Source organism: Amycolatopsis pithecellobii (assembly GCF_009707865.1).
GTDB classification, from domain to species: domain Bacteria; phylum Actinomycetota; class Actinomycetes; order Mycobacteriales; family Pseudonocardiaceae; genus Amycolatopsis_E; species Amycolatopsis_E pithecellobii.
In genome coordinates this window covers 110,858-165,935 of the sequence record NZ_WMBA01000008.1, presented here as the reverse complement: position 1 = coordinate 165,935, position 55,078 = coordinate 110,858, and the positions used below count along the sequence as shown (strand labels likewise).

Genomic DNA, 55,078 nt, shown 5'->3' with positions numbered 1-55,078 from the left:
GCCCGAGGACGAGGTGCCGCGGATCGATCTGGGTTCGGTGCGCGTGCCGGTGCCCGACGGCGCGCAGGTCCAGGTCGAGATGGACCCGGCAGCCGGTGGCGTGCGCGCGGTGCACGTCGTCACCCCGCAGGGCCAGATCACGGTGAGCGCCTACGCCGCGCCGCGGTCCGGCGGGCTGTGGGAGGAGGTCGGCACCGAGCTGACCGAGCAACTGCGCAAGGACGGGGCCCGGGTGTCGCCGGGCCAGGGCGAGTGGGGTTTCGAGCTGTCCGCGCTGATCGGGGATGTCGCGCTGCGGTTCGTCGGCGTGGACGGGCCGCGCTGGATGCTGCGCGGGGTGATCGCCGGCCCGCAGTCGGCGTCCGCCGAGGCGCCCGGGGTGCTGCGCGACATCGTCCGCGGCACGATCGTCGTCCGCGGCGACGCTCCGATGCCGGTGCGCTCGCCACTGCCCATCACGCTGCCCGACGCCGTCGCCCAGCACATCGCGCAACAGCAGGAGGCACAGCAGGCGTGAGCATGCGCTAATATGCTTTTATGCGCACCACGGTTGAACTGCCGGAAGACCTCCTCCGGGCCGCCAAGTCGGAGGCGGCCTCCCGTGGGGAAAGCCTCAAGGACTTTCTTGCTCGTGCGGTCACGCACGAGCTCGGCAACCTTGCGCCGGCCGGGCAGCGAACCCGCGTGCGTCTGCCGCTGGTCGGCAGCACCAGGCCGGGCAAGGTCGAGCTGACCAACGCCGGTATCGAGGCGATCTTCGCGGCCGAGGATGCCGAGAAACACGGCAGTCGCTGATGCTGCTGGATGTCGGCGTCTGGCTGGCCGCGGTCTGGGCCGGACATGCTCATCATCCACGGGTATCCCGTTGGTTCGAGGAGCAGACCGGCGATCTCCGACTGTGCCGGGTCGTGGAGATGGGTTTACTGCGGCTCCTGTCCAACCCGGCTGTCATGGGCGATGACGTGCTCACCCGGGCGGACGCCTGGCAGGTCATCGACCAGCTCAGGTTCGACGATCGCGTGCGGTGGGCAGGGGAACCAACACAGCTGGAGCAGGCTTGGCGCGCGATGTCGGCGCGCGACGACAACAGCCACAAGCTCTGGACTGACGATTACCTCGCCGCGTTCGCGCAGGCCGCCGGGCTCGCCCTGGTGACGCTGGATACCGGCTTCGCGCGTCGTTACCGATCCATCACCGTCAATACCGTGCGCTGAGCCAGCGCACGCACCGCGGCGCGGCCCAGTGACGCGGGGTCGGCGCCCAGTGCCGTCAGTGTCGTCTCGGTGATCGCCGCGCGGGGCATGGCGGACGCCCACTCCCGCGCGGCCGCCAGCGGATGCACCGGGTCGTCGGTGCAGGCCGCGATCCCGGCCGGAACGTCGAGCGCACGCAGCTCGGCGAGGGTCGGCGCCGGATGGTCCGCGGCTACCCGCAGGCTCGCGGCGAGGCCGTCGCCATGACGGCGCCAGGCCCGGGTCAGTTCGGCCGCGAGCCACGGCGGGACCCCGGCCACCGACAACGCCAGCGCCTTCTCGAGGCCTTGGGACTCGACCAGGTCCGCCGACGCCTTCGCCGCGCGCGAGGCCGGTGCGTTGCCCGGCTTGCCATGCCAGGCGGGCAACGCGAGCAGAAGCCCGGCGCACCGGTCCGGGTTCCGCACCGCCCATTCGGCCGCGAGATGAGCTCCGAAGGAGACCCCGCCGGCCAGCACGGGGCCGTCCGCGGACAGCTCGTCGAGCAAAGTGAGGAAGCCCACGGCGAGCTTTTCGCCGGCGGGCGGGCGCGGCGTCACCGCCTCCACGCCGATGTCGGCCAGCGGAGCTGCGAAAACGGCGCGCACGAACACCTCGTCCGAGCCGGTGCCCGGTAGCAGGACCGCGCGAGGTCGCGAGATAGCCGACGTCACGTTGCGATCTTGCCGCAAACCGGTTTCCCTTGCCTGGAACCGAAGATGACCACCTAACGTTTAACCGTGTACGGGCCGTTCCAGTCGGGGGCCCCGGACAACAGGAGCACCGCTTATGTCCGCCAAAGAGGGCGGCTATTTCAGCCGGTTGGTTCGTAAGCTGACCAGTGACGTCGACGAGCTCGACGCGGACGATCTCTCCGAAAAATCCGAGGCGGTCGGGGCGCAGCGTGCCTGCGACTGCCGTTCGGGCGAGGAAGTGACCGTGCTCGGAAGACTCCGCAGCGTCGAGCTGTGCCCCGACGACGAGGCCGCCACCCTACGGGCTGAGTTGTTCGACGGAACCGCGGGCGTGACGCTAGTGTGGCTCGGACGGCGCCGGATCCCGGGCATCGAGCCGGGCAGGACGATCAAGGTGAGCGGCCGGATGGCCGAGCGTGACGGCCAGAAGGTGCTGTACAACCCGTTCTACGAACTGCAGACGACATCCTGAGTTGGTACCCGAATCGTGACTGAACCCGCCGGCGCCGAAGACAAGACTCCGGACAAGCCGGAACCCACCATGCTCGAGCAGATGGGCGGGGTGTCCGGGCTTCTCTACTCCTCGGCGCCGATCGCGGTGTTCGTGTTGGTCAACGCCTTCTTCGGGCTGCAGGCCGGAATCTGGAGCGCGGTCGGCAGCGCGGTGGCGATCACCGTGCTGCGCGTCGTGCGCAAGGAGCCGTTGCAGCCGGCGATCTCCGGGTTCTTCGGGGTGGCCATCGCCGCGTTCATCGCCTACCGCACGGGTTCGGCCAAGGGGTTCTTCCTGTTCGGCATCTGGGCGAGCCTGGTGTACTGCGGGGTGTTCGTCGTGTCCATCCTGCTGCGCTGGCCGCTCGTCGGCGTCATCTGGAACGCGGTCAACGCCGCGGGCACAGCGTGGCGCAAGGACAAGCCGTCCCGCCTCGGCTACGACGTGGCGACGCTCGTGATGGCCGCGTTGTTCGGTGCCCGGTTCGTCGTGCAGCGCTGGCTCTACGACTCCGATCAGACGGGCTGGCTGGCGTTCGCGAAGATCGCGATGGGGTACCCGCTGTACGCGCTGGCGCTGCTCGTGGTCGTCTGGGCGGTGCGCCGCTCGGACAAGCGCCTCAAGGCGCTGCACGAGGCCGATGTCGCCGACGAGGCCAAGACCGAGGCCGCACTCCGGCTCAAGTACGGCGAGCAGGCGTAGCGGGCCGATGACTTTCCGGTGGCCCGGCGGTCTGTCCTGGCATGACCGATTTGACGCCCGCCGAATCCAAGAACCTCGACCGTTACGGCTCTCCTGAGCTGGAGTGGAGTCGTGCCCGCGCCGCGCTCGCGGGGGAACCGACGCCCGAGATCACTTACTTCCTCGGCACCGCGCGGCCGGACGGCACCCCGCACGCGGCCGGGGTCGGCGCCCAGTGGCTCGACGGCGATTTCTACTTCACCAGCAGCCCGGCGGCACGCAAGGCGCGTGATCTGGCCGTCAACCCCGTCTGCACGATCTCCGTCCGGCTGCCCGGGATCGACATGGTGCTCGACGGGTCGGCGGCCAGGGTGACCGAGCCGGACGTCATCGAACGGGTCGCGGCCGGCTACCGCGAGGGTGGCTGGCCCGCCGAAGTCCAGGGGGACGCGCTGACCGCCCCGTACAACGCGCCGAGCGCCGGAGCGCCGCCGTGGCAGGTGTACCGCTTCACCTTCCATACCGCGATCGGCGTCGCGACCGAGGAACCGTACGGTGCCACCCGCTGGCGGTTCGACCGTTAGTAGCCCAGTGCTCGGCGGACCTCGGGTTCGACTTCCGCGTTCGCGACGAACAGGAGCTCGTCGCCTGGCTCGAGGGGGTCTTCCGGCTGCGGCACGATGACCCGCTCGCCGCGCAGGATGGTCACCAGTGCGGCGTCGCGGGGGAGCGCGATCTCGCTGACCGGCCGGCCCGCCAGCGGCGTCTCCTGCGGCAGCGTGAGCTCCACGAGGTTCGCCTGGCTCTGCCGGAACGTCATCAACCGCACGAGGTCGCCGACGCTCACGGCTTCTTCGACCATCGCCGCCAGCATGCGCGGCGTCGACACCGCGACGTCCACGCCCCACGCGTCGGTGAACAGCCACTCGTTCGCCGGGTCGTTCACCCGCGCCACGACGCGCCGTACCGCGAACTCGGTCTTCGCCAGCAACGCGACGACGACGTTGACCTTGTCGTCCCCGGTCGCGGCGATCACGACATCGCAACGCTCGATCCCGGACTCCTCCAGTGTCGAGACCTCGCACGCGTCACCGAGAACCCAGTCGGCCTGCTCGACGGTCTCCGGTTCGAAATGACCCGGCGACCGCTCGATCAGCATCACCTGATGGCCGCCGTCGATGAGCTCATGGGCGATGGAGCGCCCCACGGCACCCGCGCCGGCGATCGCGATCCTCATCAGCCCTCCTCGGTGTTTTGCGGGGCGCCCGCGCCCGGTCGGGCTCGATGCGTGGCTGCGCGATTTTCACGCATCAGCCCTCCTCCTCCGGAGCCCTGGCCGCGACGCTTGTGACATCGCTGACCGTGCCGGAGCGCGCGGCCACATAAACCAGATCATCGGCCTGCAGCACGGTTTTCTCGTCCGGCAGCACCGGCGTACCGAACCGCATGATGAATGCCACCCGCGCGCCGGTGGCCTCCTGGAGCTCGCGGACGCTGCGCCCGACCCAGCCCTCGTGCAGCGGCAGTTGCAGCACGGCCATGTTGCCCGTCGGGTCCCGCCACGCCGACGCCACGCCTTCTGGCAGGAGCGTGCGCAGGAACCGGTCGGTGGTCCACGGGACCGTCGCGACCGTGGGGATGCCGAGCCGTTCGTAGACCGCGGCGCGCTTCGGGTCGTAGATGCGCGCCACCACGTGCTGGATGCCGAACGTCTCCCGCGCGACCCGCGCGGAGATGATGTTCGAGTTGTCCCCGCTGGAGACCGCCGCGAAGGCGCCGGCTCTTTCGATCCCGGCCTCGACGAGCACCTCACGGTCGAACCCGTTCCCGACGATCTGCCGGCCGTGGAAGTCAGGGCCGAGGCGCCGGAACGACTCCTGCGCCTTGTCGATCACCGCGACATCGTGGCCGAGACGCTCCAGCGCCGCGGCCAAGGACGCGCCCACCCGGCCGCATCCCATGATCACCACGTGCACCCGCTTGCCTCCTGTGCGTAGCCCGAACGGCGGTTCCCCGCGTTACGCCAGCGCAGAACCTACCCTGTATCTCCTCCCGGCTAGTCCCGCCCGTCACCCAACCGCCACCCCTCATCGACGCGCTAGGCGCCACAGTAGGCTCCAAGCGTGCCGAAGTTCGCGACCGTGGCAAAAAGGCTGCTTCTTGGCCGTCCGTTCCGCAGCGACCGGCTGTCCCATACGCTGCTGCCCAAGCGCATCGCGCTGCCCATTTTCGCCTCGGACGCGCTCTCCAGCGTCGCCTACGCGCCCGAGGAGATCTTCCTGACACTGAGTGTCGCGGGCCTGTCGGCCTACGCGCTCGCGCCGTGGATCGGGGTCGCGGTTGCGCTGGTCATGCTGGTCGTGGTGGCGTCCTACCGGCAGAACGTGCACGCCTACCCCAGCGGCGGCGGCGATTACGAGGTCGCCACCACGAATCTCGGGCGCAGATTCGGGCTCACCGTCGCCAGCGCCCTGCTCGTGGACTACGTGCTCACGGTGGCCGTGTCGACGTCCTCGGGCGTGGCGAACATCGGCTCCGCCATCCCGTTCGTAGCCCAGCACAAGGTCGTGTTCGCGATCACGATCGTGGCCGTGCTGACCGCGCTGAACCTGCGCGGCGTGCGTGAATCGGGCAAAGCCTTCGCGATCCCGACCTACGGCTTCATCATCGGCATCCTGTTGATGGTGCTGTGGGGCCTGATCGAAGCCGTGACCGGGACGCCGCTGCACGCCGAGAGCTCCGGGTTCAGCCTCCACGAGGAGAGCTCGCTCGCCGGGTTCGCGTTCGTCTTCCTGATCCTGCGGTCGTTCTCCTCCGGCGCGGCGGCGCTGACCGGGGTCGAGGCGATCAGCAACGGTGTCCCGGCGTTCCGCAAGCCGAAGTCGAAGAACGCGGCCACGACGCTGCTGATGATGGGTGTGCTCGCGGTGAGCATGCTGATCGGGATCATCGCGCTGGCGATCATCACCGGCGTCAAGTTCGCCGACGATCCGCAGACCCAGCTCATCGGCGCCCCCGCCGGCTACCAGCAGAAGACGATCGTCACGCAGATCGCGGAGGCGGTGTTCCAGGGTTTCCCGCCGGGTTTCTACTACATTTCCTTCGCCACCGGGGTCATCCTGCTGCTGGCCGCGAACACGGCGTTCAACGGTTTCCCGGTGCTCGGGTCGATCCTGGCGCAGGACCGTTTCCTGCCGCGGCAGTTGCACACGCGTGGCGACCGGCTCGCCTACTCCAACGGCATCCTGTTCCTCGCCGCGTTCGCGCTGGTGCTGATCATCGCGTTCGACGCCGAGGTGACCCGGCTGATCCAGCTGTACATCGTGGGTGTGTTCGTGTCGTTCACGGTCAGCCAGGCCGGCATGATCCGGCACTGGAACCGGTTGCTGGCAAGGGAAACGGACCCGGCCGTGCGGCGGCGGATGCGCCGGTCGCAGACGGTCAACGCGATCGGCCTGGTGTGCACGGGCACGGTGCTGGTGATCGTGCTGATCACCAAGTTCCTGCTCGGCGCGTGGATCGCGATCGCCGCGATGGTCGTGATCTTCGTGCTGATGACGGGTATCCGCAGGCACTACGACCGCGTCGCCCAGGAACTGTCCGAAGTGGACGGCTACCGGCCGGATGTGCTGCCCTCGCGCAACCACGCGATCGTGCTGGTCTCGAAGATGCACCTGCCCACGTTGCGGGCGCTGGCGTACGCGAAGGCATTCCGGCCGGATGTGCTGGAAGCCGTGACGGTCAACGTCGACGACGAGGAGACCCGCGCGCTGACCCTGGAGTGGGAACAGCACGGTTTCAAGGTGCCGCTCAAGGTGCTGGAATCGCCCTACCGTGAGATCACCAAGCCGGTCGTGGACTACGTCAAGCGGGTGCGCGGGGACAATCCGCGCAATGTGGTCACCGTCTTCATCCCGGAGTACGTGGTCGGGCGCTGGTGGGAGCAGGTGCTGCACAACCAGAGTGCGTTGCGGCTCAAGGGAAGGCTGCTGTTCCAGCCAGGGGTGGTCGTGGCGAGCGTGCCGTGGCAGCTCGCCTCGTCGCAGGCCGCGGCGCGCAGGCTGACCAGGGCACGGCCGGTCGCCGGTGACGTGCGGCGTGGTCTGTACCAGTCGGAGCGAAAGTGAACTGGCTCGGCCGCACGCTCGAGGCCGAGGTCGGCCCCGTCGCACACGGCGGGCATTGTGTGTCGCGTGTGGACGGTCGCGTGGTGTTCGTCCGGCATGCGCTGCCCGGTGAGGTGGTGCTGGCCGAGGTCACCGAGGACAAGGGTGGTTCGTACTGCCGGGCGGACGCGGTGAAGGTGCTCGAGCCGGCACCGGAACGGGTCGAGCCGCCGTGCCCGGTCGCCGCGGAGTGTGGCGGTTGTGACTGGCAGCACGCGACGCATGACTTCCAGCGCGAGCTCAAGTCGCGGGTGGTCGCCGAGCAGCTCTCGCGCCTGGCCGGCATCGAGTGGCCGGTCACGGTGGAAGCCTTGCCGGGTGGTCCGCTCGGCTGGCGCAGCCGGGTCCGGCTGATCGCAGGGAAGGACGGCCGGGCGGGGCTGCGGGCGCACCACAGCCACCGGGTGGTGCCGCTCGACGGGTGCCCGATCGCTGTGCCCGGCGCGCTCGATGCGGTGCTGTCGCGGCGATGGCGGCCGGACACCGAGGTCGAGGTGACCGCCGACGGTGACGGGCGGACGCACGTGCGTGAGCTGAGCGTCGTGCGGGGCAAGCGGCGCGCCAGGCAGCTCGCCGGCGGGACCGCGGTACAGAATGCCGCCGGGCGTGACTGGAAGTTCGACGCGCACGGGTTCTGGCAGGTGCATCCGGCCGCGGCCGGCATGTTCGCGCAGGTCGTGGGGGAGTGGGCGGGCGCGTCGAGTGACGCGCTGGTGTGGGATCTCTACGCGGGGGTCGGCCTGTTCGCGTCGGTGCTGGCCGGGCAGGTCGGGCCGGGTGGCGAGGTGGTGGCGATCGAGTCGGGGCGGCGCGCGGTCGCCGATGGCGAGGTCGCGCTGGCCGACCTGCCGCAGCTGAGCTGGCGGTGCGGACGGGTCGAGCATGTGCTGCGGGATCTCCCGGGACGGCCCGAGGTGGTGGTGCTCGACCCGCCGCGGTCCGGCGCCGGCCGCGCCGTCGTCGAGTCCATTGTGGAGCGTGCACCGGCGCGGATCGTATATGTGGCTTGCGATCCGGCGGCGCTGGCGCGTGACGTGGCCACATTCACCGGCGGCGGGTACCGGCTCGAGCGGCTGCGGGCGTTCGACGCGTTCCCGATGACGCACCACGTCGAATGCATCGCGCTGCTCAGCCGCTGAACCAGCCGGACGGACCCTCTTTTCACTCTCCCGGCGGCCACCGGTGCCACGCGATCGGCCACAGCGGGTAGTTCCCGGTACTCCTCCGCAGCAGTTATCCCGGCCACGTTCTCACCGTCCGTGAGTGCCGGCGGAGAGTAGGGTGACCCGACCGCCAGTGCGCGGTGGCGTTCCTTCGTACACTGGGCGGACGATCGCAGGATCGAACACGTGAGGTGGAATGTGACGTTGCTTGAGTCTGTGCACGGACCGGCCGACCTCAAGCGCATGGGGCAGGGCCAGTTGGAGCAGCTGGCGGGGGAGATCCGTGAGTTCCTGGTCGACCGGGTGCGGCGCGCGGGCGGGCACCTCGGGCCGAACCTCGGCGTCGTCGAGCTGACGATCGCCCTGCACCGCGTGTTCGACTCCCCCCGTGACGCGATCGTGTTCGACGTCGGGCACCAGAGTTACGTGCACAAGATCGTCACCGGCCGTCGCGAAGGGTTCGACCTGTTGCGCCAGCAGGGCGGGGTGGCCGGTTATCCGATTCGTGCCGAGAGCGAGCACGACTTCGTCGAGAACAGCCACGCCTCCACCGCTTTGTCCTATGTGGACGGTCTGTCGAAGGCGTTCGAACTCGCGGGCGGCCGCAGGCACACGGTCGCCGTCGTCGGTGACGGCGCGCTGACCGGCGGGATGTGCTGGGAGGCGCTCAACAACATCGCCGCCGAGCCGGGCAGGCCGGTGGTGATCGTGGTCAACGACAACGGGCGTTCGTACTCGCCGACGATCGGCGGGTTCGCCGAACATCTCGCGGCATTGCGGTTGCAGCCGGGCTACGAGCGGATGCTCGACGGCGGCCGGGAACTGTTGCTGCACACGCCGGTCGTGGGCCGCACCATCTATGCGGCGCTGCATGCGGCGAAGGCCGGGATCAAGGACGCGCTCAGCCCGCAGATGATGTTCTCCGACCTGGGGCTGAAGTACCTCGGGCCGGTGGACGGGCACGATCTGCAGGCGCTGGAGCGGGCGTTCGTCGCGGCGAAGGCGTTCGGCGGGCCGGTCGTGGTGCACGCGGTCACGGAGAAGGGCCACGGGTACCCGCCGGCGGTCAACCACGAGGCCGACCAGATGCACCAGACCGACCCGATCGACCCGGAGACCGGCCTGCCCAAGCCGAAGGGGCGCAGCTGGACGTCGGTGTTCGCGGACGAGCTGGCCACCATCGGCGCCGAGCGGGAGGACATCGTCGCGATCACCGCGGCGATGCTGCGCTCCACAGGTCTGGAAAAGTTCGCCGAGCGCTTTCCGGACCGCTGGTACGACGTGGGGATCGCCGAGCAGCACGCGGTGACGTCGGCGGCGGGCCTGGCCATGGGCGGGCTGCACCCGGTGGTCGCGGTGTACTCGACGTTCCTCAACCGTGCGTTCGACCAGCTGCTGATGGACGTGGCACTGCACCGGCAGCCGGTGACGCTGGTGCTGGACCGCGCCGGTATCACCGGGCCGGACGGGCCGAGCCATCACGGGATGTGGGATCTGTCGCTGCTGGGCATGGTGCCGGGTATCCGGGTCGCCGCCCCGCGGGACGCCGAGACGCTGCGCGAAGAACTCCGCGAAGCGGTGGCGGTGTCCGACGGGCCGACCGCGCTGCGGTTCTCGAAGGGCAGCGTCGTCGAGTCGGTCCCGGCGATCGAGCGACGTGGCGTGGTGGACATCCTGCACAAGCCGGCCGATGAGGCGGATGTGCTGCTGGTCGCGGTCGGCGCGTTCGCCCGGCTGGGCTTGGCGGCGGCGGAACGGCTGGCGGACCAGGGGATCGGCGTGACGGTCGTGGACCCGCGCTGGGTGGTGCCGGCGCCGGGGGAGCTGGTGGCGCTGGCGAAGGCGCACCGGCTCGTGGTGACGGTCGAAGACAGCGGCAGGCACGGCGGGTTCGGCTCGGCACTGGCGGCCCTGCTCCGGGACGCCGAATGCGACGTGCCGCTGCGGGATCTGGGGGTACCGCAGGAGTTCCACGTGCACGGCTCGCGCGAGGAGGTACTGGCGCGCGTGGGCCTGACCGCCCAGGACGTCGCACGCCGGGTGACCGAATGGGCCGCGAACCTGGTCCCCGACCCGCAGCCCGAACCCGCCGACTGACGGGCCCGGGCTGCCGGTCGGACTCGCGGGCCGAGGGGCCGGCGCCCGCGAGTCCGGAGCACAGGCGCCGCTCAGACGCCTTGTTCCACGCGGAGCCATTCTTCGTCGGAGAACACCATGTCCTCCGACAGCGCCGGCAACGCCTCGGTCTCCAGTGACGGCGCCGGTTGGGGGGTGTACTCGGGCACCGGCAGGCGACGTTCCAGTTCGGCGGTCCATCGCAGCATCGCGCGCGGCTTGTCCCAGCTCGCCGCGCCGACCAGTTGGCCGCTGCGCAGGAACCCGGTCACGCCGTCGTCCAGCCGCACCGTGTCCTCGCCCAGTGCGGGCATGCCGGCCATCTGCAGCCGGTGCTCGTAGATGCTCGACCACGCCCGCGGCAGCGGCGTGAACGGCTTCGCCAGGTGCCGTCCCGCCATCAGGTTCTCCGCCGCCGCGCGGGCCGACTCGACCGCGTTGATCCAGTGCTCGACCCGCCGTGGTGTCTCGTCGAAGCGCAGGTTGGGCCAGCGCGCCGCGTCACCGGCGACCACCACGTCGTCGGCGCCCTCGGCGAACAGCGTCGCCTCGCACAGCACGCCGTCGGAGATGTCCAGGCCGGAACCGCGCAGCCAGTCCACCGCGGGCACGCTGCCGATCGCCAGCACCACACAGCTCGCCACCACCAGCTTGTTGTTCGTCAAGTGCAGCCCGAACGCGTCCTTCGTGCTGATCCAGTGCCGCACCTCCGAGTTCATCGCCAGGCCCGCCCGGTGCTTCTCGTGCGTCTCCGTCACCGCCTCCGCGACCCGGGGGCCGAACCGGTACAGCGGCGCCTTGGCGTGACCCACCAGCGTCACGTCCCGGCCCAGCGTGCGCATGCTCGCCGCGAACTCGCAGCCGATCAGTCCGCTGCCGATCACCACCGCCGGTTTGCTGCTCGCGGTCAGCGCCCGCCGCAACGACATCGCGTCCTCGACCGTGCGCAGCACCCGCACCCGCGGGTCGTGCCGCGGCGCGCCGGCCAGATGCCGTGGCACCACGCCGGTAGCGATGATCAGCCCGTCGTACCAGAGATCTTCCTTGCCGGGCAGGTGCACGACCCGCTGTTTCGTGTCCAGGTGCGTGGCGCGGGTGCCCAGCCGCCAGTGCGCGTCCAAGTCCACATAGGACTTGAGGTCCACGTCGATCGGCCGCACCTGGCCGGTCACCAGCTGTTTCGACACCATCGGCCGGTGATACGGCTTGCGGCGTTCGTCACCGACGATCACGATCTCGCCGTCGAAACCGAGTTCCCGCAGGCGTTCGGCCGAGCGCAGGCCCGCCACCCCGGCGCCGACGATGACGATCCGGTCTCCATCACTCATCGCTCATCCCTCTCAACACGATGGCCTGCATCGGGCAGCAGCGCGCCGCCGCGGCCGCCTGGGCGAAATCGGCGTCCTCGAGCTGCCTGCGGTAGCGCAACCGGCCGTCCCGGTCGAGCTGGAACAGCGCCGGCGCCTCCCACACGCAGATGCCGTAGACCTCGCAACGGTCGTTGTCCACACTGATGCGCGGGCCGCGGAAACGGTCGAGCGTCTTCATACGAGCTCCTCCACGAGGCCGATCCGTTCCAGGGCGCGCGACGGCAGGAACCGCAGCACCGACAGCGTCACCACCGGCACCAGCAGGGTGATCCCGGCCAGCCACAGCACCGCGAGATGCCCGTTGGCGATCGCGCCGAAGAACGAATGCACCGCCAGCAACGGGATCGCCAGGTACGCCAGGCGGTGCAGCCACAGCCAGCGCCGGTAGGCGATGAACCGGTGCATGCCCGCGGTGATCGCGATCGCGATCATCAGCTCGAGGCCGATGATGCCGAACGCGTGCCGGGCCAGCCCGCTGGGCAGGAACGGCACCGTCAGCCTGGCGATGGAGAACGCGCCGACGGAAAGGAAGTAGAACGCCGCCGCGTGCACGACGCCGAACGCGAGGGTCAGCGTCGCCAGCACCATGTGCCCACCGCGCAACGCTTTCCGGCCGGTGAGGTTACGGACCCAGCCGGTCGCGGTCAGCACACCCCAGCACAGGGTGAGGCACATGAACACATAGGCGATACGGGCGGACATCTGCGCCACGCCGCGCAACCCGGCATCCGTCGATTGCTGAGCCATGGGCATGAGTGCCCACGCCCAGCCGTCCGCGACGGCGGTCATCGCCGCCTCCCGGAGCTAGCGGACCGGCTCTTTCGCCGGTTCGGGGTCGCGGTCACGTGCATGGTTTTCTCCTGATCGATGTCTTCTTCTCGCCGAATTGCGGATGAGCCACAGCACCAGCAGCGTCGCGCCGCACACCAGCAGACCGAGCGCCACGCTGGTGGCGATGTCCATGGAGCCGAGGTTGAGCGCGGAGGCCGCTGAAGTCGCCGCTGTGGAGCTCACTGTTGGCTGCGGGAGTGCGTTGTAGTCCACCAGCCCGGTGCTCTCCAGCAACGAGATGTGGCGCAGCACCACCTGGTTCGCCGTCGCCGCGAACGCGCGGATGTCGTCGTTGCGCGTGCCGGCCCGCACCTGGGCGATCACGGCGAAGATGACGCCGTGCGCCGCGCGCAGCCGGTTGACGAAGACGCGCTCGAAGTCCGACGTCGTCGTCGCGGCGCGTTCCTCGGCGAGCCAGCTCTGCTGGTCCGCGGTGGCCTGGTCGGGCAGTACGACGCCGTATTTCGCGGCCAGTTGCCGTACCTGCACGTCGAGCCTGCCGTGGTCGACCATGAGGGTCTGGCCGACGTCGCGCACCTGCGGGGTCTGCGCGCGCACGCGGGCCATGTCGCCCGACGGCATTTCCCACAACCCGGCCTGGCGGACCCGGTTGAGCAAATCGCGATCGGAATCGCTCACCGTCGCGATTTGTGCCGAGGCGAATACAGGTACGGCCAATTGGCCTATTACCACCAGGACCAGCAGGACCAATGCGCGCGCGATTCCCCGTTCACAGCCCGAATACATCGGACTGCCCGGGATTCGCGACGGCGGTCACCTTCGTGCCTTGCGGAGTAATGGGAAACCACGCGCCGCCGGTGCCCTGCCCTGCCGTCTCGCCGGGCATGGCGTCCTTGGCGTACCGGTACAGCGGCCAGCCGTGCAAAGTGGCCTGATCGGTGCCGTCCTGCCTGGTCATCGTGCCGACAGCGGATTTGTCGAGACCACGCAGATTCTCGGTCGCGGCGGCCGGGACGGGTTTCCACTGCTGCGCGCAGGCGTCGTTGCAGGTGGACTCCGGCGGGTTGGCGCTGTCCTTGTCGTAGCGGTAGACGGTGAATCCGCCGCCGTCGACGACAATCTGACCGAGGTCGAACGCGCGGACCTCGGCCAACGCCGGCTTGTCACTCGCCGGGCTCATGTCGGCCATCATGCCGCCGCTCGCGGCGGAGGAATACGGTTTCGCCACGTCACAGCCGGTGGTGGCGGCGATCAGCGCCACACCCGCTGCCACCAGCGGAAGCACCGGCCTTGATTTGCCGTGCATCAAAGAAACGTCCTTCCCTGTCGGGGGCCAGGGTAGGTGCTCGCGCATGAAAAGACCTGCATGCGAGCACAGTGAATCCACTGTGGACAATTCTGTCCAAAGTGGAGGGAAACGCTGTCGGGGGTCAGCGTTCTTCGGGGCCTTCGCCGGGGGATACGCGGGCCGGGCTGATGCGGTTCAAAGAATGTGAACAGAATTTTTTGGTACTGGACTACTGCCGAGTTCACCGTAAAGATGTCCGCCGTGGGACGCCACAGTCGATCATTGAGAACCGTTGTCGAGCCAGAGTCCGGCACCGGTCACGAGGAACTTGCCGCCGCGCTGTACCAGGAGTTCGGCAGGCCGTTACTCGCGTTCGTGCTGACCCTGACCGCCGGCGACCGGCAGTGGGCCGAGGACGTCGTGCAGGAGACGCTGATCCGCGCGTGGCGCAACGCCGACAAGCTCGACCGCGAACCGGAGATGCTGCGCGCCTGGCTCTACACCGTGGCGCGCCGCATCGTCATCGACGGCTGGCGCAGCAGGCAGGCGCGCCCGCAGGAGGTCGAGGAGGCCGAGCCGGATTCGGTCGGCGTGCCCGACGAATCCGACCGCACCCTTGCCGCGATGGTGGTGTACGAGGCGCTCGGCAACCTCTCGCCGGAACAGCGGGAAGCCGTGCTGCAGACCTACATCCGTGACCGGACCGTGAACGAGGTGGCGATCTCACTCGGGATTCCGCCCGGTACGGTCAAGTCCCGGATCTACCACGCGGTACGCGCGCTACGGCGGGCCTTACGAGATCGGGGGTGACGCGACGTTGGGAGGGGTCGCGCACACCGACATCGCCGCTTACGTCCTCGGTGTCCTCGACGAGGCCGAGCGGACTCGTTTCGAGGCACACCTGCTCGACTGTCCGCATTGCCAGTTCGATCTCCTCGAGTTCTACGAGCTGCCGGAGATACTGGCCGAGGTCGGCAAGTACTGGCCGGACCCGCCGATCCCGCAGCCGCGGCCGCTCGGCGGGATGTTCGACGAGCTGGCCAGGATCCGGCGCCGCCGCAAGATCCTCACCCGGGTGGCCTGCGCGGTCGCGGTCCTGCTGATCATCGCCGGACCGCTCATCACACTCGCGGTGCTGCCGTCCGGTTCGGCTCCGGTCGCCGAAGCGCCCGCCCCGGTCGTGGCGAGCACGCCGAGTTCCTCGCCGCCCGACCCCGGCACGGCGAGCATGTTCGCCGGAAGCGAGGCCGGCAAATCGTTGCAGGCTCAGGTGATCGTGCAACCGACCGCCTGGGGCTCGAATGTCGATCTCGTGCTGAGCGGGCTCAGCGGCCCCCGCTCCTGCCGGCTGGTCGCCGTGCCGTGGGCCGGGCCGGAACAGACCGTCAGCAACTGGTCGGTGCCCGCGCCCGGCGGCGCGGTGCTGGATCCGCTGCGTATTTCCGGCGGCACCGCGTTGTCCCCGGCCGAGATCGCCCGGTTCGAGGTCCGCACGATGGACGGCGAGCTGCTCGAAACCATCCCTCGCTGACCAGGCGTTATAACGGCAAGATAACGGCCAGGTCGCATTTTGAACTACCTAAGCCTCGCGTCCGTATGACTCAGTGACGGGCCTCGGGGGCCTTCTCCGTCACCACTCTCAATCCCTGCTGTTGCCTTGGTGGCTGCCCCCGTCGCGGGCGCCCCTCGGCGGAAACCGAACGAGGTGAGTACTGCATGGCCCGCACAGACGGCCGACATCGCGTCACCCGCCGGACCAAGATCCTGACCGGCGGTATCGGACTGGTACTGGCGGTGAGTGGCGTCGTCGTCGCGACCACCGTCGGCGACGTCGGACACGCCAGCGCCGACGCCGTCGACAAGTCCTTCTTCGTCGACATCACCACCGTCGCGCCCAACGTGAAAACCCCGCCCGCGAACAGGTTCGCGTCGAAGGGCACGTTCACGGTGGACTGTGGCAAGAACGAGAACGGCCACTTCAACCCCGACAACTTCATCGCACAGCCCGGCATCCGCAACGGCGCCCAGCATCTGCACGACTACGTCGGCAACCTGACCACCAACGCCGACTCGAACAACAAGAGTCTGCTGGCGGGTGGCACCACCTGCAAGAACGGTGACAAGTCCGCCTATTTCTGGCCGGTGGTGCGCATCGACACCGGAGACGAAGAGAAGAGCAACGCACCCGAGCAGCCCGCGGAGGCCGACGTCGACGCCGAGCGTGCCGCCGCCATCCAGGATGCGGTAACTCCGCGGGTGGACTGCCCGGACGTGGCCAGCCAGCTGAACGAGGTACCGGATCAGGCGCAGTCCACAGTGGACACCGAACTGGATACCCTCGATCAGGAAGCCGATGCGGCGAACGCGCAGATGGCCGACGTGCAGGCCGGTGGCGGTGACCCGGCGACCGTACTGAACCCGTTGAAGGACAAGCGAAAGGCAAGCATCGACAAGATCGCCCAGGCCGCCGGAGGACAGCTGGACCAGAGCCAGGACCTGGCCACTTGCGCGGTGAAGGACCAGAACAGCGACGGTATCGACAACGGTGACCAGAACAGCGACGGGCCGGATGTGAAGGCGGCCCAGTCGCAGCGGCGTGGCCGTGGTGGCAAGGGAAACCGGCCGCCGGAGACGACGACCAGTGCGCCCGCACCGTCGACCACCACGTCGGCGAGCGAGCTGCCGGGCCCGGACGAGAACAACGAAGTGGCCGGCAACGACGGCGAGATCCAGCGCCCGGCCACCGTGGCGCTGACCTTCCGCGGCAACCCGGTGACCCGGGTTCGTGCGATGCCGCAGTTCCTGCGGGTGCTTTACGGTGACGCGAAGGAAGGCGCCAACGGCCCGGCGAACGCGCGGGCCAGCTGGACCTGCACCGGGTTCGAGGACCGGCTCACCGAGAAGTACCCGATCTGCCCCGAAGGCAGCAAAGTCGAGCGGATCCACGACTTCCCGAGCTGCTGGGACGGCAAGAACATCGACAGCGCCAACCATCGCACGCATATCGTGTTCCCCGACGCGAACGGCCGGTGCAAGCAGGGATTCGTTGCGGTGCCCCAACTCCGGGTCACCCTGACCTACGACATCCCGCGTGCCGTCCAGACCGCCGGACAGTACAAAGTGGACTCGTTCCCCGAGGAACACCACAATCCACTGTCCGATCACGACGACTTCGCCAACGTGATGTCGCAGCGCATCATGTGGCGCCTGGTCAACTGCGTGAATTCGGGCCGGACCTGTAACGAGTGAACCGGCGCCGGCGCGGCCCGGAAAACCCGGAAACGGGCTGAACCGGGCCGCGCCGGCACCCGTGTGCCTGGTGCCGGTCTTCGCGGCAGCCGCGGGACCATCAGCCAGCGAAGGAGCCCCCATGTCAGCGCGTCACTTCGTCACGGCCACCGCCGTGCTCAGCCTCGGCCTGCTCGGCGCCTGCAGTAGCACCGCCGGCACCGCGGACAGCGGTGCCACCAACCCGCCGGTCGCGGTGCAGCGCCAGGCCGTGGCCCAGCCCGCCGCCACCGTGAAGCTGACGGCGGCGAACGTCCAGGGCCTCGGTCAGGTGCTGACCGATGCGAACGGCATGACGCTCTACCGCTTCGACAAAGACACCGCGAATCCGCCACAGTCCAATTGCGACGGTGACTGCGCGACGGCGTGGCCGCCGGTGCTGGCCACCGGATCGGTCGATGTGCAGGGCGTGGACTCGAAACTCGTCGGCACCTTGATGCGCACCGATGGCACCCAGCAGATCACGGTCAACGGCTGGGCGGTTTACCGCTACGCCAAGGACACCGCACCGGGACAGGCCAAGGGACAGGGTGTCGGCGGTGCCTGGAGCGCGGTCACCCCGGCCGGTGCGAAGGCCGGCGCGGCCGCACCGGCGGAACAGACCGCGATCAACACGACCGACATCCCCGGTCTCGACACGGTGCTGACCGACCAGAACGGGATGACGCTCTACCTGTTCACCAAGGACAGCAAGAAACCGTCGAAGTCCACTTGCGACGGTGACTGTGCCGCGAAGTGGCCGCCCCTGCTGGCGCAGGGGGACGTCAAGATCAACGGGGTGGACCCGAAGCTCGTCGGCAAGGTGCGCCGCGCCGATGGCACCGAGCAGGTCACCGTCGGCGGCTGGCCGATGTACCGCTTCGCCAAGGACACCGCGCCGGGGCAGGCGAACGGGCACGCCGTCGGCGGCACCTGGTTCGAGGTCGAACCCGCCGGCTGCAAGGTCGCCGACGGCAAGAAACCCACCACCACAAACTCGACTTACTGAAGAGATCAAGGAGTGGCCGGATGCCGGCTCTGTGGGCCCGCAAACGAGCGGCGGTTGCCGATGAGGCACTGATCCGAGCGCTCTATCAAGAACACGGACGGGCGCTCCTCGCCTACGCGACCCGGCTGACGAACGATCAGGCCGCGGCCGAGGACGTCGTCCAGGAAACCCTGGTCCGTGCCTGGCGGCATCCGGATTCACTGACCAACGGCAAGGGCTCGGTACGCGGCTGGCTGCTGACGGTGGCCCGCAACATCGTCACCGACCGCTACCGGGCCAAGGCCGCCCGGCCGGCGGAGGTGGCCGAAACGACGGTCACCGGGCCGGTGCAGGACGACCACGCCGATTCGGTGGTGAATTCGATGGTCGTGCTCGACGCACTGGAACGGCTGTCCCCGGAGCACCGGGACGTGCTGACCGAGATCTACTTCCGTGGCCGCAGTGTCGCGGAGGCGGCCGAACGCCTCGGGGTGCCGCCCGGCACGGTCAAGTCGCGGTCGTACTACGCGCTCCGGGCGATGCGGCAGACCTTCGGCGGAAGCCGGCAGGTCGCGATCCCGGAGGTGGCCGGGTGATCGGACACGAGACGGATTCGGTGGGCGCGTACGTGCTGGGAGCTCTGGACTTGCGGGAGATGCGTGCGATGGAGCGGCACCTGGCTTCGTGCGGGCGGTGCCAGGCGGAGGTGACCGAGCTGCGGATGGCGCGGGCCGCGTTGGACGGGTTGCCGCCCGAAGCGCTGCTCGACGGCCCGCCCGATGGGGCGGATCTGCTGTTGCAGCGCACCTTGCGGCAGGTACGGCAGGAAAGCGGGCGAGAGGTCCGCCGCGGCCGGACCATCGCCGCGACCGCAGCCGTGGTGGTGGCCGCCGCGTTCGCCGGAGGTGGTGTCATGGTCGGCCGCGCGGTCGCGCCACCCGAGGTGACGCAGGCGGCCGGCACCAGGACGGCCTCGGGCACGGACGCGGCGACCGGCGCGAAGATGACGGTCGCGGTGCAGCCGGCCGCCGGCTGGGTGCGGGTGAACGCGTCCGTCAGCGGCATCCCGAAGGGCCAGAAGTGCCGCCTGTACGTCGTGTCCCGGGACGGGACGCGGGAAGAGGCGGGCAGCTGGCTGGTCGCCGGTGAAGGGAATGGCACCGAACTCGACGCCGCCGCGCTGGTCCCGCCCGCGGACGTGGCGGGTGTCGAGGTGGAGAACTTCGACGGGAAGAAGTATGTGTCGGTACGGCTCTGATGTCCTTATAGGCTCTTCTCAGGAACTTGTGGGACTGTGGTCCACGTGCGGATTCTGGTAGTCGAGGACGAAGCGGCGCTCGCGGACGCGATCGCCCGCGGGCTGCGTCGTGAGGGCATGGCCGTCGACGTCGCGCTCAACGGAGACGACGGGCACGAGAAGGCGAGTATCACGCGCTACGACGTGGTGCTGCTCGACCGCGACCTGCCCGGTATGCCCGGTGATGAGCTGTGCAAGGAGATCGTCGCCTCCGGCGAGCTGACCAGGGTCCTGATGCTCACCGCCAGCGGCACGGTGTCCGACCGGGTCGAAGGTCTGTCGCTGGGCGCCGACGACTACCTGGCCAAGCCGTTCGCCTTCCCCGAGCTGGTCGCCCGCGTGCGGGCGCTCGGCCGCCGGGCCACCCCGGCGGCGCCGCCGCTGCTGACCGCGGGTGACGTCGAGCTCGATCCGGCACGCCGCACAGTGCGCCGCGCCGCCGGGCCGGTCGAGCTGACCCGCAAGGAGTTCGGCGTGCTCGAAGTGCTGATGTCGGCGAAGGGCGCCGTGGTCAGCAGCGAGGAGCTGCTGGAACGGGTCTGGGACGAGAACGCCGACCCGTTCACCACGACCGTGCGCGTGACGGTGATGACCCTGCGCAAGAAGCTGGGCGAGCCTGGCATCATCGAGACCGTGGTGGGATCGGGATACCGGGTGCCGGACGCCGGTGCCATGAAGGGGTGAACCCGCGGGCCGGGCTGCGGTCGGTGAACAGCCTGCGCGCACGGATCACGTTGCTGGCGACCGGGCTGGCCGCCGGGGTGAGCCTTGTGCTGCTGTGGCTCGCGTGGACGCTCGTCGGCGACGCGGTCGACGCCGTGCCCCAGTTGCCGCCGGGCACGACGGTCCGGGTGAACGGCGTAGATGTGGATGCGTCCACGCTGGCTGCGCACATGCGCGAGTACGCGCGGGACAAGGTGCTGCTGTTCGGCTCGATCGCGTTCTTCTGTGTGGTCGCCGCGACGGCGATTCTGGCCTGGACATTCACCTCGGGTGTGCTGCGGCCGTTGCGCGAGATCACCGGCACCGCGCAGCGGCTTTCGGTCGAGTCGCTCGGCGAACGGATCGGTCACGTCGATTCGCGGGGTGAACTGGCGGAGCTGGCGCACACGTTCGACGCGATGCTCGACCGGTTGCAGGCGGCATTCGAGGCGCAACGGCATTTCGTCGCCAACGCCAGTCACGAGCTGCGAACCCCGCTTTCGGTGATCCGGACCGAACTGGACGTGACCCTGTCCGATCCCAATGCCGACGCGGCGGAGCTGCGCCGTATGGGCAACGTCGTGCGGGACGCGACCGAACGTGCCGGGCAGCTGGTGAACTCGTTGCTGTTGCTGGCTCGCACCGACGGTTCCGGCCTGGCCGTGAACGAACCGGTGGATCTGGTGACGGTGGTGTCGAGCGCGTGGCGCGCCGTGCGTGGCGAGGCGGACCAGCACGGTATCCAGGCGCGGTTCGCCACGGAGTCCGCGCGCGTGTGCGGTGATCCCGCGCTGCTGGAACGGATCGCGGGCAACCTGCTGGAGAACGCCGTGCGGCACAACGTGGAACGCGGCTGGATCGAAGTGCTCACGCAGCCGGGTGAGCGGTGGGCGACGCTGCGCGTGCGATCGTCCGGCGGCTTGGTGGACTCCGCGACGGTGGCGGAGTTGTTCGAACCCTTCCGCCGAGCCGGCGTCGCCCGCACCGCCCGCTCCGGCGCGGGGCTGGGCCTGTCGATCGTCAGAGCGGCCGTCGAAGCCCACGGCGGCCAGGTCTCGGCGGAACCCGTAGTCGGCGGCGGCCTATCGGTGACGGTGTTACTGCCACCGGGTGATTCGAGCCGACCGCGTTCTACCGCGGTGTAGCACGTCCGTAGCACTTTGTCCGGATATTGCGCTACCCTCGCCGCATGACCCAAACGATCGGGCAGCGAGAGCTGCGCAATGACAACGCCGAAATCATGCGGCGCGTCGAGCAGGGCGAGAGCTTTGTCGTGACCCGCAACGGCAAACCCATCGCCGACTTGGTCCCACACCAGGCGGACGGAGACCCGCGACCAACAGCAGGCGAGCTCATCGAGTTCCTGAAAAAACGTCCGCCGATCGATGCGGCGCAGTGGCGGCGTGACCGCGAGGAAGATGACAAAATCTTCGGCCCGGACTATCCGGAGAATCCGTGGGAGCGTCGGCGGTGACGAAGCGAATCGTCTTCGACACGTCAGCGATCATCGATCCCCAGGGAGTCGACCTCGGCGTTCTCGCTGGCGCCACGCCGGTTGTCACTGCGGTGACCATCGCCGAACTGGCGTTCGGGCTTGACACCCGGGATCCGGTCGAGCGGCTCCGGCGAACCGAGCGGCTCGATGATCTGCTTGCGCGGACAGAGGTTCTGCCGTTCGATACGGCGGCCGCGAAGTTGTACGGAGCTCTGGCTGCACTCCTGCGTCAGGCCGGTCGAGATCCGCGGCCCCGGCGGATGGATCTGCAGATCGCGGCCACCGCGGCGGTCCATTCGCTTCCCGTCGTCACTCGCAACAGTAAGGATTTTGCCGGTCTCGAACGCGCGGTCGAGGTCATCGCAGTGTGAAAGACCCCGCACGCCTGTAGCCGTGCGGGGTCCATACGCGACTTACGCCGGGACCGACGCCACACCCGGTGCGAGGAACGGTTTCCCGTTGACCTTCGCCGAAATGCCGGTGCGGTCGAGGTACGGCGTGATCCCGCCGAGCCAGAACGGCCAGCCGGCGCCGAGAATCAGGCACAGGTCGATGTCCTGCGCCTGCGCGACCACACCCTCGTCGAGCATGATCTTGATTTCCTCGGCGATCGCGGCGAGCGCGCGCTCGCGAACCTCTTCGGCCGTGGAGACCTTGTCACCCTGCTGCCACAGCGCGACGACCTCCGGGTCGACCTGCTGGTTGCCCGCCGAATCCCATTGCCACACCGCGGTTTTGCCCGAATCCACGAAGCGCTTGAGGTTCTCGCTCACCCTGAAGCGGCCGGGGAACGCCGCGTGCAGCGTCTCGCCGACGTGCAGTGCGATCGCCGGGCCCACCAGCTGCGTCAGCACCAGCGGCGACATCGGCAGCCCGAGCGGATCGAGCGCGTGGTCGGCCACCTCGAACGGGGTGCCCTCGTCGATCGAGGTGAGTACCTCGCCGAGGAAGCGCAGCAGCAGCCGGTTCACCACGAACGCCGGCGCGTCCTTCACCAGCACACTCGACTTCTTGAGTTGCTTGCCCACCGCGAACGCCGTCGCCAGTGCCGCGTCGTCGGTCTGCTCACCGCGCACGATCTCCAGCAACGGCAGCACGGCGACCGGGTTGAAGAAGTGGAACCCGACCACCCGCTCGGGATGGTTCAGTTTCGAAGCCATCTCGCTGACCGACAACGAAGACGTGTTCGTCGCGAGGATCGCGTCGGGGGACACATAGGACTCCAGCTCCCCGAACACGTTCTGCTTGACGCCCATTTCCTCGAACACGGCCTCGATCACGAAGTCCGCGTCCGCGAACGCCGCCTTGTCCAGTGAGCCGGACACGAGTGCCTTCAGCCGGTTCGCCTCGTCGGGGGAAATCCGCTTCTTGCCAAGGAGTTTGTCGATCTCACCGTGCACATAGGACACGCCCTTGTCGATGCGCGCCTGGTCCACATCGGTCAGCACGACCGGAACCTTGAGCCGTCGCACGAAAAGCAGCGCCAGCTGCGAGGCCATCAGTCCCGCGCCGACGACGCCGACCTTGTTCACCGTGCGCGCGAGCGATTTGTCCGGCGCACCGGCGGGCCGCTTCGCCCGCTTGTTGACCAGGTTGAACGAGTACAACCCGGCGCGCAGCGTATCGGACATCAGCAGCTCGGCCAGCGCGTCGGTCTCGGCCGCGTACCCCGCGTCGAGATCGTTGGCACGAGCCAGTTCCAGCAGCTCCACGGCCTTCGTCGCGCCAGGTGAAGCGCCGTGAGTCCTTCCGTCCACAATAGACTTGGCTCGGGCAATCGCCGCGTCCCAGCCGGCGCCGCGGTCGATTTCCTGGCGCGGCACGGTGATCTCGCCGTTGACGACCTTCGCCAGCCACAGCAGGGACTGCTCGAGATAGTCCGCCGAGCCCAGTACCTCGTCCACCAGACCCAGCTCGGCCGCCTTCGCGACGCTGAGCATCTTGTTCTGGTTCAACGCGTTCTCGATGATCACCGTGACCGCGGCGTCGGGCCCGATGAGGTTCGGCAGCAACTGGGTCCCACCCCAGCCGGGGAAAAGACCGAGGAACACTTCGGGGAACGCGATGGCCGCGGTGTTCTCCGACAACGTCCGGTAATGGCACGACAGCGCGAGTTCCAGCCCACCGCCCATGACCGCACCGTTGACGAAGGCGAAGGTCGGGATTTTCGAGTCCGTCAGCCGGCGGAACACCTCGTGCCCGGTCGCGGCGATTTCCCGTGCCAGCGCCGGATCCGAGACCGCCTCGACACCGGACAGGTCCGCGCCGACGGCGAAGATGAACGGCTTGCCGGTGACCGCGATCGCGGCGGGCTCAGCCGCGAACGCCTCGTCCAGCGCCGCGTCGAGGCTCGCCAGACCCTGCGGCCCGAATGTCGAGGGCCGGGTGTGGTCGTGTCCATTGTCGAGGGTGACCAGCGCGACCGGCTTGGCCGGCCCCGGCACGTGCACAAGCCGGGTGACCGCGGTGGTCACCACTTCGTCAGGGAACGCCGCTTTCGCTTGCGAGGGCGTGAAAGTCACTTGTCACTCCCGTTGTAGGCAGGGTTTTCCCAGAGCACCGAACCGCCCATGCCGATCCCGATGCACATCGTGGTGAGGCCGTAGCGGACCTCGGGATGTTCGGAGAACTGGCGCGAAAGCTGGGTCATCAGCCGCACGCCGGAGGAGGCCAGCGGGTGCCCGCAGGCGATCGCGCCGCCCCACGGATTGACGCGCTCGCTGTCCGGCTCGAGACCGAAGTGATCGAGGAACGCCAGCACCTGCACGGCGAACGCCTCGTTGATCTCGAACAGGCCGATGTCCGAAATGGACAGTCCGGTGCGGGCGAGCAGTTTCTCCGTGGCCGGCACCGGGCCGATTCCCATCACCTCCGGCTCGACCCCGGCGAACGAATAGCCCACGAGCCGCATGCCGACCGGCAGGCCGAGCTCACGTGCGGTGTCCTCGTCCGCAAGAAGGGCGCCGGTCGCGCCGTCATTCAAGCCCGCGGCGTTGCCGGCGGTGACCCGGCCGTGCGGGCGGAACGGCGTCTTGAGGTTCGCCAGCTGCTCGATGGTCGTACCCGGGCGCGGCGGCTCGTCCTCGGTGGCCAGTCCCCAGCCCAGCTCCGGATTCCGGATCGCGACCGGCACCAGCTCGGGACCGATCTTCCCGGCCTTGACCGCGTCGGCATAGCGCTCCTGGCTCTGCGCGGCGTAGGCGTCGGCGCGGGCTTTGGTGATCTCGGGGAACCGGTCGTGCACGTTCTCCGCGGTCTGGCCCATCACCAGCGCGGTCGGGTCGACCAGTTTGTCCGCGATGATGCGCGGGTTCGGGTCCACGCCCTCGCCCATCGGATGGCGGCCCATGTGCTCGACCCCGCCCGCGATGGCGATGTCGTACGCGCCGAAGCCGATCCCGCCGGCGACGGAGGTCACCGCGGTCATCGCGCCCGCGCACATCCGGTCGATCGCGAAACCGGGCACGGACTTGGGCAGCCCGGCCAGCAGCGCGGCGGTCCGGCCGATGGTCAGGCCCTGGTCGCCGATCTGGGTGGTGGCGGCGATCGCGACGTCGTCCACACGCTCCGGCGGCAGCTCAGGATGCCGGCGCAGCAGCTCCCGGATCACCTTGACCACGAGGTCGTCGGCGCGAGTATTGGCGTAGATGCCCTTCTCGCCCGCCTTGCCGAAGGGGGTGCGCACCCCGTCGACGAACGCGACGGTGCGTACCGCACGGGGCTGGGATGCCGCCAAGGGTGTTGCGGCCACGGTGTGCTCCTTGAGGAAGTAGCGGCTGTACCCCCGCACCATAGCCCTTGTTACCCGTGGGTAACCAGGGTCATGGCCCAGTCGAGTGGGTCACACCGCCGCAAGGGCAGATCATCGGTCGAACGGGACGTACTGCCCTCGCTCGCCTTCCCTGGTAGCCAGCTCGTGCCGCCACGCCGCGTTGTCGACGAACGTGTTGTCGAACCGCCCGGCGGTCTCGGCGATCTCGCGCGGTTCGGCAACCCCGCGCCGGATGCGATCGCCGAGCCGGAAATAGTCGAACCGGTTGGTACCCGGCGCCTTCACGATCAGCACGTCCGCGCCGGTGTCCCGCAACGCTGCCCACGCATGGGGCATCAGCGGCGGGATCAACAGGTAGTCACCCTTCTCGACGGTCACGACATCGTCGCCGGTGAGCACCCGCAGCGCGCCGTCGAGGAGGTAGAACATTTCCGGGGATTTCCGGTGGTAGTGCGGCGGCGGGCCATCCACGCCCGGCCCCAGGGTGGTCCGGACCACGGTCATCACATCGCCGGTGTGCTCCGCATCGGCGAGCAGCCAGGTCTCATTGGGCGCCGCGCCAAGGCGTTCGGCCTTGGTCCCGCGGATCAGTACAGCTTCGTTGTCGGTCATGCATCGTCGACCCCGCGACACCGCCGGATGTGACAGCGCTACTTGCGCGCGGTCGCCTGCAGTGCGGTCGAAAGGTCTCCCGCGGTGAGCTGGATCTGCCATGGCCGCGCCCCGCCGGCACGCAGCACTTCCTCGACGCCCTCGCGCGAAGTGTCCGTGGGTGGGCGCCAGCACGTGCGGCGCAACAGGTCCGGCAACAGCAGGTTTTCCACCGGCAACTGGTGATGCTCGGCGATCCGGTTCAGCGCCGTCCGCGCCGCGGCCAGCCGGGCGGCGGCGTCCGGATCCTTGTCGGCCCAGCGGTTCGCCGCCGGGGGGCCGTCGTTCGCCTGCGCCGGGTTCGGCAGTTCCTCGCGGGGCAGCGCCCGCGCCGCCTCCAGATGCCGGAACCAGCTCGCCGTGTACCGCCGCTGCACCCGGCCGCCGAATACCGGTAGCGCCTGCAGTTCCGCCACGTTGTTCGGCTCGGCGAGTACGGCGTTGATGATCGCGCTGTCCGGCAGCACCCGGCTCGGTGCCCGGTCGCGCTTGCGGGCCAGCTCGTCGCGCGCCTCCCACAGCGCCCGCACGGCGGCGAGCCCCCGTGCGCTGCGCACCTTGTGGATGCCCGATGTCCGCCGCCACGGTTCAGTGCGCGGCGCGGGCAAAGGCGCCATCCGCACGGCTTCGAACTCCTGGCGCGCCCATTCGAGCTTGCCCTGTGCAGCCAGGTCGGCTTCGAGTTTCTCGCGCAGCGGCACAAGTAGTTCGACGTCCAGCGCCGCGTAGTTCAGCCAGTCGACCGGCAACGGCCGCTTCGACCAATCGGCGGCACTGTGCCCCTTTTCGAGGCGATAGCCCAGCAGCCGCTCGACGAGCGTGCCCAATGCGACTCGCTCGTACCCGGCCAGCCGGCCCGCCAATTCGGTGTCGAACAGGCTTACCGGGTGCAGCTCGAGTTCAGCCAGACAAGGCAGATCCTGCGAGGCGGCGTGCAATACCCACTCTTCGCCGTTGATCGCTTCCCGGAGCGGGCCGAGTTCGCCGTCCAGTGCGATCGGATCGACGAGCAGGGTGCCGGCACCTTCACGCCGCAGCTGGACCAGGTACGCCCTCGGCCAGTACCGGTAGCCGGAGGCACGTTCCGTGTCGACCGCGATCGCCCCCGTCCCCTCAGCGAGCTTCTCGCACGCCAGGATGAGCTCAGCGGGGTCGGAGATCACGGGAGGGGTTCCCTCGGCCGGCTCCTGCAACAGGATCGGTTCAGGAACCTCTGGGCCGTGATCTGCGGTTTCCACGATTTTCAACCCTACGGGACGAGCGGACCGTGCCTGGTGCGCCCGTCCCGCAGAGCTTTCCGCGTCGGTCAGCGGATGACGCCCGCGCGCATCGCCAGCGCCACCATCTGCGCCCTGTCGCCGGTGCCGAGCTTGCGCCCGATCCGGGACAGGTGCGATTTGACGGTGAGTGCGGAGAGGCTGAGCTCCTCGCCGATCTCCTTGTTGGACTGACCGTCCGCCACGAGCTGGAGAACCTCCACCTCACGTGCGGACAGCTCCCGCGGGGTGTTGTCCGTGCCCGGGACCCGCGTGCCGGTCGCCAGGACCGGAGCCACGCTGGGATCGGCGTACACGCCGCCTTCGAGGACCCGCCGCACCCCGTCGGTCACCACCATGGGCGACGCCGACTTGAGCAGGTACGCCTGCGCGCCGGCCTGGAAAGCCGAGCGGACGGCGTACGGGTCGTCCGAAGACGCCAGCACCACAATGCGGGGCCAGCCGTGGTTGCGAAGCTCCGTGACGAGTTCGATGCCCGAACCGTCGGGCAAGCCGAGGTCGAGGATCGCCAGGTCACAGGGACCTGTCGCGGTGGCCCGCGCTCTCGCCTCGGCTACCGTGGCAGCCTCGTGTACGGTGCCCGCTCCCATTTGAGCGAGTCGTGCGGCAATAGCCTCCCTCAGTAACGGGTGGTCATCGACCACCAGCACGGAAAACAGCTCTTCCCGCGGGTGCGGAACCATGCTCGCCGGCAATGCACCGGCTGGCGTGGATCTGACGGCCTGAGATAAGCCGACGGCAGCCACGTCACTACCTCCCTGGAGTCGGTCGTGCCCCCCGACCGGCACCGGGACTTTCGGCCAATTAGCCGCGCCAGCTAGACCGAAAGTGGTGTCGTCGAAGAGGCACTCTAGCCGCCTCCGGGCGTTCGCGGGGGGATCGAACGGGTATCTATCCCGATCGAGTAGTTACTAACCGGTGTTTTTGTAACACGAACGGGTTAATGTGCCGCATGCGGCTAACGATTCGCGGAGCGAACACGATGAAGCACAGATCGTGGTCCATCGGATGCTCGTGCATACGGGCTGTGCATCTGCCTGAGCGTCAATCTAACTGCCGCCAGTCCAGCCATGGGAGGGCATTCATCAGTTCGCACTAACGCAAGAGGAAGACCGGACAATCTGGGAAGATTGCCCCGAAAGAGTGGCCACCCGAATGGGCTAAGAGCTCTGGCGGTGCCCGAAGAACGTCACGCCGACCGGGGGGAGCCCGGCCACGCTGGACATGAGTTGCAGGAACGCCTCACCGTGACCGCCGAGCCCGCCGTCGAGCGGCGTCCACGATGCCCGCAGTTCGAGATCGTCGGTCCGCGCGGGTCCGGAGATCTCGCCGAAGCGAGCCGAGGAAGTCTCGGTGACGGTCCCGCCGAGCGCCGTGAACGCCGCGCCCGAATGTTCCAGCGCGTCGGTCAGCCATGACCAGCCGACGGTGGGCAGGAAGGGGTCGGTGGCCAGCTCACGGTCCAGCTCGGCCCGGACGTAGACCACCAGTCGCAGCGTGCCATGCCAGGCCGGCTGCCCCTCCGGATCGTGCAGCAGCACGAGTCTGCCGGTGGCGAGCACGTCGGCGGGGCCGGTGGTCTCACAGCTGAGCGCGTGCGCCCACGGAGCCAGCCGCTGGGGGGCCCGCACGGTTTCCAGGGTCATCTCCGGCCGGGGCCGGAGGGCCTGCAACGCCGCGACGGCTACACGGAACTCCTCGGGCGCTTGCGTCATCGCGGTCACTGGCCGACTTTAGGACGGATCGCGGGGCCGAAGGCGTAGACGCGCCGAGAGAAAGCGCCGCCGGGGCGCGTGGCACGATGAAACCGATGTCTACTTCTGCCCCCTCGCGCCCGGCGCAGCGTGACCTGTCCGCCGCACCCCTGCTGGTCGCCGCCCGCGGCGGGCAGCCGCCGCGGGTCCCGGTGTGGTTCATGCGCCAGGCGGGCCGGTCCCTGCCCGAATATCGCGCGCTGCGCGAGGGCGTGCCCATGCTCAAGTCCTGCTTCGACCCGGAGATGCTGGCGGAGATCACCCTGCAGCCCGTCCGGCGGCACGGGGTGGACGCGGCGATCCTGTACAGCGACATCGTGGTGCCGCTGTTCGCCGCCGGTGTCGACATCGACATCGTGCCGGGCACCGGGCCGGTCGTCGCGGCGCCCATTCGCACCGCGGACGCGGTCGCGGCCCTGCCCGTGCTCGAACCGCGGCAGGTCACCGCGGTGGCCGAGGGCGTCGGATTGCTGGTGGAGCGGCTGGGGACCACCCCTCTGATCGGGTTCGCCGGCGCGCCGTTCACGCTCGCGTCCTACCTCATCGAAGGTGGCCCGAGCCGCACGTACGAGCACACCAAGGCGCTGATGCGCTCGGACCCGCGGCTGTGGCACACCCTCGCCGGACGGCTGGCCGACGTGGCGCTGACGTTCCTGCGCGCGCAACTGGACGCCGGTGCGGACGCGGTGCAGCTGTTCGACTCGTGGGCGGGCGCGCTGTCGTTGCGCGAGTACCGCGAGTTCGTGCTGCCGCATTCGGCCAAGGTTTTGGGCGGGCTGGCGGACTACGACGTACCGCGGATCCACTTCGGTGTCGGGACCGGTGAGCTGCTCACCGCGATGCGCGAGGCCGGCGCGGACGTCGTCGGGGTGGACTGGCGGATCCCGCTGGACGAGGCAGTGCGGCGGCTGACCGCCGACGGCTCGCCCGCGCCCGCCGTCCAGGGCAACCTCGACCCGGCGCTGCTCGGCGCGTCGTGGCCGGTGATCGAGGCGGAGGTCCGCCGGGTCGTCGCGGAGGGCCGTGCCGCAGCGGGTCACATCTTCAACCTGGGGCACGGCGTGCTGCCCGGCACGGATCCCGAAGTCCTCACCAGGGTCGTCGAGCTGGTGCACGAGCTGGAGCCGTGATGCACGTCGCGGTGGTCGGTGGCGGCATCTCCGGGGTGACCGCCGCGTACCGGCTGCGCACCTCGCTCGGTGACGACGCGACGATCACCGTCTTCGAGTCCGCGGATCGCCTCGGCGGCAAGCTGCGCACGATCGAGCTGGCCGGGCAGCGCTACGACGTGGGCGCCGAGGCGTTCCTCGCCCGCAGGCCGGAAGCGCTTGCCCTGGCTGAGGAAGCCGGGCTCGGGGACAGGATCACGCACCCGACGAAGGCCCGCTCCGCGATCCGCGCCGGCGGGAGTCAGGTCGCCATGCCCGCCAGCACCGTGATGGGCGTGCCGGGTTCGGTCGAAGCCGTCGCCGGGGTGCTGTCCGCGGACGGGCGCCGGCGGGTCGCGGCCGAGCCGGAACTGCCGCCGGTCCGGCTCGACGACGATGTGGCGCTCGGCGAGCTGCTGCGTGGCCGGTTCGGGGACGAGCTGGTGGACCGGCTGGTCGATCCGCTGCTCGGCGGCGTGTACGCCGGTGGTGCCGACGGGTTGGGTTTGCGTGCGACGATGCCCGCGCTGGCCGCCGCGCTCGACAAGGGCGCCCGGTCGCTGACGGAGGCCGCCGCCTCGCTCGTTACCGCCTCGGGCAGCGGGGCGCCCGTGTTCGGCACGCTCGTCGGGGGGCTGGGCACACTCGTCGAGCGACTCGTCGAGCTGGCGAAGCCGCAGGTGCGGCTGAACACGCTGGTGCGCGGGCTGACCCGGTTGCCGTCCGGACTCCGGCTGGAACTGCCCGGCGAGGCCGTGGATGTGGACGCGGTGCTGCTTGCCGTCCCGGCTCCGGCGGCGCGGCGGCTGCTCACCGACGTCGCGCCCACCGCGTCGGCGGCGCTCAGTGAGGTTGAGGTCGCGTCGATGGCTGTCGTCGCGTTCGCGCTGCCTCCGGACGCCGCGGTGCCCGACACGTCCGGCGTGCTCATCGGGGTCCACGAAGGCTTGGCGGCGAAGGCGTTCACGTTCTCCAGCCGCAAATGGGCGCACCTGGGCGATGGCCCGCTGCTCGTGCGTGGTTCGGTCGGCCGGTTCGGCGAACCCGGCGCTCTCCGCGCGGACGACGAAGAACTGGTCAAGCTGGTACGTGCCGATCTCGCCGAGCTCACCGGGGTGACCGCGGAGCCGCTCGACACGCACGTGATGCGCTGGGGCGGAGGGCTGCCGCAGTACGGCGTCGGGCATCTCGCCGTCGTGGCACGCGTCGAACGGGCGGTGGCCGACGTCCCGGGGCTGGCCGTCGCCGGAGCGGCGCTGCACGGTGTCGGCATCCCGGCTTGCATCGCGACCGCGGGCGCGGCCGCGAAACGGGTCACCTCCACGGTCGCCCGGGGCGCGGGAGTGCCAAAATGAAGTCATGGCGCGCCTGAACTACAACGAGCTGAACGACACCATTCGCTACACCGCGTGGTCGGTGTTCCGCGTCGAGCCGGGCCGGCTTCCCGAGGACCGCGGCGAAGCGGCGCGCGAGACCACCGAGTACCTGGATGCCTTGCCGGACAAGGGAATCGTGGTGCGCGGGGTGTACGACGTGTCGGCGCTGCGGGCGGACGCGGACTTCATGATCTGGTGGCACGCCCAGGAAGCCGAGCAGGTGCAGGCCGCCTACACCGGGTTCCGCCGGACCCCGCTGGGCCGGGTGTCGACCCCGGTGTGGAGCCAGTTCGCGCTGCATCGGCCCGCGGAGTTCAACAAGAGCCACGTGCCGGCGTTCCTCGCCGGGGAAGACGCGCACAAGTACGTCTGCGTGTACCCGTTCGTGCGGTCGTACGAGTGGTACCTGCTGCCCGACGAAGAGCGGCGCCGGATGCTGGCCGAGCACGGCAAGATGGCCCGTGACTACCCCGACGTGCGGGCCAACACCGTGGCTTCGTTCGCGCTCGGGGATTACGAGTGGATCCTCGCCTTCGAGGCGGACGAGCTGCACCGGATCGTGGACCTGATGCGGCACCTGCGCGGCAGCGACACGCGGCGGCACGTGCGCGAGGAGGTCCCGTTCTACACCGGTACCCGGGTGCCGCCCGCCGAGCTGATCGCCGCTCTGCCGTAGCGCGACCAGCCGCGTCCAGTAGCGCTGTTTTAGCGCTACTGCTGTTATGCTGGAGTCATGGCGACGATTCAGATCCGTGACGTTCCGATTGAGGCATACGAGGCTATTCGTGATGCCGCAAAGGCAGAAGGGAAGTCGCTGCAGGCCTACATGCGGGAGCAGACGACCGTAATCGCCCAGCGGGCGCGCAAGAAGGCCGCGCTCGATACCGTGCGAGAGATGTTGTCCAAGGACACCGGGACCGGTGTGACGCGTGAGAGCATCCTCGAGGATCTGCGTGCGGTACGAGGACCGTGGCCCGATGAGGAGGACTCGCCGCGGTGATCGAGTTCGTCGTCGATGCGTCCGCCATCATCAAAGCCGTCAGCGAGCGCACCGGCGAGGGTGCCGAGCTGGCGAGCAGGCTTGCCACGGTAGGGGTGAATGCCCCGCACCTGGTGGACGCCGAGGTCGGTGACGTGCTGCGGCGGAAGGTGCTCCACGGTCAGCTGCGGGCGGAGACCGCGGCAACGGCCTTACGCTCGCTCGACAGCATCGTCGACGCACGGTATGCGCATGTCGGTGCACTCGCCCGGGACGCGTGGGAATTGCGAGATCGCGTGCGCTTCTACGACGCGCTTTACGTCGCGCTGGCGGCCCGGCTGGAGCTTCCCCTGCTCACGGTGGACGTGCGGCTCAGCAAGGCACCGGACCTGCCATGTGCGGTCGAGGTCGTGTGAGCTACTCCTGCGGCTTGAGGCGCAGCGAGATCGAGTTGATGCAGTAGCGCAGGTCGGTCGGCGTGGCGTAACCCTCGCCCTCGAAGACGTGGCCAAGGTGGCTGTGGCAGTTCGCGCACAGAACTTCCTTGCGCACCATGCCCAGGGACCGGTCCTCGCGGATCACCACGGCATCGGTGTCGGCCGGGTCGAAGAACGACGGCCAGCCGCAGTGGCTTTCGAACTTGGTGTCGCTGCGGAAAAGTTCGGCACCGCAGGCGCGGCACTCGTACACGCCCTCGGTCTTGGTGTCGGTGTACTCGCCGGTGAACGGGCGCTCGGTGGCGGCCTCACGCAGTACCGCGTACTCCTGCGGATTCAGCTGCTCGCGCCATTCCTGCTCCGACTTGACCACGCGCGGGGCGGTTCCGGTGACAGGTTCCATGGTTCCCAGATTACCCGGCGCCCAGCCACGCGATCGCCCGCACGATGATGTCCCAGGCGGCCACCACCACCCCGAACACGATGAGCACGGCGACCGTCGCCGCGACCCACCAGCGCAGTCCGCCCGCCCGGCTCGAGGACTCCGCGAAATCGGCGACGCGGTCCAGCGACGCCTCGATCGTGAAGCCCGGCTCGCAGCGTTGCATCCGGTCCAGATGCGCGGCGAACGCCTTGACCTCGGGGTCGTCGGGATCGAGGCCGATCAGGTCCTCGTCGAACCGGTTGCTTTCGGCCATACCTTTCACGGTAGGCCATCAACCGATCTGCGTGTTGGCGTCGATCCGCAGGCCCTGGGCGGTATTCACCATCCGCCAATGCACCCGGTTACCGTTGACGGTCACGTACATGTCGACCGAACCGTCGGGATTCGGCCCGGCATCGGCGAGGATCCGCTGGTACGAGTCGATCTTGTGCTCGGCCCAGTAGGACTGGAAGTTCTCCATCGACCCGTAGACATCCTGCGCGGCCGGGGTCAGCAGGCTCCACGCGCTCGAGGTGCCGACCGCGTCGAGATACGCCTTGACCGTGTTGCCCGCCTGCCCGTAGTTCGGGGTGCCGCCGGTGTTCTCCGTCTGCCCGAGCGGGGCCGCGTTGACCGGGCGGGCGGAGCTCGACGGGGGTGCGGACGTCCCGGGGTTGTTCCTTGGTGGTGACTGCGTGTTGTTCGTGGCGGGCGAACCGCCCTGGTTGAGCACAAGAAAGAGCACGACCCCCACCACGACGACCGCGGCGGCGATCGAGCCGATGAGGATGGTCCTGCGTCGGGCCGTGGCCGGGGCCGATCCCGCCTGGCCCGCCGGTCTTGACTGCGGGATGAACGCCGCGGTCGGGGTCCGGGGCGACTGCGGCTGCAGCGGCGCGACGGTGCGGGCCCACGGCGGGCGCTCGCCGGGCGGCTGCTCGGTCGCCACGCTGGCCGCGACCGGTTTCGGCCCCGCGCCGTACAACGGTGGCGACACGCGAGTGCCTGCGGTCGTCTCTGGTTCCCCCGACGCGAGCGCGGCCAGCCGTTCCCGGGCTTCGACCATTGTCGGGCGTTCCTCCGGCTCGACCCGGAGCAGGTTCATCAGCAGCGCGGTCGCCTTACCGGACTGGCGTGGCGGGATGACCTGGCCGTTCGCCGCCGTGTACAGCAGCGCGAGCTGGTTGGTGCTGTTGCCGTACGGCGGTTGGCCTTCCAGCGCGTGGTACAGCGTGGCGCCGAGGGAAAAGACGTCCGACGCGGGCGCGGGGTCCGAACCACGGGCCAGTTCCGGCGCGAGATACGCCGGGGTGCCACCGATGAGGCCCGTCTGGGTCAGCGTCAGGTCACCGGCGGCGCGGGAAATGCCGAAGTCGGTGATCTTCGCGGTGCCGTGCTCGTCGATGAGGATGTTGGCGGGCTTGATATCGCGGTGCACGATGCCGGCCCGGTGCGCGGCGACCAGCGCCGACGCGACCTGCTCGCCGATCTTCGCGACCTGACCCAGCGGGAGCGTGCTCTGCTCGGAGATCACCGCCGACAGACTCTTCGACGGCAGATACTCCATGACCAGGCATGGGTCGCCGTCCTGCTCCGCCACGTCGAAGACCACGATCGCGTTGGGATGCTGGAAACGCGCGGCGTTCTTGGCTTCCCGCATGGCTCGCAGCCGCATGCTGCTGCGCTCGGCCTCGGACATTCCTGGCTGGGCGAGGATCTGCTTCACCGCCACGGCCCGCTCGAGGCGCTCGTCGACCGCACGCCACACAACGCCCATGGCACCGCTGCCGATGTGCTCAACGAGGCGATAGTGCCCTGCGATCAGTTGACCGGTGTCGATGGGACTACTCCTCGGAAACTACCTGCATTTCTTGGCCTGATCGAGCGCGCACACCCTCCTCGCGCACCGCGTCGAGTGTAGCGGGCTGCCTTGTGCCGCCTCCGGATGACGCCCCGCGCGCGACCTTGATCAATCCGAGCGCTCCGGCCAGCGCGAATGCGAGGTAGCAGCCCAGCAGTGCCGGTGGCGTGCCGCCGGTGAGCGCGTCGCCGAGCACGACGACCGCGATCGTGCCGGGCAGACTGCCCAGCACCGTGCCGATCAGATACGGAACCGGCCGCACGGAAAGGATCCCGCAGCAGTAGCCGAACGGCGCGAACGGCACCACCGGGATCAGGCGCAGCGAGGTGATCGCGAGAATTCCCCCGTCGGCAAGGCGTTCGTCCACCGCCCGCACGGATTTCCGCTGCAAGTGACGGGAAACCAGGTCACGGCCGAGCAGCCGGGCGAGACCGAAGCCGAGCATGCCGGAGATCGCGGTGGCGGTGATCGAGACCGCGATCCCGGCGACTGTGCCGAGCAACAGCCCGGCGGCGAGGTTGAACACGGTGCGCGGAATCGGCACGACGGTGAGCAGCGCGTACGCGGCGAGGAACAGCAACGCGGTGGCCGGGCCGGCACCGTTGGCCCAGTCGCGCAGCTGCGCCGGCGTGGGCAACGGCACCACGAACGCGGCGGTGACGAGCACCGCGAGCACGGCGAGCGCGATGACCAGCTTGCTGCGCCGATCACGGGCAATCCGGCCGCCAGTCACGATGATCCGCTTGGCGTAGGCCGGCTTCCGGGTGATTGGTGCCGGCCTGCTTTCGGTCGGATTGGTGATCTGCCGGGGCATGCGGTCCACGGTATAGAACGCGAAATCCCGGCCTGGCGCGGCTACCGTGATGCCGTGCCCAAGAACGGTGAACCGGTGGAGTACCGGGTCGGTGCGCAGACGGTCCGGTTGTCCAGTCCGGACAAGGTCTACTTTCCCGAGCGTGGGATCACCAAGCGGCAGGTGGCCGAGTACTACCTCGCCGTCGCCGAGCCGTTGCTGGCGGCCATCGGGGAGCGGCCGACGACGTTGAAGCGGTACCCGGATGGCGTGACCGGCGAGTACTTCTATGCCAAGCGCGTGCCCAAGGGGGCGCCGTCGTACGTCGAGCCGGTGCGGATCACGTTCCCGTCCGGCCGCACGGCCGAGGAGGTCTGCCCGACCGAGGCGGCGGTGATCCTCTGGGCGGCGAACCTCGGCACGTTCGATTTCCACCCGTGGCCCGTCCGGCGCCCGGATGTGGACCATCCCGACGAACTGCGCATCGACGTCGACCCGTCGGACGAAACGGGTTTCGATGACGCGGTGCGGGTCGCGCAGACCGTGCGGGAGGTGCTCGCCGATGCCGGCCTGACGGGTTACCCCAAGACGTCCGGTGGGCGCGGGGTGCATGTGCGGGCGCGGATCCGGCCGGAGTGGGACTTCATCGCGGTGCGGCATGCGGTGATCGCGCTGGGCCGGGAGGTCGAACGGCGGATCCCGGAGCTCGCGACCATCGCGTGGTGGAAGGAAGAACGCGGCGGGCGGGTGTTCCTCGACTACAACCAAGCGGCACGTGACCGGACCATTGCGTCGGCGTGGTCGGTGCGCGGCACCCCGCGGGCGACGGTTTCGACGCCGGTGACGTGGGAGCAGCTTGCCGAGGTCCATCCTGATGACTTCGACGTGCTCACGGTGCCGGGCTGGTATGCCTCGCACGGCGACCCCCATGCCGGCCTGGAGTCGGAGGCGTTCGGGCTGGAGACGGCGCTGGACTGGTACGCACGCGACGAACGCGACCGCGGACTGGGGGAGATGCCGTATCCCCCGGATTACCCGAAAATGCCCGGCGAGCCGAAGCGGGTGCAGCCGAGCAAGGCACGCACGGACACCTGAGTCCGCCGGCGCAGCGGGAAACCCCACGCCGTAGGTCAGGACAGCTGCGGTATCACCTCGGCGGCGAGGCGTTCCATTTGTTCCGCCTGGTTCGCGACCGTGGTGAAGAGGATCAGTTCGGCGCCCGCGTCGGCGACCTCCTGGACTCCTCGCACGCAGTCGGCTGGGGTGCCGGCTACCGCGACCGCTTCCAGGCCACGGCGGCCGTAGATATTTTCCAAGCCGTCGGCCATCTGGGCGCGGGCGTGCTCGGCGTTGTCGTCCACCGCGATGTAGATCCGCTTCGCGATGGGGAAATCCGCTCGCTCGGCCCGAACCACCTGTACCTGTTCGGCGAACTTCCCGGTGGTCGTCGAGCCCGCACCGAAGAACCCGTCACCGAGCCGGACCGCCCGTTTCAACGCGTTCGGGTGGCTGCCGCCGATCCACACCGGCGGGCCCGGTTTCTGGAACGGCTTCGGCACGATCGCCGCCCCCTCCAGCTGCCAGAACCGCCCGTCGATCGTCGTCTCCGGCTCCGTCCACAACGAACGCATCACCTCGAGTCCCTCGGTGAACCGCGCGACCAGCGCCTCGCCGTTGTGCCCGAAAGCCGGGTATGAACCTCGCTTCCCGCCGGTGCCGACACCGGTCTCCACCCGGCCGCGGCTGAGTTGGTCCAGACTGGCCAGGCTCTTCGCCAGCTGCACCGGATTGTGTTGCGGCGTCACGAAAACCGCGCACCCCAGGCGCAGCCGTTCGGTGCACGCGGCCGCGTAGGCCATCGTCTCGAGCGCGCTGAGGTGCGGGAAATGGCCCAGGGTGAGGATCTGCTCCTGGGTCCACCCGCTGTGAAAACCGAGGGCCTCCGCGCGCTGGACGTAGCCACGAAACGCCACGGGGTCGAACTCGCCGTCGGCGGTGAACTGTGGAATGGAGATCGCGAAGCGCATGACCTCGAACCTAGGCTCGCGGGAATCCTTTGGCACGTCCGGGGTGTTACCGGGGGTGTGAGACTTTCGGTGCTCGATCGGTCGCGGACGCGGGAGGGTGCGACGCACGCGGACGCGCTACGGGACACGGTCGAGTTCGCGAAACACATCGAGGCACTCGGCTATCACCGGTTCTGGGTGTCCGAACACCACAGCGTGCCCGGCGTCGCCGGGTCCGCCCCGACCGTGCTGGCCGCCGCGGTCGCCGCCGCGACAACGCGGATCCGCGTCGGCACCGGCGGCGTGATGGTGCCCAACCATCGGCCGATGATCGTCGCCGAGCAGTTCGGGGTGCTCGAATCGCTGTTCCCCGGCCGTATCGACATGGGTCTCGGCCGATCGGTCGGCTTCACCGATGGCATCCGGCACGCGCTCGGCCGCGACAAGGAGGACGCCGGCGACTTCGGCCCGCAGGTCCGTGAGCTGCTCGGGTTCCTTGACGGCACCCAGCGCACCTACCCCGGCGTGCACGCCTTCCCCGCGGAAGGGCTGCACGTCCCGCCTTTCATCCTCGCCACCGGGTCCGGCGCCGACGTCGCCGCGGAACTCGGGCTGCCGCTGGTGATCGCCGCCGCCCGCGGGGAGCAGCGGATGCTCGACGCCATCGGCCGTTACCGCGAGAACTTCGTGCCCTCACACTGGTCGCCGTACCCGTACGTGATGCTCTCGGCGACGGTCGCGGCCGCCGACACTACCGAGAAGGCCGAGCGCCTGCTCATCTCCGAGGCGTGGTCGGGGGCCTACTCGCGTACCCACGGCGTGTTCCCGCCGCTGCTGCCGCCCGACGAAGTGCTCGCGCTCGACATGACCGACCGTGAGCGCAGACTGTTCATCGACGGGATGCGCGACCAGATCCGCGGCACCGGCGACGAAGCCGCACACCAGCTGCAGGACTTGGCCGAGCGGGCAGGCGCGGACGAGGTCCTGCTGGCCACCAGCACGTACGACCGGGCCGCGCTGCTCGACTCCTATGAGCGGCTCGCGGTCAGCTTCTTCAACCTCAGCGCCACCACGGCGAACGCCACGACGGTCAGCCAGATGTAGGCGTTGTGGTACACCACGCCGAGCCGCTCCCACGACGGGAACGTCAGTACCGAGCTCTCGCTCGACCCCAGCAGCGACAGCACCCCGCCCGACACCACGAAGAACGTCACCAGCAGCGCGATCCACGTGCCGACGGCCCATCGCCGCAGTGATGCGTCGAGCAGCCAGATCACCAGCGCACCCCACCACACCCAGTGATGCACCCAGCTGTACGGCGAAACCAGGGTCGTGGCCAGCCCGCACAACGTCACCGCCAACAACTCCTGCCGGCCGAACGACAACCGCCGCGCGAGATACAGGCACGCCATCGCGAGCACGGCGGCGACGAGGAACCACAGGATCTTCCAGCCGCCGTCCAGGCCGATGCTGCGCGCGAACATCCCGCGCAGCGACTCGTTCGACGGGTTCTCCGGCACGCCGACGCGAGTCGGGTCGAAGAATGCGCCGGCCCAGTACGTCCTCGAATCGTGCGGCAGCACGAGGAACCCGATGACGGCCGTCGCGACGAGTGAACCCGCCGACACCGCCGCCGCCCGGTACCGCTTGGTGAACAGGAAATAGGCGATGAAGAACGCCGGGGTGAGCTTGATGCCGGCGGCGATCCCGGTCAGTATTCCCTTACCGCGGAAGGAATCCGGCAGCGCCATGTCGACCAGCACGAGGGTCATCAACAGGATGTTGACCTGCCCGAACGCCATCGTTTCGCGGATCGGCTCGCACCACAGCAGCAGCGCGGCGACCGGCAGGCTGAACACCGCCAGCTTCACGTCACGCCGGTAGTTCAGCAGCGCCAGCGCGGCCCACACCCCGACCGCGAGGACCACGAAGTCGCCGATCCCGCCGACATACCGGAACACGTCCCCGTCGAGTTTGGCCAGCGGCGCGAACAGCAGCGCGGAGAACGGGGTGTAGACGAACTCCCACACGCCACGCGTCTGGCCGAGCAGCGGGGTGTCGTAGACCGAGACACCGTCGAGCACCCGTTGGCCGGCGATCTTGTACACGCCGAGGTCCAGCAGATGCATCATCGAGCCGACGTCGGCGAGCAGTTCTTTCAGATACCAGCCGCCGGCGAGGGCGCCGAGCGCCAGCACGACCCAGAACGCGGGCGCGGGGATGGCGCGTCTCTCCGGAGCCGAGGGCGGCGGCACGGCTGCCGGGGCCTCGACGGCGGATGACGACACGATGACCCCCAGTTTGGGACGTGACCAATGGCGATTGCCAAGCGTAACGGCCCGCGGCGTACTTCCCTAAGCGGGGCAGAGGGTGCCGTCCACCGGAACCTTCCCGTCGACGAGAAACCCCCGCACCGCTTCCCCGACACACGGTGAGGACATCGCGCCGTGTCCGATGCCCTGCCACGAGATCCGTGCCGCGCTGCTCATTTGTTCGGCCGCCCGTACGGTGCCCGCCTCCGGGGTCACCGGGTCCGTTTTCGTGCTCGCGACGAACACCGGCGGGAGGCCGGCCACGCCCAGTGACGATGTCCCGCTGGTGCGTCCCGGCCACGGCAGGCACCACAGAAGTCGTTGCGTGGCAAGGCCGCCGAACAGGGGGAAGCGTTTGCGCAGGGTGTCGGTCAGTGCGCTGAGCTGGTTCGCGGGCAGCCGGGTCGCGGTGTCGTTGCACTCGGTCGCGAGCGCCCCGTCGAGCCGGGACGGGGTGAGCTGCGAGGTGTTGATCAGCGGCGCGACGAACGCGGCCAGCTGCGTCGGATTGCCGGTGCGGGCGGCCTGGATCGCGGCGGCGAGCTCGGACCAACGTGCCGGGTTCTCGAGCCCGGCGAGGATGGCGTTGAGCGCGACGCCCGGCGTGAAGGGGACGCCGCCGCCGAGCGACGGAGGCGCGACGCGCAGCTGGTCGAGCAGGCCGGTGACGGCGCCCGCCGCGTCCCTGCCGAGCGGGCAGCCGCGGGCCGCGCAGTCGGCGGCGAACGCGTCGAGCGTGGCCTGCTGAGCGGCCGCGAGATCGCCGAGCACGGTGGCCTCGTCCGATGAGGGATCAGGGATGCCGTCGAGCACGACCCGCCCGATGCGGCCCGGGTAGCGGTTGGCGTATGCGGCCAGCACGTCGGAGGCCTCGCCGCGGGCGATCGCGTTGAGCTTCGGCACCCCCAGCTCGTCACGGACCTGATCGAGGTCGCCCGCGGTGCGCCAGCTGTCCAGCGCCTGCTGGGTGGAGCCGAGTTCGATCGCGCACTGCTGACCGGCCCGGCGCGCGGCGTCGAGCACGGCCTCCTGGTCGCCACCGGCCGGGTCCTGGCTCAGCAGCGTGCCGCGCACGTCGCCCGGCACGCAGCCGACCGGGTCGGAGTCACCCGTGCCGCGCCGGTCCATGCCGATGAGCGAGAACCGCTGCAGCAGCGCGGACGGCAACAATGCGGCCAGGTGCGCGGCATACAGGGTGCCGCTCTCGCCCTCGATGTCGTTGAGCACCACCAGCGGGATCGGCCCGCTGCCCGCCTTGAGCAGTGCGATATGGGTCTGGATCCGGCCGGGCAGATCGGGGGAGTCGAGGACGGAACCCACGGTGGCGCAACTGAATTTCAGCGTGCCGGGCGGTGCGGGCGGTTCGATCCGGCCGCGGGTCTGCTCGTCGCAGTCGGACCAGTCGACCGACGGCGACTGCGGCTCGGTCAGTGCCGGCAGCGGGACCACCTGCGGCGCGCTCGTCGTGCTCGTCGCCGAGTGTTCGTCGTTCTCCACCACGGCCGGGCGTTTCGACGGCCCCGCCGTGCAGCCGGCGACCAGGCACGGCACCAGCACGGCGACCAACAGCAAGGAATGCCGGCGGAGCAAGACGGGTCCCCTCACTTCCATCCACGTACGCTTCCGACCTTCGCACGTACCGGGTGAGCGGCCGGTAAGCGGGTCAACGTAGCTGCACTTCTCCGTTGACTGTGCTGGTTGTTGCCAAGCCGACCGGCAGTCACGGCGATCAGCGAAACGTAGGCGGGCCGCCGGTTGGCCGGGCCGGCCTACTTTCGGTCGGCTTGGCAAGCAGGGCCTCGAGGTCGTAGCGCGCGGGCTCGTCGAGCTGTGCGTAGCCGCACGAGGCCGGTTCGCGGTCCGGGCGCCAGCGCACGAACTGCGCGGTGTGCCGGAAACGGGCGGGATGGCCGCCTTCGGTGTGCTCGTAGCCGACTTCGACGACCCGCTCCAGTCGCAGCGGCACCCATGGCTGCTCGGTGCTGCGCCAGCGCGTGATGCCGCCGGGCAGGCGCTGGCCTTCGACGACGGCGTCACCGAGCCACGGGTGCTCGCCGTCGGTGATCAGGCCGGCCAGTTCCGTGGCCAGTTCCCGCCGACGCGCCGCCGCGAACGCGCCGACGACGCCGACGTGGTGCAGGATCTCGCGGTCGTCATAGAGGCCGAGGAGCAGCGAGCCCACCGCCTCCCCCGGCGCGGAATCGGCGTGCCAGCGCAGGCCCGCGACGACACAGTCCGCGGTGCGCGCGTGCTTGTACTTGGCCATGATCCGCTTGCCCGGCTGGTACGGCGCGTCCAGCGGTTTGCCGATGACCCCGTCGAGCCCGGCGCCCTCGAACAGGGTGAACCACTCGCGCGCAATGGCCGGATCCGAGGTCGCAGGGGTGATCTTGATGCCGGTCAGCTTCTCCAGCCTGTCCCGGCGGGCGCTCGTCGGTTCGTCCACAAAGGACTCTTCGCCGAGCGCGAGCAGATCGAACGCGACGAACGTGGCCGGTACGTTCTCGGCGAGCATGGTGACGCGGCTCTTGGCCGGGTGGATCCGCTCGGTGAGCGCGTCGAAGTCCAGATGCCCGTCGTGGGCGACGACGAGTTCGCCGTCCAGCACGACCTGCTCGGGCAGCACCGCGCTCAGCTCGGCGAGCACCTCAGGGAAGTAGCGGTTGAGCGGTTTACCCGCGCGGGACTGCAAAGTGAGCTGGTCTCCGTCGCGGAAGACCAGGCAGCGGAACCCGTCCCACTTGGGTTCGAACAGCATCCCGCCGGTGTCCGGGATGGTCTTCACCGCACGCGCCAGCATCGGCTGGATCGGCGGGCTGAGCGGCACCATGTGCCCGATTGTGCCTCACCCGGACAGCGGAAGTGCGCTTTCGTAGAACACGACCTGGCCGTCGACCGGGTCTTGACAATCGTCCTGGAAGGCGAACCCGAGCGAGCGGACCAGGCCGATCGACGCCATATTCGTGCGGGCTATCGTCGCGTAGACCGTCGAGGCCTCCCCGGTGGCGAAGGCCCAGCCGGTGAGCGCGCGGACGGCCTCGGCGGCGATACCACGGCGCCGGAACCGGGGCAGCACCTCGTAGCCGACCTCGACCACGGCCAGTTCGTCGGGCAGATCGTGGAAACCGACCTCGCCGACCATGACCCCGGCTTCACGCAACAAGATCCCGCGCGACAGCCACGGCTGGGCGTCGGGTTCGGCGCGGAGGGTTCTGAGGTTGTCCTGCGCCGGGACGAGGTCCGCCCACTCCGGGCTCACGTCGGCGCCGAGCGCTGCCGCGAGCGCGCCGAGGTCCCTGTCCAGGATCAGCCGCAGGAGGTTTCCGGTCAGTTCCACCAGATCCAGGCGTGCGGACCGGATCGTCGCCATCTCACCAGCCTAGGTGCGCTTGCGGTAGCGGAACATGGTGTAGCCGTCCTCGATGAGGATCGAGCCCAGCTCCAGCCGCCGCGTCTCGGCCATCCGGCCTTCGGCGATCCGCGCGGCGCCGGGCCCGGCGAGCAGCGGCGCGACGGTGAGGCACAGCTGGTCCACCAGGTCCTCGGCGATGAGCTCGCCGAACAGGTGCGGGCCGCCTTCGCAGTCGATCCGGTGCAGGCCGCGGGCGGCGAGCTCCTTGAGGGCGGCGGTCAGGTCGATCATCTGCTCGCCTGCGATGAGGATGTCGGCGCCCGCGTCGGCGAGCGCCGCGCGCCGGTCTTGTGGTGCCGATTCGGTGGTGATGACGATCGGAGGCACTCGCGTGTCGGTGAACAGCGGCGAGGCCGGGTCGAGCTGCGCGCGCCCGCTGACGACGGCGATCGGCGGCAGCTGGGACAGGCCCAGCTTCTTGCGCCGGGCCTGCCGCTCGGGGTTGGTGCGCGCGCCGCGGTAGTTTTCGCTTCGCGCGGTGCCGGCGCCCACCAGCACAACGTCGGCGAGATCCCGGCTGAGCAGGAAGATGCGCTTGTCCGCCGGATGGGACAGGCCCTCGGACACGTCGCCGATGGTGGCCGCACCGTCCGCGGAGGACACGAAGTTGACCTGCACCCACGGGCGGTCGAGCCCGGCGGGGAAGCCGTAGATCCGCTCCAGGTCGTCATCGCTGACATCGTCGAGTGGGGTCGGCCACAGCATGCGCATGCTGGGGATCGTAACGAGCCTGGCCCGCTTAACCTCGGGTCATGCACCTGACCGACCGTCGTCCGGAGATAGGCGCGGACGAGCTGATTTCCTCGCTCGTGCCACCGCCCCGGTTCGACGCCGTCCGGTTCGAGACCTACGTGCCCAACCCCGACGAGCCGAGCCAGGCCGCCGCAGTCGAGTCGTGCTCGGCGTTCGCGGGGCGGATTTCGGTGGCACGGAAGAAATCCCGGTTCCGCCTGTTCGGCGGCGGCGAGCCCGTGGGCAAGCCCGGCCTGTATCTCGACGGCGGCTTCGGCGTCGGCAAGACGCACCTGCTCGCCTCGACCTGGCACGCGGCCCCGTCGCCGAAGGCGTACGGAACCTTCGTCGAGCTCACGCATCTGGTCGGCGCGCTCGGTTTCGCCGAGGCGGTGCGGCGGTTGTCGGCGCACCGGCTGCTCGCGATCGACGAGTTCGAGCTGGATGATCCCGGGGACACCATGCTGGTCAACCGGCTACTGCGGGAGCTGACCGACGCGGGCGTGTACGTGGCGGCGACGTCGAACACCTTGCCGGACAAGCTCGGAGAGGGCCGGTTCGCCGCGGATGACTTCCTGCGGGAAATCCAGTCGCTCTCCTCGCGGTTCGCGGTGACGCGGGTCGACGGTCCTGACTACCGGCACCGCGGCCTGCCCGAGCCGCCCCCGCCGGTCGACGACGCGACACTTTCAGCGTCAGCATCTTCCCAGGAAGGTTCTTCCCTCGACGACTTCGATGCGCTGTGTGATCACCTCGCGAGCCTGCACCCGTCGAAGTACGGCCGGCTCGTGGACGGGGTGCCATTGGTGCATCTGCGCGGGGTACACGCGGCGCCGGACCAGAACGTCGCGCTGCGGCTGGTGGCGTTCGCGGACCGGCTGTACGACCGGGCGATCCCGGTGCTCGCGTCGGGCGAGCCGCTGTCGGCGCTGTTCACTCCGGAGATGCTGCAGGGGGGTTACCGGAAGAAGTATCTGCGTGCGGTGAGCCGGCTGACCGCGCTCGCCCGGGACGCAGCACCAGCGACAACGTGAACACGGCGGCGACCGCCAGGCAGGCCCCGCCGAGGACGTCGACGGGGTAGTGGTAGCCGAGGCCGACGAGTCCGATCCCCGCTGCCGCCGTCACCGCGGCCGCGATGATCGCCAGAAGCCATTGGCGGGTAAGGAAAACCAGCACAATGAGGGTGGTGGCGAGGCCGACGGTGTGCCCGCTGGGGTAGGCGAGGTCGCCGCGCAGCTCGTGGCCGAACAGCGGTTTCAGCACCCACGTGTTGAGCGCGAGGGGGAGTGCCGTCGCGGCCACACAGAAGGCGGTTTCCCGCCACCGGCGCCGGAGCACCTGGAATCCGGCGATCAGCGCGATGACCGGGATCAGCACATACGGCTCGGTGGGCAGCACGAGGATGTCCAACAGCGTGCTGTGCGTCCCGTCGCCGAGCCCGCGCTGCAGGAACGCGGGCGGCCACAAACCCAGCGCCACCATCCCGAGCGCGGCGAGCACCGCGATACCAACCCTCACACTGGGAGACGATATGCGCGTCGAGACGCTGGCGACCCGGCCGGATCTGCTGGACGCCGCACTGGCCCTCGGTGACATCGGGGCGAAGTTCATGCATCGCATGGGCCGGAGGACTGCGGCGACCGCGGGGCCAGGAATTTCGCGCCGGTGACCGGCCGATCCGTGGCTGCGTGTCCACGAACGCCTCGGCGCCCGGTTCGTCAAGGCCGCTCGCCGGCGGCCCGAACGTCGTCGACGGCGCGCTCGTGCCCGTGCTCGCCTCGGTTGAGCAGGATCTCGGCATCTACGTCGAACCGAACGTCTGGCTGGAGTACCCGCTCAGCGCCTGACCACCTCGGCGATCGCGTCGATGCCGCGGTCCAGGTCGTCCTCGCTGATCACCAGTGGCGGTGCGATGCGCAGCGTGTTCCCGTGCGTTTCCTTGCACAGCACGCCTTTCCCGGCCAGCGCCGCCGACGCCTCCCGGCCCGACAGGCCGCCCGGCGTGATGTCGACACCCGCCCACAGGCCGCGGCCCCGGACCTCCGCGAGGCCGTCGCCGATCAGCTCGCCCAGCCGCGCGTGCAGGTGCGCGCCGAGCGCCGTCGAACGCTGCTGGAACTCGCCGGTCGCCAATAGCTTGATCACCGTGCGGCCGACGGCGCACGCCAGCGGGTTGCCGCCGAACGTCGAGCCGTGCTCGCCGGGTTTCAGCACGCCCAGCACCTCGCGCCGCCCGACTACCGCCGACAGCGGCATGATCCCCCCGCCCAGTGCCTTGCCCAGCGTGTACAGGTCCGCCCGGACATGTTCGTGGTCGAGCGCCAGCAGGGTGCCGGTGCGGGCGAGACCGGACTGGATCTCGTCGGCGATCAGCAGCACACCGTGTTCGTCACACAGCCGCCGCGCCCCCGCGAGATAACCGTCCGGCGGCACGATCACACCCGCCTCGCCCTGCACCGGTTCCAGCAACACCGCCGCCGTCCGGTCGGTGATCGCGTCCCGCAGCGCGGCCGCGTCCCCGTATTTGACCACCACGAACCCGGGGGTGAACGGACCGAAGTGCGCCCGCGCGGTCTCGTCGGTCGAGAACGACACGATTGTCGTGGTGCGGCCGTGGAAGTTCGACCCGGCGACCACGATTTCGGCTGTGCCGTCCGGGATTCCCTTCACCTCGTACGCCCATTTTCGCGCGACCTTCAACGCCGATTCGACCGCCTCGGCGCCCGAGTTCATCGGCAGCACCATCTCGGTGCCGGTCAGTTCGGCCAGCTCCGCGCAGAACAGGCCCAGCTGGTCGTGGTGAAACGCCCGCGAGGTCAACGTGACCCGGCCCAGCTGTTCGATGGCCGCCGCGACGAGATCCGGGTGCCGGTGACCGAAATTGAGCGCCGAGTACGCGGACAGGAAGTCCAGGTAGCGCTTGCCCTCGGTGTCGGTGACCCAGGCGCCTTCGCCTTCGGTGATGACCACCGGCAGCGGGTGGTAGTTGTGCGTGCTCCAGCGTTCGTCGAGCGCGATGAACTCTGCGGTGGTCGTCATGCTCAACAGATTAGAGCCGGAAACTGTGCTGATCAGGGCCGCTTTGTTGCGTACTTTCCCCGGACAGCGGTCAATCGTTGTGCTACTGGGCACACTCGCCAACATACCGGCCGTTCTGAGAGAGTGCGAAGGTGACCGACGAGCTGTCCTTCCTCCGCAAACAGGCCCGCACGCAGCGCTTCACGCTCGGCACGCCCCGGGAGTTCCGGGTCGCGCCCGACGGGTCGAGACTGCTTTTCCTGCGGTCGGAGTCGGGCACGGATCGGCGCAACAGCCTGTGGGAGCTGGAGCTCGCCTCGGGGGCGGAGACGAAGATCGTCGACGCGGTCGAGCTGCTTCCCGGCGAGGAGAGCCTGCCGCCCGAGGAGCGGGCGCGCCGCGAACGCAGCCGGGAGCGGGCGGGCGGAGTGGTCGGCTACGCCACCGACGCCGAGTTGCGGATCGCCGCTTTTTCCTTGTCCGGCAAGCTTTACACGGTCGATCTGCGGACCAGGAAGGTCGCCGAGCTGGTCGGTGGCGCCGTTGTCGACCCGCGACCGAACCCGGCGGGCACGCAGGTCGCCTACGTCCGTGACCGCCGGCTGCGGGTGATCGACCTCGCGACCGGCCAGGGCCGGCTGCTGATCGGTGACGGGAGTGAGGACGGCGACCAGGTTGCGTGGGGGCTCGCGGAGTTCATCGCGGGTGAGGAGATGGGGCGCACGCGCGGGTACTGGTGGTCGCCCGACGGGACGAGCCTGCTCGTGGAGCGCAGCGACCGCACCGAAGTCCCACGCTGGACGATCGCGGACCCGGCGAACCCGGACGTCCCCGGCACGACCGTCGCCTACCCCGCCGCGGGTGAGCGGAATGTCGACGTATCGCTGGCCATTGTCGGGCTGGACGGCACGCGCGTGGACGTTCAACGCGGTGACTGGGAGTACCTCGCGGCGGTGCACTGGTCCGCCGGTGGGCCGCCGCTGCTGGCGGTGCAGAGCCGGGATCAGCGCACGTTCGAGATCCACTCGGTGGATCCGGCGACGGGCGCGACGAAGTTGCTGCACGCCGAAACCGATCCGCGCTGGGTCGAGCTCGTGGCGGGTGTGCCTGCGTGGACGGCCGATGGGCGGCTCGTCCATGTGTCCACAGTGGACGATGCGTACCGGCTGATGGTCGACGGGGTACCGGTGACGGGCCCGGATCTGCAGGTGCGCTCGGTGCTCGACGTCGGGGCCGAAATCCTGTTCAGCGCCTCGGATTCCGATCCGACGCAGATCCACGTTTACCGCACCGGCCCGGATGGGGCGACCCGCCTGTCCACTTCGGACGGTGTGCACGTCGGTGCGGGTTCGGCGGAGGTCACCGTCCTGTCGTCGTGGAGCCTCGAACACACTGGGCCGCAGGTGTCCGTGCTGCGCGGCGGCGCGCCGGTCGCGAAGATCCGTTCGTACCCGGAGGATCCCGGCATCGAGCCGCGGCCGCGGTGGCTCACCGTGGGCGAACGCGGGCTGCGGGCGGCCTTGTTGCTGCCCGCCGGGCATCAGCCGGGGGCGAAACTGCCCGTGCTGCTCGACCCGTACGGCGGGCCGCACGCGCAGCGGGTACTGCACAGCCGCAACGCGTTCCTGACCTCACAATGGTTCGCCGATCAGGGTTTCGCGGTGCTCGTCGCCGACGGCCGCGGCACGCCGGGGCGAGGACCCACGTGGGAACGGGAAGTCGCGGGCGAGCTGGCGGGCGTGACACTGACCGATCAGGTGGACGCGCTGCACGCGGTCGCGGCGGAGCATCCGGAACTAGACCTTTCGCGGGTCGCGATCCGCGGCTGGTCCTACGGCGGGTATCTGTCCGCGCTCGCCGTGCTGCGGCGCCCGGACGTCTTCCACGCGGCGGTCGCGGGCGCGCCGGTCACCGACTGGTCCCTGTACGACACGCATTACACGGAGCGGTATCTGGGCACCCCGCAGGACGATCCCGCGGCGTACGAACGGAATTCGCTGCTCGCCGACGCGGAGAACCTGCGGCGTGCGCTGCTGATCGTGCACGGGCTCGTGGATGACAACGTCTTCGTCGCGCATTCGCTGCGGTTGTCGTCGGCGCTGCTCGCGGCCGGGCGCGCGCACACCTTCCTGCCGCTGGCCGGCACGACGCACATGACGCCACAGGACGAGGCCGTCGCGGAGAATCTGATGCACGTCCAGGTGCACTGGTTGAAGAAGGAGCTGGCGTGAACCGGTGGGGGCTGACGATCCCGTTGACGGGAGTGCCGCTGACGGCGCACCGCGAGCTGATCGAGCGGCTGCCGGATCTCGGCTACACCGACCTGTGGACCGCGGAAACCGCCGGGACCGACGCGTTTTCGCCGTTGCTGCTCGCTTCGCAGTGGGCGCCGCGGTTGCGGCTGGGCACGGCGATCGTGCCGGTGTACACCCGCGGCCCCGGCCTGCTCGCGATGAGCGCGGCGACGCTCGCGGAGGCCGCGCCGGACCGGTTCGTGCTCGGGATCGGCACCTCGTCACCGGTGATCGTGTCGAACTGGAACGCGGCCGAGTTCACCGAGCCGTACGGCCGGACCCGTGACACGCTGCGGTTTCTGCGCTCGGCGCTGGCGGGGGAGAAGATCACCGAGGAGTACCCGACGTTCTCGGTCCGGCGGTTCCAGCTCGAGCGCGTGCCGCCCCGGCCACCGCGGATCATGCTCGCCGCGCTGCGGCCGGGAATGCTGCGGCTGGCGGCGAAGGAGGCCGACGGTGCGATCACGAACTGGCTCGCGCCTTCGGATGTGCCACGGGTGCGTGCCGAGATCGGGCCGGAAGTGGAGCTGGTGGCCCGGATCTTCGTGTGCCCCACCGAAGATGTGGAAGCGGCGCGGGCGATCGGCCGGATGCTGATCAGCAGTTACCTGACCGTGCCGGTGTACGCGGCGTTCCACGAGTGGCTCGGCCGGGGTGAGGCGCTGGCGAAGATGCACGAGCTGTGGGCGGCGGGGGACCGCAAGGGCGCGAACGCCGCGATCCCGGACGAGGTCGTGGACGAGCTCCTGGTGCACGGCAGCGCCGAGGCCTGCCGCGAGCGTCTGCAGTCCTATGTGGACAACGGGCTGACCACCCCGGTGATCGCCCTGATCGGTCACGGTGAAGACCCCGTTTCCCAGGTCGCTGCCCTGGCTCCACGCTGATCCGCGCCCGCACCCGTCGCTGCCGCGCCTGCTCGTCCACCCGGATGGAGCGGTTCCGGCGCAGCACTTTTGTGGGAAAGTGCGATGCGGGTGGTGTCGGGAGAACCCGGTGACCGTAAGGTGGCTTAGTGTAGGCTTACCTAAGGGAGTGATCAGTGGGAGACTCGACCGCGCTGGCCGGCGGGCCGCAGGGACACGAGCGGCTCGCGGAGCTGATTCCGTTGGTGCTGCAGGGAATCGCGACCGGTGCGGCCGAGCGGGCGGCACCCGGTCCGGCCGGCGGGCCCGCCCCTGTCGCGGCGAGTGTGGCCGCGCTCGAACCCCTGGTCCCCGCGCGGGGGGTCGGTGCCGAGCAAGCGCTTTCCGAACTGAGCACATTGCTGGCCGCGGGCTCGGTCGATCCCGCTGATCCTTGGTGCGCCGCGCATCTGCACACCCCGCCGCTCGCGGTCGGTGTCGCCGCGGACGTCGCCGCCGGTGCGCTCAACCCGTCGATGGACTCGTGGGACCAGGCCCCGGTCGCCAGCGAGCTGGAGCGTGCGTTCCTCGCCACGATCGCGCGCCTGTGCTATCCGGACGAGGCCGGACCGGATGCCGTGGTCACCACCGGCGGTACCGAGTCCAACCTGCTCGGGCTTCTCCTTGCGCGGGAACAGAATCCGGCCGTCCGGCCGGTGTGCGGCCGCAACGCGCACCACAGCGTCGCCCGCGCCGCGTGGCTGCTCGGCCTGCCCGTTCCCCTCGTCGTCGAGGGCGAGCGCATGGACCCGTATGCGCTGGACACCGTTCTGGCCGAAACCGGTCCAGCGGTGGTGGTTGCGACCGCGGGCACCACCGACACCGGGGACATCGACCCGCTCCGCGACCTCGCGCGGATCTGCCACCGCCATGCCGCGCGGTTGCATGTGGACGCTTCATACGGCGGGTTGGCCTTGTGCAGCACCAAATTACGGCCGCTGCTCGACGGCATCGACGGCGCCGACTCGATCGCACTCGATCTGCACAAGTTCGGCTGGCAGTCCGTGGCCGCCGGGTTGTTCGCCACCAAGAAGGCCGTGGATTTGAAAGCGCTTACCGTCAGCGCCGAGTATCTCAACGCCGAGGACGACACCGAAGCCGGTCTTCCCGATCTGCTCGGCCGCTCGATCCGTACGTCGCGCCGCCCCGACGCGTTCCGGATGGCGGTCACGATGCGGGCGCTGGGTATCGAGGGCATGGGCGAACTGGTGGAACGCTGCTGTGCCACCGCGCGCGAGGTCGCGGACGCCATCCGGGGGTACCCCACGCTGGAACTGTGGGGGGAACCCGCACTGTCCACTGTGCTCTTCCGGCCGCGGTTCGGCGACGCCGCGCACGTGCGGCGCCGCCTACTCGAGGCGGGCACGGCCATTATCGGACGGGCCACGATGCCGCCTGGCGAGGTGTGGCTCAAGCTCACCTTGCTGCACCCGCACGCAACGGCCGCGGACTACCTCGGGCTTCTCGACGCGACGGTCGCGGCCGTGCACGCCCCGGAAGGCGCGGTCGCGTCGTGACGCTGGACCTCGCCGGGGTCGGAATCGGCCCGGTCAATTTGTCGCTCGCCGCCCTTGCCGACCCCGTGCCGGACCTGAGCGTCGCGATGTTCGAGCGCCGCAAGGAGTTTCGCTGGCACCCGGGTCTGCTCATCGAGGGTGCGACGATCCAGGTGCCGTTCCTCGCCGATCTGGTCACGCTCGCGGACCCGACCCATCCACTGTCCTTTTTGAACTACCTACGGGACCGTGACCGGCTGTTCCCGTTCTACTTCGCGGAGAAGTTCCACATCGCGCGCACCGAGTACGACGACTACTGCCGCTGGGCCGCTGACCGGCTCGGCAGCTGCCGGTTCGGGATCGAGGTCACCGGGATCGACTGGCGTGACGGCGCTTTCCGCCTCTCGACCGGTGATAGCGAGCCGGTCGCCGCCCGCAATGTCGTGCTCGGGGTCGGCAGCTCGCCATACGTGCCGGAACCCTTGCATCCCTTGGTTTCCGACCCCACGGCACCGGTCGTGCACTCCGCGGACTACCTCACCGAGCGGGAGCGGTTGCTGGCCGCACCGACCGTCGTCGTCGTGGGCTCCGGACAGTCGGGCGCCGAAGTGTTCCTGGATCTGCTGCGCCGCCGTGGTCGTCCGGACGGTCTGCGCTGGATCGCGCGCACGGAGGCCTTCGCGCCGATGGAGTACTCGAAACTCGGCCTGGAGCAGTTCACCCCGGACTACACGAGGTTCTTCCACGGCCTGGCCGAGTCCACACGCGATACTCTGCTTCCCGCGCAATGGCAGCTGTACAAGGGAATCGACAGCGCTACGATGGCCGAGATCCACGGCGAGTTGTACCGGCTGAGCATCGGTGGCGGCTGGCCACAGGTCACCATGACCCCCGGTGCGGAAGTGGTATCGGCGTCTATTGTGGACGGACGCATCGTGCTCGGCCTGCGCCACCGGCACCAGGGCACGAGCGCTGTCTGGCAGGCCGACGCGGTCGTGGCCGCGACGGGCTACACGGAAACCTCGGTCGAACGGCTGCTCGGCCCGCTGGCCGACCGGTTGCGCACGGACGCCAGCGGACGCCCGGTTGTCGACGCGGATTACCGGCTGCGCCTCGACGGTGTCACGGGCTCGGTCTTCGTGCAGAACGCGGAACGGCACACGCACGGGGTGGGCACGCCGGATCTGGGGCTCGCCGCGTGGCGTGCTGCGTCGATCGTCAATTCCGTATGCGGCCGCGAGATCTACCGTCGCCCGTCGCGCACGGCATTCACCAGGTTCGGGCTGACGGAGGAGAAATGAACGACACAGCCTGGCGCGAGGCCGGCTCTCTGATCGTACACAAGATGCTCGGCGAACTGTCCTACGAAGGGTTTTTCGAGCCCGAACCGGCGTCGGGCGGCTGGCGGTTGCGCCTGCCGGACGACGTGACGTACGAGTTCCAGGCTCGTCGCGGCGCGTTCGACTCCTGGACGGTGACACCGGGAACGGCCACCCGGCAAGGAGTTCCGGCCGATGATCCCCGCACCCTTCTCGTGGACGCCCGTACTGTGCTTGGCTTGTCCGGGCTACGGCTGGCGGACGTGCTCGCGGAACTGACCGCCACGGTGGCGAACGAGGCCACCCGTCTCCGGCATGCGCCGAGCGTCGCCGAACTGTCCACGATGGACTACAACCTGGCGGACGGGAAGCTGACCGGTCACCCACGGATCGTCGTCAACAAGGGCCGGGTCGGTTTCTCGTTGCGGGACAGGCAGAAATACGCACCCGAATCCGGCAACCCGATCCGGCTGCGCTGGTTCGCCGTGCACCGCAGCTACGCGCAGTTCCGGTGCGTCGCCGAGCTGGACGAGGAAACGTTGCTGCGCCAGGAACTGGACGCCGGTCAGCTCGCCGAGTTCCGCGAGAAGGCCGACCCGGCGGAGTACGTCTTCATGCCGGTGCATCCCTGGCAGGCCGACGAGATCGTCGGCACCCTCTACGCCGGTGAGCTGGCCGCGGGCACGCTGATCGACCTCGGGAAGAGTCAGGACGAGTACCGTCCACATCAGACGGTCCGGACGCTGGCCAACGTGAGCAGGCCGGCGCGGCGTGATGTGAAGACCGCCGTGTCGGTGCGCAACACCCTCGTCTACCGGGGCCTGGCCTCGGCGGCGACGCTTGCCGCCCCCGCGGTCACCACCTGGCTCAAACAGCTCGACGCGCAGGATCCGTTGCTGTCGCAGAAATATCGCTTCGAACTGCTCGGCGAGGTGGCCAGCGTGTCCGTGCGCCACCCGCTGTTCGGTGCGCTGGAGGAGCTGCCATACCGGTTCCACGAAACGCTGGGCGCGCTGTGGCGCGAACCCCTCACACTGACACTCTCCGAAGGTGAGCAAGCGCTTTCCTTCGCGGCCTTGCCGTACCGCGATCGTGCCGGTGATGCAGTGATCACCGGGCTGATCGAGCGCAGCGGTCTCACCACCGAGGACTGGTGTGCCCGGATCTTCGACCTGCTGCTCACCCCGCTGCTGCACTGGCTGCTCCGCTACGGCGTCGGGTTCTGCCCGCACGGCCAGAACCTCGTCCTCATCGTGGACGACGCGGGCCGCCCACTGCGCGTGGCGATCAAGGATTTCGCCCAGGGCGTGGACCTGCTCGACGAGGAGCTCGACTGCTACCGCCTGCTCGACCCGGAAGCGGAAATGC

At 69.4% G+C, this 55,078-nt stretch carries 60 protein-coding genes (2 of these 60 cut by a window edge); 34 read left to right on the top strand and 26 right to left on the bottom strand.

Annotated features, from left to right (window positions below; all coding sequences use genetic code 11):
- The 3 genes in view from GKO32_RS08345 to GKO32_RS08335 are tightly spaced (at most 20 nt apart) and all read left to right on the top strand, a layout consistent with a single transcriptional unit that may run on beyond the window.
- A protein-coding gene (locus tag GKO32_RS08345) for a DUF3710 domain-containing protein (RefSeq protein WP_312867665.1) crosses the window boundary here: on the top strand, positions 1–517 show its 3' portion. It extends 161 nt beyond the left edge of the window; the window shows 517 of its 678 coding nt (coding positions 162–678); the start codon falls outside the window, past its left edge; it ends in the stop codon at positions 515–517.
- A gap of 20 nt (positions 518–537) precedes the next feature.
- Entirely contained in the window at positions 538–795 is a 258-nt protein-coding gene (locus tag GKO32_RS08340) for a hypothetical protein (protein WP_154756198.1), read from the top strand.
- Positions 795–1,214, top strand: a complete 420-nt coding sequence (locus GKO32_RS08335; RefSeq protein ID WP_154756197.1) for a TA system VapC family ribonuclease toxin — start codon at positions 795–797, stop codon at positions 1,212–1,214. Before GKO32_RS08340 ends, GKO32_RS08335 begins: the two co-directional genes overlap by 1 nt.
- On the opposite strand, the gene GKO32_RS08330 is transcribed toward GKO32_RS08335, so the two are convergent.
- Positions 1,181–1,906, bottom strand: coding sequence for an alpha/beta fold hydrolase (locus GKO32_RS08330; protein WP_312867664.1), 726 nt, complete (start codon positions 1,904–1,906; stop codon positions 1,181–1,183). The genes GKO32_RS08335 and GKO32_RS08330 overlap by 34 nt on opposite strands.
- Positions 1,907–2,021: 115 nt before the next feature.
- Between GKO32_RS08330 and GKO32_RS08325 the strand changes: the two genes are divergently transcribed.
- Genes GKO32_RS08325 through GKO32_RS08315 form a run of 3 tightly spaced genes read left to right on the top strand, consistent with a single transcriptional unit; the run spans position 2,022 to position 3,685 of the window.
- Entirely contained in the window at positions 2,022–2,399 is a 378-nt protein-coding gene (locus GKO32_RS08325; RefSeq protein WP_154756195.1) for an OB-fold nucleic acid binding domain-containing protein, read from the top strand.
- Positions 2,400–2,414: 15 nt separating this feature from the next.
- Positions 2,415–3,122 (top strand): DUF3159 domain-containing protein, encoded by a 708-nt coding sequence (locus GKO32_RS08320; RefSeq protein WP_312867663.1) that lies wholly within the window; start codon positions 2,415–2,417, stop codon positions 3,120–3,122.
- A gap of 41 nt (positions 3,123–3,163) precedes the next feature.
- A complete protein-coding gene (locus tag GKO32_RS08315; RefSeq protein WP_154756194.1) occupies positions 3,164–3,685 on the top strand; it encodes a pyridoxamine 5'-phosphate oxidase family protein in 522 nt (173 codons plus the stop codon).
- Here GKO32_RS08315 and GKO32_RS08310 read toward each other — a convergent pair.
- On the bottom strand, positions 3,682–4,338 hold the full coding sequence (locus tag GKO32_RS08310; protein WP_154756193.1) for a potassium channel family protein: 657 nt from the start codon (positions 4,336–4,338) through the stop codon (positions 3,682–3,684). The two genes, GKO32_RS08315 and GKO32_RS08310, sit on opposite strands and share 4 nt — an antisense overlap.
- A gap of 73 nt (positions 4,339–4,411) precedes the next feature.
- Positions 4,412–5,077, bottom strand: coding sequence for a potassium channel family protein (locus GKO32_RS08305; RefSeq protein WP_312867662.1), 666 nt, complete (start codon positions 5,075–5,077; stop codon positions 4,412–4,414).
- 147 nt (positions 5,078–5,224) lie between these two features.
- On the opposite strand from GKO32_RS08305, the gene GKO32_RS08300 reads away from it, so the two are divergent.
- The 3 genes from GKO32_RS08300 to dxs all read left to right on the top strand — a co-directional run bounded on the left by GKO32_RS08300 (position 5,225) and on the right by dxs (position 10,527).
- A complete protein-coding gene (locus GKO32_RS08300) occupies positions 5,225–7,228 on the top strand; it encodes an APC family permease (RefSeq protein ID WP_312867661.1) in 2,004 nt (667 codons plus the stop codon).
- Positions 7,225–8,406 carry a class I SAM-dependent RNA methyltransferase gene (locus tag GKO32_RS08295; RefSeq protein ID WP_312867660.1) on the top strand — a complete coding sequence of 394 codons (1,182 nt, stop codon included), beginning with the start codon at positions 7,225–7,227 and terminating at the stop codon, positions 8,404–8,406. The genes GKO32_RS08300 and GKO32_RS08295 overlap by 4 nt, the downstream gene beginning before the upstream one ends.
- Before the next feature lie 222 nt (positions 8,407–8,628).
- Positions 8,629–10,527 (top strand): 1-deoxy-D-xylulose-5-phosphate synthase, encoded by a 1,899-nt coding sequence (dxs, locus tag GKO32_RS08290; RefSeq protein WP_312867659.1) that lies wholly within the window; start codon positions 8,629–8,631, stop codon positions 10,525–10,527.
- 71 nt (positions 10,528–10,598) lie between these two features.
- Here dxs and GKO32_RS08285 read toward each other — a convergent pair whose 3' ends face one another.
- The 5 genes from GKO32_RS08285 to GKO32_RS08265 are packed head-to-tail and all read right to left on the bottom strand — an operon-like array spanning position 10,599 to position 14,013.
- Complete coding sequence (locus tag GKO32_RS08285; protein WP_154756192.1) at positions 10,599–11,873, bottom strand: NAD(P)/FAD-dependent oxidoreductase; 1,275 nt, start codon at positions 11,871–11,873, stop codon at positions 10,599–10,601.
- Positions 11,866–12,093, bottom strand: a complete 228-nt coding sequence (locus tag GKO32_RS08280; protein ID WP_154756191.1) for a ferredoxin — start codon at positions 12,091–12,093, stop codon at positions 11,866–11,868. Before GKO32_RS08280 ends, GKO32_RS08285 begins: the two co-directional genes overlap by 8 nt.
- The gene (locus GKO32_RS08275; protein ID WP_154756190.1) at positions 12,090–12,704 is read right to left on the bottom strand and encodes a ferric reductase-like transmembrane domain-containing protein; all 615 of its coding nucleotides are present in this window, start codon (positions 12,702–12,704) and stop codon (positions 12,090–12,092) included. The genes GKO32_RS08280 and GKO32_RS08275 overlap by 4 nt, the downstream gene beginning before the upstream one ends.
- Positions 12,705–12,719: 15 nt before the next feature.
- Complete coding sequence (locus tag GKO32_RS08270; RefSeq protein WP_154756189.1) at positions 12,720–13,493, bottom strand: DUF4142 domain-containing protein; 774 nt, start codon at positions 13,491–13,493, stop codon at positions 12,720–12,722.
- On the bottom strand, positions 13,477–14,013 hold the full coding sequence (locus tag GKO32_RS08265) for a hypothetical protein (protein ID WP_154756188.1): 537 nt from the start codon (positions 14,011–14,013) through the stop codon (positions 13,477–13,479). The genes GKO32_RS08270 and GKO32_RS08265 overlap by 17 nt, the downstream gene beginning before the upstream one ends.
- A 243-nt stretch (positions 14,014–14,256) precedes the next feature.
- Between GKO32_RS08265 and GKO32_RS08260 the strand changes: the two genes are divergently transcribed.
- From GKO32_RS08260 to GKO32_RS08215, 10 genes are all read left to right on the top strand, one after another.
- On the top strand, positions 14,257–14,805 hold the full coding sequence (locus GKO32_RS08260; RefSeq protein WP_312867657.1) for a sigma-70 family RNA polymerase sigma factor: 549 nt from the start codon (positions 14,257–14,259) through the stop codon (positions 14,803–14,805).
- A gap of 7 nt (positions 14,806–14,812) precedes the next feature.
- Complete coding sequence (locus tag GKO32_RS08255; protein ID WP_154756186.1) at positions 14,813–15,526, top strand: zf-HC2 domain-containing protein; 714 nt, start codon at positions 14,813–14,815, stop codon at positions 15,524–15,526.
- Positions 15,527–15,711: 185 nt separating this feature from the next.
- Entirely contained in the window at positions 15,712–17,244 is a 1,533-nt protein-coding gene (locus tag GKO32_RS08250; RefSeq protein WP_154756185.1) for a DUF1996 domain-containing protein, read from the top strand.
- 121 nt (positions 17,245–17,365) lie between these two features.
- Positions 17,366–18,271, top strand: coding sequence for an SCO0930 family lipoprotein (locus GKO32_RS08245; protein ID WP_154756184.1), 906 nt, complete (start codon positions 17,366–17,368; stop codon positions 18,269–18,271).
- 20 nt (positions 18,272–18,291) lie between these two features.
- Positions 18,292–18,846 (top strand): sigma-70 family RNA polymerase sigma factor, encoded by a 555-nt coding sequence (locus GKO32_RS08240; protein WP_154756183.1) that lies wholly within the window; start codon positions 18,292–18,294, stop codon positions 18,844–18,846.
- Positions 18,843–19,508 carry an anti-sigma factor family protein gene (locus GKO32_RS08235; RefSeq protein WP_312867656.1) on the top strand — a complete coding sequence of 222 codons (666 nt, stop codon included), beginning with the start codon at positions 18,843–18,845 and terminating at the stop codon, positions 19,506–19,508. Before GKO32_RS08240 ends, GKO32_RS08235 begins: the two co-directional genes overlap by 4 nt.
- A gap of 45 nt (positions 19,509–19,553) precedes the next feature.
- The gene (locus GKO32_RS08230) at positions 19,554–20,231 is read left to right on the top strand and encodes a response regulator transcription factor (protein ID WP_312867655.1); all 678 of its coding nucleotides are present in this window, start codon (positions 19,554–19,556) and stop codon (positions 20,229–20,231) included.
- Complete coding sequence (locus tag GKO32_RS08225; RefSeq protein ID WP_312867654.1) at positions 20,228–21,394, top strand: sensor histidine kinase; 1,167 nt, start codon at positions 20,228–20,230, stop codon at positions 21,392–21,394. The genes GKO32_RS08230 and GKO32_RS08225 overlap by 4 nt, the downstream gene beginning before the upstream one ends.
- 44 nt (positions 21,395–21,438) lie before the next feature.
- Positions 21,439–21,723: a type II toxin-antitoxin system Phd/YefM family antitoxin gene (locus GKO32_RS08220; RefSeq protein WP_154756182.1), complete on the top strand. Its 285-nt coding sequence runs from the start codon at positions 21,439–21,441 to the stop codon at positions 21,721–21,723.
- Positions 21,720–22,115, top strand: a complete 396-nt coding sequence (locus tag GKO32_RS08215; protein WP_312867653.1) for a PIN domain-containing protein — start codon at positions 21,720–21,722, stop codon at positions 22,113–22,115. The genes GKO32_RS08220 and GKO32_RS08215 overlap by 4 nt, the downstream gene beginning before the upstream one ends.
- Before the next feature lie 42 nt (positions 22,116–22,157).
- Here GKO32_RS08215 and GKO32_RS08210 read toward each other — a convergent pair whose 3' ends face one another.
- From GKO32_RS08210 to GKO32_RS08185, 6 genes are all read right to left on the bottom strand, one after another.
- Positions 22,158–24,266: a 3-hydroxyacyl-CoA dehydrogenase NAD-binding domain-containing protein gene (locus tag GKO32_RS08210; RefSeq protein ID WP_312867652.1), complete on the bottom strand. Its 2,109-nt coding sequence runs from the start codon at positions 24,264–24,266 to the stop codon at positions 22,158–22,160.
- Positions 24,263–25,495: a thiolase family protein gene (locus GKO32_RS08205; RefSeq protein ID WP_312867651.1), complete on the bottom strand. Its 1,233-nt coding sequence runs from the start codon at positions 25,493–25,495 to the stop codon at positions 24,263–24,265. The genes GKO32_RS08210 and GKO32_RS08205 overlap by 4 nt, the downstream gene beginning before the upstream one ends.
- A 111-nt stretch (positions 25,496–25,606) precedes the next feature.
- Positions 25,607–26,128, bottom strand: a complete 522-nt coding sequence (locus GKO32_RS08200; protein WP_154756181.1) for a cupin domain-containing protein — start codon at positions 26,126–26,128, stop codon at positions 25,607–25,609.
- Positions 26,129–26,166: 38 nt separating this feature from the next.
- Complete coding sequence (locus GKO32_RS08195) at positions 26,167–27,405, bottom strand: HRDC domain-containing protein (protein WP_376765933.1); 1,239 nt, start codon at positions 27,403–27,405, stop codon at positions 26,167–26,169.
- A gap of 68 nt (positions 27,406–27,473) precedes the next feature.
- Complete coding sequence (locus tag GKO32_RS08190; protein ID WP_139096005.1) at positions 27,474–28,190, bottom strand: response regulator; 717 nt, start codon at positions 28,188–28,190, stop codon at positions 27,474–27,476.
- A 414-nt stretch (positions 28,191–28,604) separates the two neighbouring features.
- Positions 28,605–29,168 carry a DUF3000 domain-containing protein gene (locus GKO32_RS08185; RefSeq protein ID WP_312867650.1) on the bottom strand — a complete coding sequence of 188 codons (564 nt, stop codon included), beginning with the start codon at positions 29,166–29,168 and terminating at the stop codon, positions 28,605–28,607.
- Positions 29,169–29,254: 86 nt separating this feature from the next.
- Here GKO32_RS08185 and hemE point away from each other — a divergent pair, with 86 nt between their 5' ends.
- From hemE to GKO32_RS08160, 5 genes are read left to right on the top strand one after another with little or no spacing between them, the layout of a single operon-like run.
- On the top strand, positions 29,255–30,328 hold the full coding sequence (gene hemE, locus GKO32_RS08180) for a uroporphyrinogen decarboxylase (protein ID WP_208024317.1): 1,074 nt from the start codon (positions 29,255–29,257) through the stop codon (positions 30,326–30,328).
- The gene (gene hemG, locus GKO32_RS08175; RefSeq protein ID WP_154756177.1) at positions 30,328–31,701 is read left to right on the top strand and encodes a protoporphyrinogen oxidase; all 1,374 of its coding nucleotides are present in this window, start codon (positions 30,328–30,330) and stop codon (positions 31,699–31,701) included. The genes hemE and hemG overlap by 1 nt, the downstream gene beginning before the upstream one ends.
- A gap of 4 nt (positions 31,702–31,705) precedes the next feature.
- The gene (hemQ, locus tag GKO32_RS08170; RefSeq protein WP_154756176.1) at positions 31,706–32,398 is read left to right on the top strand and encodes a hydrogen peroxide-dependent heme synthase; all 693 of its coding nucleotides are present in this window, start codon (positions 31,706–31,708) and stop codon (positions 32,396–32,398) included.
- A 57-nt stretch (positions 32,399–32,455) separates the two neighbouring features.
- Positions 32,456–32,722, top strand: coding sequence for a FitA-like ribbon-helix-helix domain-containing protein (locus GKO32_RS08165; protein WP_154756175.1), 267 nt, complete (start codon positions 32,456–32,458; stop codon positions 32,720–32,722).
- Positions 32,719–33,117 carry a type II toxin-antitoxin system VapC family toxin gene (locus tag GKO32_RS08160; protein ID WP_208024316.1) on the top strand — a complete coding sequence of 133 codons (399 nt, stop codon included), beginning with the start codon at positions 32,719–32,721 and terminating at the stop codon, positions 33,115–33,117. Before GKO32_RS08165 ends, GKO32_RS08160 begins: the two co-directional genes overlap by 4 nt.
- Position 33,118: 1 nt before the next feature.
- Here GKO32_RS08160 and msrB read toward each other — a convergent pair whose 3' ends face one another.
- The 4 genes from msrB to GKO32_RS08140 all read right to left on the bottom strand — a co-directional run bounded on the left by msrB (position 33,119) and on the right by GKO32_RS08140 (position 36,237).
- Positions 33,119–33,541, bottom strand: coding sequence for a peptide-methionine (R)-S-oxide reductase MsrB (msrB, locus tag GKO32_RS08155; RefSeq protein WP_154756174.1), 423 nt, complete (start codon positions 33,539–33,541; stop codon positions 33,119–33,121).
- 10 nt (positions 33,542–33,551) lie between these two features.
- Positions 33,552–33,836 (bottom strand): hypothetical protein, encoded by a 285-nt coding sequence (locus GKO32_RS08150; protein WP_154756173.1) that lies wholly within the window; start codon positions 33,834–33,836, stop codon positions 33,552–33,554.
- Between the two features lie 18 nt (positions 33,837–33,854).
- The gene (locus GKO32_RS08145) at positions 33,855–35,339 is read right to left on the bottom strand and encodes a serine/threonine-protein kinase (protein ID WP_246243300.1); all 1,485 of its coding nucleotides are present in this window, start codon (positions 35,337–35,339) and stop codon (positions 33,855–33,857) included.
- 67 nt (positions 35,340–35,406) lie between these two features.
- Entirely contained in the window at positions 35,407–36,237 is an 831-nt protein-coding gene (locus GKO32_RS08140; protein ID WP_154756224.1) for a TVP38/TMEM64 family protein, read from the bottom strand.
- A 54-nt stretch (positions 36,238–36,291) separates the two neighbouring features.
- On the opposite strand from GKO32_RS08140, the gene ligD reads away from it, so the two are divergent.
- Entirely contained in the window at positions 36,292–37,311 is a 1,020-nt protein-coding gene (gene ligD / locus GKO32_RS08135; protein WP_312867648.1) for a non-homologous end-joining DNA ligase, read from the top strand.
- A gap of 35 nt (positions 37,312–37,346) precedes the next feature.
- Here ligD and GKO32_RS08130 read toward each other — a convergent pair whose 3' ends face one another.
- Entirely contained in the window at positions 37,347–38,243 is an 897-nt protein-coding gene (locus GKO32_RS08130; protein WP_154756171.1) for an LLM class flavin-dependent oxidoreductase, read from the bottom strand.
- A 69-nt stretch (positions 38,244–38,312) separates the two neighbouring features.
- Between GKO32_RS08130 and GKO32_RS08125 the strand changes: the two genes are divergently transcribed.
- The gene (locus GKO32_RS08125; protein ID WP_312867647.1) at positions 38,313–39,326 is read left to right on the top strand and encodes an LLM class flavin-dependent oxidoreductase; all 1,014 of its coding nucleotides are present in this window, start codon (positions 38,313–38,315) and stop codon (positions 39,324–39,326) included.
- Here the strand turns inward: GKO32_RS08125 and GKO32_RS08120 are convergent.
- The 5 genes from GKO32_RS08120 to GKO32_RS08100 form a co-directional block, all read right to left on the bottom strand.
- A complete protein-coding gene (locus GKO32_RS08120; protein WP_312867646.1) occupies positions 39,251–40,510 on the bottom strand; it encodes a glycosyltransferase 87 family protein in 1,260 nt (419 codons plus the stop codon). The genes GKO32_RS08125 and GKO32_RS08120 overlap by 76 nt on opposite strands.
- Positions 40,511–40,576: 66 nt before the next feature.
- Positions 40,577–42,145 (bottom strand): alpha/beta hydrolase, encoded by a 1,569-nt coding sequence (locus tag GKO32_RS08115; RefSeq protein ID WP_154756169.1) that lies wholly within the window; start codon positions 42,143–42,145, stop codon positions 40,577–40,579.
- Positions 42,146–42,263: 118 nt separating this feature from the next.
- Positions 42,264–43,364 carry an ATP-dependent DNA ligase gene (locus tag GKO32_RS08110; protein WP_154756168.1) on the bottom strand — a complete coding sequence of 367 codons (1,101 nt, stop codon included), beginning with the start codon at positions 43,362–43,364 and terminating at the stop codon, positions 42,264–42,266.
- Positions 43,365–43,379: 15 nt separating this feature from the next.
- A complete protein-coding gene (locus GKO32_RS08105) occupies positions 43,380–43,904 on the bottom strand; it encodes a GNAT family N-acetyltransferase (protein WP_154756167.1) in 525 nt (174 codons plus the stop codon).
- A gap of 9 nt (positions 43,905–43,913) precedes the next feature.
- On the bottom strand, positions 43,914–44,657 hold the full coding sequence (locus GKO32_RS08100; protein ID WP_154756166.1) for a pyrimidine reductase family protein: 744 nt from the start codon (positions 44,655–44,657) through the stop codon (positions 43,914–43,916).
- A 41-nt stretch (positions 44,658–44,698) separates the two neighbouring features.
- Here GKO32_RS08100 and zapE point away from each other — a divergent pair, with 41 nt between their 5' ends.
- Positions 44,699–45,712: a cell division protein ZapE gene (gene zapE / locus GKO32_RS08095; RefSeq protein WP_154756165.1), complete on the top strand. Its 1,014-nt coding sequence runs from the start codon at positions 44,699–44,701 to the stop codon at positions 45,710–45,712.
- Here the strand turns inward: zapE and GKO32_RS08090 are convergent.
- Entirely contained in the window at positions 45,612–46,199 is a 588-nt protein-coding gene (locus GKO32_RS08090) for a phosphatase PAP2 family protein (protein WP_166459433.1), read from the bottom strand. The two genes, zapE and GKO32_RS08090, sit on opposite strands and share 101 nt — an antisense overlap.
- Positions 46,200–46,212: 13 nt before the next feature.
- On the opposite strand from GKO32_RS08090, the gene GKO32_RS37935 reads away from it, so the two are divergent.
- Together GKO32_RS37935 and GKO32_RS08085 are read left to right on the top strand one after the other, a co-directional pair.
- Positions 46,213–46,350, top strand: a complete 138-nt coding sequence (locus GKO32_RS37935) for a hypothetical protein (protein ID WP_166459432.1) — start codon at positions 46,213–46,215, stop codon at positions 46,348–46,350.
- 19 nt (positions 46,351–46,369) lie between these two features.
- Positions 46,370–46,528, top strand: a complete 159-nt coding sequence (locus GKO32_RS08085; RefSeq protein ID WP_208024315.1) for a hypothetical protein — start codon at positions 46,370–46,372, stop codon at positions 46,526–46,528.
- On the opposite strand, the gene rocD is transcribed toward GKO32_RS08085, so the two are convergent.
- Entirely contained in the window at positions 46,518–47,720 is a 1,203-nt protein-coding gene (rocD, locus tag GKO32_RS08080) for an ornithine--oxo-acid transaminase (RefSeq protein ID WP_154756163.1), read from the bottom strand. The genes GKO32_RS08085 and rocD overlap by 11 nt on opposite strands.
- A gap of 131 nt (positions 47,721–47,851) precedes the next feature.
- Here rocD and GKO32_RS08075 point away from each other — a divergent pair, with 131 nt between their 5' ends.
- From GKO32_RS08075 to GKO32_RS08055, 5 genes are all read left to right on the top strand, one after another.
- Entirely contained in the window at positions 47,852–49,930 is a 2,079-nt protein-coding gene (locus GKO32_RS08075) for a S9 family peptidase (RefSeq protein WP_312867644.1), read from the top strand.
- Positions 49,927–50,877 (top strand): LLM class F420-dependent oxidoreductase, encoded by a 951-nt coding sequence (locus tag GKO32_RS08070; RefSeq protein ID WP_312867643.1) that lies wholly within the window; start codon positions 49,927–49,929, stop codon positions 50,875–50,877. Before GKO32_RS08075 ends, GKO32_RS08070 begins: the two co-directional genes overlap by 4 nt.
- 155 nt (positions 50,878–51,032) lie before the next feature.
- Positions 51,033–52,412 carry a pyridoxal-dependent decarboxylase gene (locus GKO32_RS08065; protein WP_312867642.1) on the top strand — a complete coding sequence of 460 codons (1,380 nt, stop codon included), beginning with the start codon at positions 51,033–51,035 and terminating at the stop codon, positions 52,410–52,412.
- Positions 52,409–53,692: a lysine N(6)-hydroxylase/L-ornithine N(5)-oxygenase family protein gene (locus GKO32_RS08060; protein WP_312867641.1), complete on the top strand. Its 1,284-nt coding sequence runs from the start codon at positions 52,409–52,411 to the stop codon at positions 53,690–53,692. The genes GKO32_RS08065 and GKO32_RS08060 overlap by 4 nt, the downstream gene beginning before the upstream one ends.
- Positions 53,689–55,078: the 5' portion of an IucA/IucC family protein gene (locus GKO32_RS08055; protein WP_154756161.1), read on the top strand. Its footprint extends 347 nt past the window's final position; only the first 1,390 of its 1,737 coding nucleotides appear in the window; the start codon lies at positions 53,689–53,691; its stop codon lies off the right edge, out of view. The genes GKO32_RS08060 and GKO32_RS08055 overlap by 4 nt, the downstream gene beginning before the upstream one ends.

What these genes read in the sequence shown, in the direction of transcription:
- GKO32_RS08340 (WP_154756198.1), top strand. Translation starts at nt 538, where the DNA reads ATGCGCACCACGGTTGAACTGCCGGAAGACCTCCTCCGGGCCGCCAAG.
- GKO32_RS08335 (WP_154756197.1), top strand. Translation starts at nt 795, where the DNA reads ATGCTGCTGGATGTCGGCGTCTGGCTGGCCGCGGTCTGGGCCGGACAT.
- GKO32_RS08325 (WP_154756195.1), top strand. Translation starts at nt 2,022, where the DNA reads ATGTCCGCCAAAGAGGGCGGCTATTTCAGCCGGTTGGTTCGTAAGCTG.
- GKO32_RS08315 (WP_154756194.1), top strand. Translation starts at nt 3,164, where the DNA reads ATGACCGATTTGACGCCCGCCGAATCCAAGAACCTCGACCGTTACGGC.
- GKO32_RS08310 (WP_154756193.1), bottom strand. Translation starts at nt 4,338, where the DNA reads ATGAGGATCGCGATCGCCGGCGCGGGTGCCGTGGGGCGCTCCATCGCC.
- GKO32_RS08285 (WP_154756192.1), bottom strand. Translation starts at nt 11,873, where the DNA reads ATGAGTGATGGAGACCGGATCGTCATCGTCGGCGCCGGGGTGGCGGGC.
- GKO32_RS08280 (WP_154756191.1), bottom strand. Translation starts at nt 12,093, where the DNA reads ATGAAGACGCTCGACCGTTTCCGCGGCCCGCGCATCAGTGTGGACAAC.
- GKO32_RS08275 (WP_154756190.1), bottom strand. Translation starts at nt 12,704, where the DNA reads ATGACCGCCGTCGCGGACGGCTGGGCGTGGGCACTCATGCCCATGGCT.
- GKO32_RS08270 (WP_154756189.1), bottom strand. Translation starts at nt 13,493, where the DNA reads ATGTATTCGGGCTGTGAACGGGGAATCGCGCGCGCATTGGTCCTGCTG.
- GKO32_RS08265 (WP_154756188.1), bottom strand. Translation starts at nt 14,013, where the DNA reads ATGCACGGCAAATCAAGGCCGGTGCTTCCGCTGGTGGCAGCGGGTGTG.
- GKO32_RS08250 (WP_154756185.1), top strand. Translation starts at nt 15,712, where the DNA reads ATGGCCCGCACAGACGGCCGACATCGCGTCACCCGCCGGACCAAGATC.
- GKO32_RS08245 (WP_154756184.1), top strand. Translation starts at nt 17,366, where the DNA reads ATGTCAGCGCGTCACTTCGTCACGGCCACCGCCGTGCTCAGCCTCGGC.
- GKO32_RS08240 (WP_154756183.1), top strand. Translation starts at nt 18,292, where the DNA reads ATGCCGGCTCTGTGGGCCCGCAAACGAGCGGCGGTTGCCGATGAGGCA.
- GKO32_RS08220 (WP_154756182.1), top strand. Translation starts at nt 21,439, where the DNA reads ATGACCCAAACGATCGGGCAGCGAGAGCTGCGCAATGACAACGCCGAA.
- GKO32_RS08200 (WP_154756181.1), bottom strand. Translation starts at nt 26,128, where the DNA reads ATGACCGACAACGAAGCTGTACTGATCCGCGGGACCAAGGCCGAACGC.
- hemE (WP_208024317.1), top strand. Translation starts at nt 29,255, where the DNA reads ATGTCTACTTCTGCCCCCTCGCGCCCGGCGCAGCGTGACCTGTCCGCC.
- hemG (WP_154756177.1), top strand. Translation starts at nt 30,328, where the DNA reads ATGCACGTCGCGGTGGTCGGTGGCGGCATCTCCGGGGTGACCGCCGCG.
- hemQ (WP_154756176.1), top strand. Translation starts at nt 31,706, where the DNA reads ATGGCGCGCCTGAACTACAACGAGCTGAACGACACCATTCGCTACACC.
- GKO32_RS08165 (WP_154756175.1), top strand. Translation starts at nt 32,456, where the DNA reads ATGGCGACGATTCAGATCCGTGACGTTCCGATTGAGGCATACGAGGCT.
- msrB (WP_154756174.1), bottom strand. Translation starts at nt 33,541, where the DNA reads ATGGAACCTGTCACCGGAACCGCCCCGCGCGTGGTCAAGTCGGAGCAG.
- GKO32_RS08150 (WP_154756173.1), bottom strand. Translation starts at nt 33,836, where the DNA reads ATGGCCGAAAGCAACCGGTTCGACGAGGACCTGATCGGCCTCGATCCC.
- GKO32_RS08145 (WP_246243300.1), bottom strand. Translation starts at nt 35,339, where the DNA reads ATGGGCGTTGTGTGGCGTGCGGTCGACGAGCGCCTCGAGCGGGCCGTG.
- GKO32_RS08140 (WP_154756224.1), bottom strand. Translation starts at nt 36,237, where the DNA reads ATGCCCCGGCAGATCACCAATCCGACCGAAAGCAGGCCGGCACCAATC.
- GKO32_RS08130 (WP_154756171.1), bottom strand. Translation starts at nt 38,243, where the DNA reads ATGCGCTTCGCGATCTCCATTCCACAGTTCACCGCCGACGGCGAGTTC.
- GKO32_RS08115 (WP_154756169.1), bottom strand. Translation starts at nt 42,145, where the DNA reads ATGGAAGTGAGGGGACCCGTCTTGCTCCGCCGGCATTCCTTGCTGTTG.
- GKO32_RS08110 (WP_154756168.1), bottom strand. Translation starts at nt 43,364, where the DNA reads ATGGTGCCGCTCAGCCCGCCGATCCAGCCGATGCTGGCGCGTGCGGTG.
- GKO32_RS08105 (WP_154756167.1), bottom strand. Translation starts at nt 43,904, where the DNA reads ATGGCGACGATCCGGTCCGCACGCCTGGATCTGGTGGAACTGACCGGA.
- GKO32_RS08100 (WP_154756166.1), bottom strand. Translation starts at nt 44,657, where the DNA reads ATGCGCATGCTGTGGCCGACCCCACTCGACGATGTCAGCGATGACGAC.
- zapE (WP_154756165.1), top strand. Translation starts at nt 44,699, where the DNA reads ATGCACCTGACCGACCGTCGTCCGGAGATAGGCGCGGACGAGCTGATT.
- GKO32_RS37935 (WP_166459432.1), top strand. Translation starts at nt 46,213, where the DNA reads ATGCGCGTCGAGACGCTGGCGACCCGGCCGGATCTGCTGGACGCCGCA.
- rocD (WP_154756163.1), bottom strand. Translation starts at nt 47,720, where the DNA reads ATGACGACCACCGCAGAGTTCATCGCGCTCGACGAACGCTGGAGCACG.